The sequence below is a fragment of the Paenibacillus sp. JT22N12 genome (genome assembly GCF_056269365.1).
In genome coordinates this window covers 749,728-807,398 of the sequence record NZ_JBWDNU010000002.1, presented here as the reverse complement: position 1 = coordinate 807,398, position 57,671 = coordinate 749,728, and the positions used below count along the sequence as shown (strand labels likewise).

Here is a 57,671-nt window from a genome sequence, read left to right as displayed (position 1 = left end):
TTTGGCAAGCTCGGCGAAAATCTTCTGAACACGCTCCCTCTCCGACTCGCACCATGCGTAATCCTTGTCCCCGAACAATGTGCCGCGGTATTGAAGCAGCATCCGCTCGGCATCATCCAGCGACTGATCACTTGGCGTCAGGCTTTGGCTGCTGAGTTCCACCAACTGCCTGTAATCGCATGAATCAAGAAGTTCAAAGCGATACACGCCTTTTCTTGATTCCAGATGGATGCGGATACCGTTTTCCTGAAGGGTCTTCTTCATCCGGTACACGGAAGTGTGCAAATTCTGCTCCGACTTCTCCGGCTCCTGCTCCGGCCACAAGGCTTCGCATATCGCCCATTTGGAGAGATCCGTGTCGCGGTGGGTCAAAAAGTAGGCAAGAAGCTCTTCCGTCTTCATCGTCGGGAAGCGGACCGTTTCCCCGTTCCTTCCAAAAACCGCGAAGCTGCCGAAGCATTGAATGCGCGCATATGCACTCTCCGCCGCCCGGTTCAGGGAACTTCCCCTCTCCTTCCGCTTATAGATCCTCTGAATCGTACGCTCAAGCAGGTCTGGATCGACCGGCTTCAGCAAATAATCTATCGCATTGACCCGGAACGCCTCCAAGGCGTACTGGCTGTAAGCTGTCGTAAAAATAATTTCCAGATCCTCCTGCATGTCCAGCAGCACCGCCGCCAGTTCGAGACCGTTTCTTTCCGGCATTTCAATATCCAAAAAAGCCACATCCGGCCTCAGCTCCGGAAATGCCTTGAGCGCTTCGGAGGCTTTGGTAAATCCACCGACAATCTCCACATCTTCCCGGACATTGAGTATTTGCTGCAAGCGGTGAATGGCTGGTCGCTCATCATCCACGATGACTGCTCTTAACATTATTGATGCCTCTTTTCAATTTGAAATTCCACCCAATATGCAAGCACCGCATAAAAAGACGGCTGCATATTTGCACCGCCCCGCGGGTCAATTAAATTGAATCCATTAAAATGTCTGTAAGCTGTCCAGCCTTAAGGCGCATCTTCAGATGACAATGGTTAATGAATATATACAGGCATATCCTTAACCTGGTTTTTGAAATGTTCTTGCGCGGAGCCTGCTTTTCTTTATTGATTCGACAATAATTGGCAATATCCTCCTATTGTCCGAAAACACGGCTCCAAATGATTTCCCTTTAAGGCCATCCAGCAAGCATCTGCCGTGCGAACAACTGACTGTCCGCAGTGATGCGATACTCAATCTCGCCGTTCAGATCCGTGCGCTTCACATCGGCTCCGGCAGCGGTTAAACGCTCCATGACCTCGCCGTTCGGATGTCCATACGTATTGTTCCTGCCGACGGAAATGACCGCAGTATGAGGCTGCCAGTAGGCAAGCCACTCCGGTGTGGAAGAGGTTTTACTTCCGTGATGGGAAACTTTCATTACATCGATGGCATTCGGTTTTGTTTTATTTATTGCTTGATTTTCTTCATATTCACCGACAGCAGCGCTTGCCGGCTGTTCGAGCAAAGCTCCCCCGGATTCAGAAATCCGGGACAGAATCGCACGCTCCTCCGCTGCATCGGCATCGCCGGTCAGCAGAAACGATCTTCCGTACAGCTCCACGATCATCGCTACGCTTTGCCCATTCTGTTCCTCCACCAGAGGAATAGTGTCGGATTCGCTATCCCTGTTTCCTCCAATTAAGGAGATGGTCGCTCCATCGTCGATTTCCCAGCTTTGGCCGGCCTCGCTGCGGTACATCGGAATTCCCTTGTCAACGGCAGCGCCAAGCATGGAAACCGCATCATCGGAGCGCTTGAAGGTACCGTTCCAAAGCATCCCTTTGACAGGAATATTGTCTACGACAGCCCGCAGCCCCTTGATATGATCGCTGTCCAGATGAGTCATGACCAGCAGATCTATCTGCTGCACGCCGCGCTTTTGCAGCAGCGGCACAAGGACTTTGCGGCCTACCTCGAACGGATCGTCGCGATCCTTCCATTCCTCCCCCTTCTTCCGAAAGCTCACCGAGCCCCCTCCATCAATGAGAATATGCTTGCCATGTGCTGTCCGGATCAGAATGGAATCTCCCTGCCCCACATCCAGAAAGCTGACGTAGGCATCGTTATTGTTCCATTTCGGATAATAGGCCCACAGAATCGGAGCAATCAGCGCCAAGCAAAGCAGGACGGGAATTATAATTCGACGGATGGGTTGGATAGGCTGTCTGGTACCCGATGCGCCAGGGGAAGCCTCCGCCCGGTTCGGAAGAAGCGAACCCAGAGGCTGGGTAACGTCTTCTTCCACCCACTGCTTTCCGCCCATCGGTTGGGTATCGTTGTCAGGCTGCTCCGATGACTTCCCGAAGATTGGCTGCAAGCCCCGGCGATGAAGCACCGACAGGCATAATCCTATTGATGTGTACATATAAAGAACCCAGCCAAACGGCGGCGTACCGATAATGAAGCGGAATTGCTGGAATCCGCTTAGCTGCAGTACAATGCCAAAGCTCAAACGGTTGGCTACTGACGCAACCGAACCGAGCCACGCTGCTCCTGCATGCCATAGACTGTCCAGAACTAGCGCAGCGCCTCCAAGGGGCATAACGATGAAGCTGATGAACGGTACCAGAATGAAGTTTGCCAGCAAGGAAAGCAGGTGGATCTGATTAAAATAATAGATGGTAAGCGGAAATGATACAGCCTGGGCCACCACCGTTACAGCGATCAAATCAAACAGCGCCTTCGAGCGTTTGCCACGGGGCAGTAATTTCCTGACAGGCTGTACGCCCAGAATGAGTCCAGCTGTAACAAGAAAGGATAGTTGAAAGCCAACATCCTCAAGCAGATAGGGATCCCAAAACAGCATCAGCAGCGCAGCGGCTGACAACAGGTGCAAGCCGTCCTTCAGCTTGTTCAGCCGCGCCGCGAACAAACCCAGCATGGCCATGATTCCGGCCCGCATAATGGAGGGGGCGCCGCCCGCCAGAAGCACATAGAACGGGACAGCGGCAATCATGATAAGCAGCATGCGCTCGCGGGTCAATCGCAGCAGCCGCAGCAGCCCCCCGAGGACGTAGAGGAATACCGCTACATGCAGACCCGATACCGCCAATATATGCGTCAGTCCCAGCTGGGAAAATTGCCGGAACTGCTCCGGATCCAGGTCCTCGCGTATACCCAGCACCAGCCCCTTCATATATCCGGCCTGATCCGCTGGGAACAGCCCGTCCATGCGGCTTCCGAGCGATCCGCGAAACTCATCGATGCGGCTTAGCAGAGATGCCTTGCTCAGACGCGGACCGGGGCTTATTTGCACGGATGAAATGCCGTTTGCCTTAAGCAGCCAATGGATGCGCTGGCTGAGAAGATAGCTCCGGTAATCGAAGCCGCCAAAATTGGTCGCTGCAGCAGGCTCGCTGATTTCGCCATTGATCACGATATGCGACCCCCGTCTCCAGCCCGCGGCAATGACCTGATCCGGCTGCTCGGCAAGCTTGACGTTGACAAGCAGAAGCTCGCTCAGCTTGCGCGGCTCTGATTCGCCAGCCACCGCGGCATCGTGCACGCGCGCTTTAAATTGGGCGCGGTCGCCATCCACCTCGACAGCCGAGACAATCGTTCCCGAGACTTCCACGCTGTACGCAGCGGAACTGCCGGGAGCCGCCGCCTCCTGAGCAGGTGGTGGCAGCGCGCTGACATTATGCTTGTCCGACCAAACCCGTTCTGCCGCTGCACCGGCAAAGGCGATCAGGCAGGCGGCCGCCAGCAACAAGGTCGAACGATGCAGCAGTACCTGTGCAAACAGCAGGATGGCAAGAGCCCCTCCTGCGAGCAGCAGGCCAGGAAACAGCAGCCCTGCTCCAGCCGTACTTCCAAGTACCCAGCAGAGTGTAAAAAACACCAAGGGTCGACTGTTCATATTCATTTCGGGCCGCTCCTTCCTTCGAATAAAAAAAAAGAACCTCTGCAGCGCCCAAATAGGCGCTCACAGAGGTTCTTCCTCAAAATGCTTCATTGCATCCCATACTCAGGATGTGATATTCATCTTCGCCTGCTCCGGCGGCTCATATCCCGCCAATGCACGGAACAAAATGCCTTTTTGCCGCATCAGATCGATCACTTTATCGCTGTCCTTCAAGTAATTCCGATGGTAGACGATTTCCTTGATTCCGCTGTTCGCAAGCATGTTGGCACAAGTCCAGCAGGGCTGATCCGTCACATATACGGTAGAGCCTTCCCGGTCGATCCGGTCGGTGAAGAGCAGCAGGTTCTGCTCCGCATGAATGGTTCGGATACAGCGCTGCTTCTTGACCATGCGCTCTTCTCCGTCCGTAATTTGAAGCTCCAGCTCCTCCACAATCATGCAGCCGGCCTCCGAACAGTCGGCCACGCCCATGGGGGCTCCGTTATACGCCGTCCCGAGCAGCTTCTTCCCCTGCACCAGCACAGACCCTACATGCCGCCTCAAACAACGTGAACGCGTGGAGACCATGTAGGCAATATCCATGAAGTAAGTATCCCAGTCTTTGCGCGCGCTCTCGCGCGAATCCGTAACCATCGTAATTTTTCCTCTCCTATCCTGTTAATCCTACTGCTGACTGGCCGACAAAGCCTGGCTCAGATCATGCAGAATATCGTCGATGCCTTCAGTTCCGATCGAAAGACGGATCATTCCCGGCGCTACGCCTGCCGCTTCCTGCTCCTGCTCCGACAGCTGCTGATGGGTTGTGCTGGCCGGATGGATAATCAGAGACTTCGAGTCGCCCACATTAGCTAAATGAGAGAACAGCGATACCGCATTAATCACTTTTTTGCCGGCATCCGCCCCGCCTTTAATACCGAAGGTAAGGATCGCCCCTTGACCTTTGGGCATATATTTCTGGCCAAGGTCATAGGAGACATGGCTCGGCAGCCCCGGATAGTTGACCCATTCCACCGCATCGTGAGCTTCGAGGAATTGAGCTACAGCCAAAGCGTTGGCGCTGTGCCGTTCCATCCGCAGATGCAGCGTCTCCAGCCCCTGCAGCAGCAGGAACGAGTTGAACGGCGAAATGGCAGCTCCCATATCGCGAAGCAGCTGGACGCGCATTTTAATAATATATGCAATTGGCCCAACGGCATCCGTATAGATGACGCCATGGTAGCTGGGGTCCGGTTCGGTCAAGCCGGGGAATTTTCCGCTTGCCTTCCAGTCGAAGGTTCCGCCATCCACGACGACCCCGCCGATGGACGTCCCGTGACCTCCGATAAACTTGGTCACGGAATGGACCACAATATCTGCGCCATGCTCAAGGGGACGACACAAGAACGGGCTTGGAAACGTGTTGTCGACAATGAACGGAATACCATGCTTGTGAGCAATGGCAGCGACCGCTTCAAGATCAATAATATCACCTTTCGGATTGCCAATGCTCTCCGCAAATAGGGCTTTTGTATTGTCGGTAATCGCGGCCTCGAAATTGTTCGGATCCTGCGGATCGACAAAATTGACCTTGATGCCCAGCTTGGGAAGCGTAGTTGAAAACAGATTATAAGTCCCGCCGTACAAGCTGGTCGAGGAAACGATTTCATCTCCTGAGCCGGCTATGTTCAGAATTGCATATGTAATAGCCGCCGAACCCGATGCGACAGCTAGAGCGGCCGGCCCGCCTTCCAGAGCGGCAATACGCTTCTCAAACACATCGCTTGTCGGATTCATAATGCGGGTGTAGATATTGCCGAATTCCTTGAGCGCAAACAAGTCTGCAGCATGATCGGTATCGCGGAACCCATAAGACGTTGTTTGATAAATCGGTACTGCCCGCGACATGGTCGCAGGATCGATTTCCTGGCCTCCGTGGACGGATAGCGTTTCCAATGAAAGCTTGCGTTGTTCGGACATGTAAGAATCCTCCTCGCCGGAATTGAGCAGCAACGGCTCTGGCCGCTGCTTTTCCCATTGTCGCATAATCAAGGCGCAACAACAATGGAAGGTTTCATTTTTTCCAGTAGTTTGGGACCGATTCCTTTGACCCGGAGCAAATCGTCAACTGAGCGAAACGGACCATTCTTCTCCCTGTCCGCGACGATCGTTCCCGCCTTGGCTTCCCCGATGCCGGGCAGCTCATCCAGTTCCTGGGCCGTAGCAAAATTAATGTTGATTTTGCCCTCTTCGGTAAGGCCGGCTCCCCGAGGTTCGATAGCCTTCTCACCTCCTGCCCCTGCACTTGCAGCCTGCTTCGCGTCTGTCTCTTTCCCCGAGTCTGAGGGTATATCTTCCGAGCCAGCCTTAGCTCCTTCCTTGGTCTTGCTTCCTCCTGAGGTCTTAATGTCCTCCGCGACATCCGTGGGGCTTGCGGCTCCCTCCTCTTCCGCATCTATTGAAGCTGGAACCGTCATCCCGCCGCTTTGCCGGTCCGTGCCAGGAGCGTCGTTCTTTATCTTATCCTTCGCAGCAGGTCCTGGCTCATTGTCCGCCGGATTCAACACTTCTTTCACCTGGCTGTTCATAGCCACCCAGCCTGGCGGCTCGCTGGAATCTGACTGATAGAGCGCAGCGACCAGCAGCAGAGCCCCCAGGAGAAGCAGGGCGGCCATCATAAATTTTCGATTCCAGTCGGATCTTCTTTTTTCAGAGTACATATTGTAGAGGTCACCTCTGTCCTTTATTTATCCGGCGATAATGTCTAAAACTTTGCCGTACTTTTGGTTATGTTGGCCTTGCCCCCTTGCATAGGGTAGTAAGAGCAAAGAGCCAAGGAGGGGTTACGATGAATGTTGGATTTATCGGAATCGGAAGTATGGGAAGCTTGCTTATCGATTCGTTTATCGGTTCGGGCGCGCTTGAACCGTCACAAATTACCGCCAGCAACCGTACCTTCGCCAAAGCGGAAAAGCTTGCCGTCCGGCACCTTGGCCTGCGCGCTGTCCCCCTTAACCGCGATGCCGTCATCGGACAGGATCTGATATTTTTGTGCATCAAACCGCTAGAATATAAACGGGTCATCGAGGAGATTCGCGGGATTCTGTCGGAAGACCAGATTGTTATCTCGATTACCAGCCCTGTCCTGATTGAGCAGCTGGAAAATTCTCTCCCCTGCAAGATAGCGAAAGTCATTCCCAGCATAACGAATTTTGTATGCTGCGGCGCAACCTTATGCATGTACGGCGATAGACTGAATGAAGCGGATAAAGCCCGCCTGAACAACCTTTTCTCCATGATCAGCGCACCTCTGGCCATTGATGAGAAGCATACGCGGATCGTCTCGGATATTTCCAGCTGCGGTCCGGCCTTCATGGCCTTTGTCCTGCAGAGCTTCATCAACGCGGCGGTTGAAGAAACCGGAATCCCCCGGGAAGAGGCGGAGATTGTGGCAAGCGCGATGCTCTATGGCACCGGCCAGCTGCTCACCGAAGGAGGCATGTCGCCAGAAACCCTTCAGGCAAGAGTAGCCGTTCCCGGCGGCATAACCGCCCAGGCGCTTGCCCTGCTGAACCGCGAGCTTGACGGTGTATTCAATGCCGTCATCCGGACGACACATGCCAAATACAAGGAAGATCTGGAGCGGGTCGCTCTCTCCTTATACGGCAAAGAGGTGAATGGCCCATAACGCATGCTTTGCGTTAATAAGCCATTCACCTCTTTTTACCAGGCAGCTTTGCTTACCTTGACTGATTCTTAATTGGCTACGATGTTGACAAGCTTGCCCTTGACGGCAATTACTTTGCGGATCGTCTTGCCCTCAAGCGCCTCAGCCACTTTAACGGATAGCTTGGCGATGCTCTCCATCTCGGATTCCTCCGTATCGGCCGCTATCGAGAGACGATCGAGGATTTTTCCGTTCACCTGTACGACAATTTCCACCTCTTGATCAATCGTCCAGGACTCATCGTAGGCTGGCCAAGCCACATAAGTGACCGACCCAGTATGACCCAGCTTTGACCACAGCTCTTCGGCGATATGCGGCGCGAGCGGAGACAGCATCTGAACAAAATGCTCGACTGCTTCCCGGGGGAGCGATTCTGCCTTGTACGCCTCATTGACGAATATCATCAGTTGACTGATCGCCGTATTGAAGCGCAGATGCTCGTAATCGTCCGTTACCTTCCTGATCGTGCGATGCCAGGTGCGCTTGAACGCATCCGTCGTTTTTGCATCCGATATTTTCGCATGAAGAGCGCCGTCTTCCCCGATCGCCATCCGCCATACGCGGCTGAGGAAACGGTACATCCCTTCCACACCGTTGGTATTCCATGGCTTCGTAGCTTCAAGCGGTCCCATGAACATCTCATACATCCGCAGCGTATCTGCCCCGAACTCATTGACAATATCATCAGGATTGATGACATTGCCCCGCGATTTGCTCATCTTCTCATTATTCATGCCAAGAATCATGCCTTGATTGACCAGCTTATGGAACGGCTCCTTCGTATCCACAATGCCCAGATCGTACAGCACCTTATGCCAAAAGCGCGCATAAAGCAGATGAAGCACAGCATGCTCCGCGCCGCCGATATACAGATCCACCGGCAGCCACTGCGCCTGCTTCTCCTTGGAGCAAAGCTCATTCTGGTTGTGAGGATCAATAAACCGCAGATAATACCAGCAGCTGCCCGCCCATTGCGGCATCGTATTGGTTTCGCGGCGCGCCTTCATCCCCGTTTCCGGATCAATCGTCTCCACCCATTCGGTCACATTCGCCAAAGGCGATTCGCCCGTCCCGGAAGGCTTGATCTGATCGATTTCCGGCAGCAGCAACGGCAGCTGGTCATCCGGAACCGGCTTCATCGTGCCATCCTCCAGATGAAGAATCGGAATCGGCTCCCCCCAATAACGCTGGCGGCTGAACAGCCAGTCGCGAAGGCGGTAGGTGATTTTACCTTTGCCCTTGCCGTTCTCCTCCAGCTTGCGGATCATCAGGGCGATAGCCTCTTCGTTGTTCAATCCGTTCAAATATTGCGAATTCACATGGGGACCGTCTCCGGCGTAGGCTTCCCCGGTGATCGTCCCGCCCTGAACAACCTCCACTATAGGCAGATCAAACTGCTTGGCGAATTCCCAGTCGCGTTGATCATGGCCCGGTACTGCCATAATGGCCCCGGTGCCGTATCCGGCAAGAACGTAATCGGCGATCCAGATCGGTGTTTTGGCTCCGCTCACCGGATTGATGGCATAGGCTCCTGTAAATACGCCTGTTTTGTCCTTGGCCAAATCTGTGCGCTCCAGATCGCTTTTGCGTGCGGCAGACTCCTGGTAAGCTTCCACGGCAGCTTTCTGCTTCGCCGTCGTAATTTGAGCGACAAGCTCGTGCTCCGGCGCCAGCACGCAGTAGGTTGCGCCAAAAAGCGTATCGGGCCTTGTCGTAAACACGACCAGCGATTCCTCATAGCCGTCGATGGCAAAGGTCACTTCTGCTCCCTTGGATTTGCCGATCCAGTTGCGCTGCATGTCCTTGATGCTTTCGGTCCAGTCCAGTTCCTCCAGATCCTCAAGCAGCCTCTCCGCATATTCCGTGATCTTCAGCACCCATTGGCGCATCGGCTTGCGGATGACGGGATGATTGCCCCGTTCGCTCAGGCCGTTGATAACTTCTTCGTTCGCAAGCACTGTGCCCAGCGCAGGACACCAGTTAACAGGAACCTCCGCCACATAAGCGAGTCCCTTGTTAAACAGCTGAATGAATATCCACTGCGTCCATTTGTAATAATCGGGATCGGTGGTGCTGAATTCGCGGTCCCAGTCATACGAGAAACCAAGCGACTTGATTTGTCTGCGGAAATTATTGATATTCTTGACCGTAATTTCCCGAGGATGCTCCCCCGTATCCAGAGCATGCTGCTCCGCAGGCAGTCCAAACGCGTCCCAGCCCATCGGGTGGAGGACATTATAGCCCTTCATCCGTTTGTAGCGGGAGACGATATCAGTAGCCGTGTACCCTTCGGGATGGCCTACATGCAGCCCTGAGCCGGATGGATACGGAAACATATCCAGCGCGTAAAATTTCGGTTTTCCCGGATCCTCAGTCGTTTGAAAAGTCTTGTGCTCATCCCAATACATCTGCCATTTCGGCTCAATGACCAGTGGGTTATAGCCTTGCTGCTCTGGACGTTCCTGTGACATTACCATTGCCTCCCGATTTCATTTGCTTATATTCGCATATTTTTCATAAAAAAACCTCCCGCCCCCAGCGTAAACGCTAGGGACGAGAGGATTATCTCCCGTGGTACCACCCTAGTTAACAACAGGCATGCTTTGCCGCTGCTCACTCGAACCCTTAACGCGGGCGGGACGGCACGCTTAGACAGGCCATAAGCTAATATACCTGCTTGCACGTGCGGCTCCAAGGCGAGTTCATAACCCCTCTGGTCCGGCTTGCACCAACCGCCGGCTCTCTGAATCCAGTTCAAGGAAACTACTGCTCCTTATCGACGCCAACCTAAAATGATTAGTTCGATTATAAAGAAGCACCCCCACGCATGTCAAGAGCACATCTGGATAAGTCTTCATTTTACCGCAGCGAAGAAGAGCCGCTCAGAACGGTCATCGGGCGCAGCCAGCCTAAAGTCCGCGAACGATTCCACCCTGCCAAACCCCGCTCTCGCCAGCGCCTCCAGAATCCACTTCGGCTGGTAAGCCCGCTGGACATGAATCTCTTCAAAACGGTTGTAATGGGACGGCCGTTCATCCGACTCACGGACAAAAATCGTCAGATGATGCTCGATTTCCACCCGTTCGCTGTCCAGATCGCTCGTCCAGATGTAGGCGATATCCCGGTCATCCAGCACGAAGGGCTGCTCATCCGCGTAACGCTGCAGAGTCCTGGGCGGATGCACATCGAAGAGGAAGACGCCGCCGGGCTTAAGTCCTTCATAGGTGGCACGGAAGGCGGCTTCCACATAATCCTCTTCCGTCAAATAATTGATGCAGTCGCAAAAGGAGATAACGGCATCAACCTGCTCCGGCAGCTCCCAGCTGCACATATCCTGCTGCAGCCAGCGGATGGCGCCTGCAGAGGACCGAATCGCCTGCTGCGGGCTTTCGTCCCATTTGCTCCGCCCGATGCTGAGCATGTCAGCCGAGAGATCGATACCGAATACCTGAAAACCGGAGCGAGCGAGCGGAATCGCCAGACTCCCCGTGCCGCAGCCCAGATCGACGACGGTTTGCGGGATGCCGTAGCGGTCCCAGCACTCCCTTGCAAACCGCAGCCAATCGGAATAGGGCATGTCCTCCATGAGACGGTCGTAAACGGTGGCAAACTGCCGGTAAGCACGCATCGCTTCTCTCCTCTATTCTTCTTCTGCAGGCTGCTTTTCCTGTACCAGGGTCGTCCAGCTTCCGTCCTGCACAACAAGCCCTTCCCTCATGAGCTTGCCAATCGCCCGCTTGAAAGCCGACTTGCTTATATTAAACTTCTGTTTAATGATATCAGCCGATGTTTCGTCCGAATAGGGCATGGCTCCGTCAGGCCGCTCCCGCAGAAAGGCAAGGATGCGTTCCGATTCCTCCAGCCTGCCCACTTCCTTGCGGGGAGTCATCGACAAATTGACCCGTCCGTCTTCACGGATGAACGTCACTCTGGCCCGGACACGCTCGCCCAGCCGCAGCAGCTTGGTCCGCTCCTCTGCAGGAACAAAGCCCATAACACCAAAACCGACAACACCGCCGTCAATAAGTACAAAAGAGCCAATCTTCAGCGTCTTGGTGACAAAGCCTTCCACCCATGTATTGCGCCAGGATTCCGGTGCGGAAAAAGCAAGCTCGGCAAGCTCTTCTTCAAAAGCCACTTTTGCCACGAGACGGCCGATTTTGTCATGGGCCAGGATCACATGCACTTCATCGCCGCGCTGGGGACGCAGCTCCTTGAGCTCCGGCTGCTCGGACATTGGAAGCAGCAGCTGCCGCCCGAGTCCCATCTCCAGAAAAGCGCCGATACGCGGATGGATATCCGCAACCGCCAGACGGGCGACCTTGCCAAGCGTAATGAACGGCTGCTTCATCGTTGCCGCGATCCGGTCATCGGTATCATAAAATATGAAGGCTTCAACTTCATCGTCCACTTTCGGACGGTGACCGACAAGCTCGGTATAGTGAAGCAGCACTTCCGATTCTCCATCACTCAAAAAATAGCCGTAGGGCGACACTTCACGCGCCACCCTGAACTTCTGGATTGTACCGGCTATTAAACTCATGCAAACTCCACAACTTTCGCGTCGGACCACAGCCGCTCAATATTGTAATATTCACGTTCTTCCCGGTGGAAAACATGGACAACGACATCTCCGAGATCGATGAGCACCCACCGGCCCGAGTCCATGCCCTCAATTCCGCGCAAACGCGCGCCATTGGACTCCGCCTGCTTGCGTATTTCCGTTGTAATCGCCTGTACCTGCGTATCCGAATTACCGTGGCAAATCACAAAATAATCGGCCACAAGCGAAATGTTCTGCAAATTGAGAGCGACGATCTGATGCGCTTTTTTCTCCTCGGCCGCTGCTACTACGAGCTGCAGAAGTTTCTCTGGTTTTATGGTCATTGCTCAGCCTCCCTGGCTTTTAATAGTAAATCGTTGCGTGCTGCTATGGTGAGCGGGTAAATCCGCTTCCCTTGGGCCAGTAAATGAGTGATGGTGGAGTCAAACCCGGCGATCAGCGCCTTCTCCAAATGCTGTCCGGACAGCTCGCGAATACGCTCCACTCCCGGAAAATCTCTTCCCGGCTCCATGTAATCGGCCAGACAGACGATTTTATCCATCCGCGTCATGTCTTCCCGGCCCGAGGTATGATAGCGAATCGCATCCAATACACCGGGGTCCGTGACGCCAAAGTTATGCTCGGCGACATAGGCGCCAACAGGCGCGTGCCACAGCTCTTTGTCATACTTGAGCAGATCGGGGGGAAGGTCCTCCTCGCGGATAATGGCTTCCATTCGCGACGTTTGCCAATACTTCGCCACATCATGCAAAATCGCGGCGAGCTCCGCCCGCTCGGGATCCTCCCCGTAGCGCCGGGCAAGCACTACGGATGTCTCCATAACGCCAAGCGTATGCTTCCAGCGGCGCTCCGGCATCTCGGCCTGAACAGCCGCTATCATGTCATCACGATTCATATAGACCATTCCTTTTTATAAAAGAGTGGACCTTCTCCGGCACCATGAAACGGATGGATGAGCCTTCTGCCCTGCGCCTGCGGATATCCGTCGAGGAAAGTCCGATAAGCGGCATCTGCGTTATTTGGAGCCGGTCCAGGATGTAATCCGGAAGCCGTGATTTCTCAATCGATTCCCCCGGTCGTTCCACACCGATGAAGTTGACCAGCTCCGCCAGTTCTTTGGCACGGTGCCAGCTTGGAAGGTCGTTAATCCGATCCGATCCGATAATAATGCTGAACGAACGCTCCGGATTCTGCTCCAGAAGCGCCTCTACCGTATCAATGGTATAGCTCGTTCCGCCCCGCTCAAGCTCAATATCAAGGGCCCGGAAATGCGGTTGAAAATCAATAGCCCGATATACCATTTCAAGCCTGGAAGGCCCTTCGGCTCCCGGCTCATTGTCTTTCAGCGGAGGCTGAAAAGTAGGGATGAACCATACCTCGTCAAGACCGCACGCCTCACGCGCTGTTTCCGCAGCGAGCAGATGCCCGTAATGAATCGGATCGAATGTTCCGCCCATTATACCAACTTTTATCACGATGTCCGCTCCCTTCCGTTACCATGCGCCATCCCTATGACCCTCGCAAGGTTCGCGTATTAACTGTTTTTCGGCAGTACGATTGTTTTATAGTCTTTGGATTCCTTGTAAAGAACAATGGTCTTGCCGATCACCTGTACGAGCTCCGCTTCCGCTTCCTCCGCCAGCCATTCGCCCACTTCTTTTGGATCCTCGACAGAATTGTTTAGGACTGAAATTTTGAGAAGCTCGCGCTTCTCGATCGCTTCTTCCACATGGCGGACAAGATTTTCGTTCATTCCGCCTTTGCCCACCTGAAATACGGGCTGCAAATGATGCGCAAGTGCGCGCAAATGCCTTTTCTGTTTGCCTGTCAGCATGTTGATTGTTCCTTCTTTCGTCATATTAGCGTCCAGAACCGAACGCATCAAGCACAGCCGAACGCATCGCCTCGACAGGAGCCTTGCGGCCTGTCCAATATTCAAAGGCGTAGGCCCCCTGATAGATAAACATCCCGAGCCCCCCATGAATGCTGCAGCCCCGCTGCTTCGCCTCCGCAAGAAAGCGGGTCGTCATCGGGTTATAAATCAAATCGCTCGCGATGGCGCCGGGCGCAAGCCAGCTGGCATCGACAGGCGTCTCGTCGATCTTCGGATGCATCCCGAGCGATGTCGTATTAATTATGATATCCGCTTCGCCGCATGCTTCCCGCAGTGCTTCGCTGCCGATGGCCCGCAGGATGTCTGTTTGGCCTTCAAAGGCCAGGACCAGCTCCTCCGCCCGCTGCACCGTGCGGTTCGAGATCGTAATGCTGGCCGCTCCTTCGCGGGCCAGGGCATACACGATCCCTCTTGTCGCGCCGCCAGCGCCGACAATCAGTATCCGCTTCCCTGCCAGATCCGGCTCCGCTTCCTCCTTCAAGGACCGGACATATCCGATCCCGTCGGTATTGTAGCCTACAAGACGACCATCATGGTTTACGATTGTATTTACCGCCCCTATGGCCCGGGCGCTCTCGTCAAGCTCATCAAGCAGTGGCATGACAGCAAGCTTATGAGGAATCGTGACATTCACGCCTCTGATTCCCATCGCCCGCACGCCCGCGACAAAATCTGGCAGCTGCGCATCCTTAATATGAAAAGCGGTGTAAATTCCGTTGATGCCGGTTTCCCGGAAGGCCCTGTTCATCATGACCGGTGATTTGGAATGATGGATAGGATCGCCGATGACACTATACAAGATGGTATGGCTGTCCACAACATTTCCAGCCTGTCCGGAGATTCCCGCAACGTTGTCTGCTGTATTCACTGTCTTAGCCCACTCCTTCTCAAATCAGCGCGTCGCGCAGCATGACCCGTATGCCTTTGGGGGCGTAGATATCGATAATCGCTCCCGAGGTATCATTGATACGAATCCAGCCCAGACCGGAGATCACAACATCCATATCGGAGCCGCGTTTGATCGTCAGCCGATGTCGAGTCCAAGCCGGGATTTCCTCCAGTTGTTCTCTGGTCGGCGGAGCGAGCATCTCTCCCCGATGATCGGCGAACAGCTGATCGGCCCGCTCCAGCTTCGTCCGGTGAATCGGCAGCGAGTTGGACGTGTACAGGGTGAACGATTGTCTCGGTCCCTGGGCAAAATCAAATCGGGCCAGCGACCCGATAAACAGCGTCTGCTGCTCGTTTAATTGATAAACGACCTGCTTGATCGGCTTGTCCGGCAGCAGCGCCTGCAGCACGCCGCGGGGAACCACTTCGGTCAACCGGTGGTTGTAGACGATGCCGGGAGTATCGATGATGTCATGTCCGTCATCAAGCGGAATATGCACGGCATCAAGCGTCGTTCCGGGGTAGCGGGATGTAGTCAGCTCACGCTCGAGATCGCTGTAATCGCGGATGATCCGGTTAATCAACGTGGATTTCCCGACATTGGTCGCGCCTACGACATACACATCCCGGTCGCCGCGGTGCTCGGCCAACGCTTCAACCACACGTTCAAACCCGATGTTGCGCTTCGCACTGCACAAAACGATATCCACTGTCCGCAGTCCCTGTGCCTTGGCTTGCCTTTGCACCCAGTTGAGCAGTCTGTTCATATTAATGCCTTTGGGCAGCAAATCCACTTTATTGACGACAAGCAGCACCGGATTATTGCCGACAAACCGCTGCAGTCCGGATATCAGACTGCCTTCGAAGTCAAATAAATCGACAATATGAACGACCAGGCTGTCGGTTGCGGCAATACCGCCGAGCAGTCTTAGAAAGTCGTCCTGATCAATGGCGACGGAAGCCGCCTCGTTATAATTCTTGATACGAAAGCAGCGCTGGCAGATTAAAGGCTCTCTCTCCAGCGCCGATTGCGGGATATACCCAAGCTTGTCGGCCGAATCCGTTTGCAGTTTGATTCCACAGCCTGCACAAGCGCCCAGCTCTAATTGCTCATTTGTCAAGACTTACGTTCCTCCTCGGGCCACAGCCCTTTTTTGCGCAAACGGGACAGGGCCACTCGTTCGATCCTGCGGTTGATCCGGGTCATGAACCCTTCATCGCCAGGCGATATCGGGCTGACAAGAATCGTGAACAGTCCCATCCGCCGGCCGCCGAGCACATCCGTCATCATCTGATCGCCAATGACCGCCGTATGCTCGGCTGCCAGCTCCATTACCGTAAGCGCTCTGACAAACGCCTTGTTGGAGGGTTTGCGGGCGGCATGAACAAACGGAATGCGCAGCGGATCAGCGAATTTCGAGACACGGGTGCGGTGGTTATTCGATACGATGACGACCGTAAAGCCCAAATCGCGCACAACATCAAGCCATTTGACAAGCTCCGGTGTGGCGAGCGGCACTTTGGCGCCAACAAGTGTATTGTCCAGATCGGTTATGATCCCGAGAATGCCCCGTTCCTTCAAGGCATGCAAATCGATATCGTAAATGGTATTGACGCGCATATGCGGCAACAGCCGTTCAAACATATTTTCGACTCCCCTGTTATCGCTATCAGGAAAAACTATACCATACAAAGGGAATTTGTTGCAAAGCACGATTCTCCAGCCCGCCGTCATCAGGCTTCCCCTTGCAGAATCAAATAACCGGAAGGCATGCCGATGCCGTCCGGTTATTTGATCCATTATTTACCCGATACGCTCACGGATCAGCTTCACATTGCTGTCGAAACGGTCGGCTTCCTCCTGGGTCAGCATCTGGCTGCTGTACATCGCTTTCTCAAAGGTTCCCAGTACAACCTTGAACTCGGACTGCAGAAAGGTCAACCGCCCGGACCAATGAGTCATGGTTTCACGAACCGTTTCATTCGCCTGACGGTCAAGACCTTTTTTACGGCAGTATTTGATCAAGCGGTTCGTCTCTTTCACAATCATCTCATTAATAGTGCCTGTACCGCGGCGGTAGCGGCGAAAAGCCGCAAGAATGACACGCAGACGGAAAAGCACGATCAAGGCAGCGATTACGGCTGCGCCTGCAATATAGACCCAGACCGGCATTTTGAAGCTTTCCGCTGCCACAGGCTCATCAACGGCTGCAGGTACTTCGGGCTCAACCTCGGGCAGCGGGGCCGCTTTTTCCTCAGGCAGCAGGTAGGGATACAGGAAGCCCGCCGTCGGCTCGAATGGCAGCCAGCCGTATCCGTCAAAATAAACCTCTACCCACGAATGGGCATCCGCATTGCGCACCGTATAGGTGCCAGAGCCATCGGGATTAAGATCCAATCCCGGTGTGCCCTCCATCCCCATCATACTGGGATCGACCGCCATAGCCCCTGGAGCGTATCCTTTCACCCATCTGGCCGGAATGCCGGAAGCCCGGGTCAGCACTGCCATCGCGGTAGAGAAGTAATCGCAATAGCCCTCCCGTAACTCAAAGAGAAAGGAATCCACGAAATCGCTGCTTTCTTTCTTGGACAAATCAGGCTCATTCGTATACGTATAGTTCAGCTGCAGATATGCCTCGATCGCCTTGGCTTTATCGTAAGGCGTTGACGCATCCTTGGTGATGGTTGCCGCTAGATCCCGGACACGCTGCGGAAGCTCCTCAGGCAGCTGGGTATACATGGGGCTCATCTCGCTGTCGTCCCGGGCCGCCTTACCCTCACGCAGCGCCGGTTCGTCGAGCAGCGTTACTTCCGAGACAATCGAGTAGGTTTTGGGATAGCTGGCATTCCTCTGGGGCAATCTCAGCTCCCATGACTGCGGCATCCAGTTCAGACGGGGCAGCGAGCCCTCGCCGTCATTGACGGAAACCACGCTTGCTATCGGTCCCGCGCCAAACAATACGGGATACTTGTCATCGCGGAGCATGGTGAAGGTCTGTTCCACCTTGTCCGTCTGGACGGAATCCGGCTGCCCGATCGGCTGCAGCTGCTCATCCTTCGCTATGGAGCCGACCACTTCTTCCTGTCTTTCTCCCCTCGCTTCCTCCCAGCCGCTTCCATTATAGAAAGCCTTCGTTTCGCCGCGCCAATAGCTGCGTTTCGTGGTAGTAACCGTCATGACGGGAGAATAATCGAATTTGAAGCCGCCGCCCAACTCATCATCATTGCGGCTGTAGCCTGAGCGGCTGTCGCCGGTGTTCTTCGCTGCGGAGGAACTGACTCCCTTATCCCCCACAAAAGAAGGAACCGCCTCCCCTCTGGACTCTTTCCAGGCTGTATAGGGATCGGTCAGAATCGGCTTGATTGTCGGAACGAACAACCCCGCGCCCATGAAGATCGCAAAAATAAGCAGGACGGGCAGGAACAGGCTGAGCGGGTAATCCAGCAGATGGCGCCAGCTGTCCGGATGGCTTTGCTTGAAGCCTGAAAAATGACTGGCCACAAGCCAGGCAAGTCCCGTGAAAACGATCCAGGCGATCTCGTCCCACAAATAAATCGGCGTAAATAATGAATCCATAATGGTCAGGGAAAGAAGCGCCAAACCGACCATAACAATAATGCCGATACGCTTCATCCGGAAAACAAGGATTAACCGGAAGATCACCCATACCGCAAGGCTGATCCACAAAATAGGCGACAGCTGGTCGAACTGCGAACCGGCCCAATCCGCCCAGTCAGCTGCTTTTCGTTTATCTCCGATAAAGGAGACCCACTGAAAATCCGTAAATACAATATTGAGAACCAGAATCGCAAGCAGCTGCAACAAGCCTGACATGATTTTTGAAGGAAGGAATGCGACAAATAAAAAGGTGGTCAGGAGCAACCCGTTAACGACCGCGAAAGTTTCTTCCCACCAATAATCTCCCAGGCAGCTGATCCATTGAAAAATAATGATGCCGGTAAACAAGGCCGACAGCTTCAAATATAAATCGGCCGTCAGCCATTTGACAAATCCGCGGGAAGGATTCATGCGGTCCCTCCTTCCAGGACGCCGGGAAGTTCCTGGAGAGCGCCAAGCGAATGTGCTGCGTAGCCGCTCCGCTGCAGCAGCCGCAGCCAGTCTGCGCCTTTGACCTGGGAATCTCCTATCCCCACAACATTGCTAGTGCCCTTAAGATGGATCAATACAGGCACGGTACCCTTGCGCTTCAACCATTCCATCGAGCGCACCGCCTCTTCGCCGCCTTGCGGACTTACAATCACCACGAAAGACCCCGCAGGGATCAACAACGACGACTGTCTCAGCATCCGGTATAACGGAGTCGTTCCATCCGGCTGAACCTTCACGAGATGGTTCATGAGCATCAGACGGTGATCCGAGGACGATTGCGGCGCAAAGCTGTCCACACTCTCCCCTGCGGATACCAGACCGACTGCAGTAGCCCGCCGAAACCCGAATTCAAGCAGGGAAGCAATGACGGACACGCCGGTCTCGAACTGCTCCTGGTTCTCGTATGAACCTGAATAGCGGTCCAGCACAAACACGGTTCTGGGCAGGGATTCGCGCTCAAACTCCTTCGACTTCCATTGACCGGTTCTTGCCGTAGCATTCCAGTGAATACGGGAGAGCCGGTCGCCATAGATATATTCGCGGACGCCGTTGATCTGAGTGGTCTCCTTCGCCGACAGACGCGATGAAGAGGTGGAATAGGGTCCTTTCACACCCAGCTTGAGCTGACGCCACTGCCGGATGGATACCATTCTCGGATAAACGCTGAAGGGAACGGAGGATTCAAAGGAACCCACATGCTCGAACAAGCCGAAAATATCGCGGGTCGAGCACTCTGTAGGCGCGAACTGATAAACGCCACGCTCCAGCGGCGGTGTGGTATACGTGATTTCCCCCGCTCTCCGGTAGCTCGGCACGAACGAGGCTTCAAACGGAACCGAGCTGCCGTTCTGGCGGACAAGACGGTCGCGCACCAGAATATACGGTATCGGCCAAACGCCGGGAACCCGGATAGAAATATGCACTTCCATTCTTGCGCCCGCGGACAGTGTATGCTCGGATTGCGATACGCCTCCCGACGCATTGGACAGACGGCGCATGCCCGTCACATTGCCGATTCCGCTCCACCTGCCCATCACAAGATAAAGCAGCAGTACATTCAAGATACAAAAGAGCATTAAGGATGTTTTGCCGCCCTGAAACAGCAGGAACAGCAGGGCGCCGATATAGATGATGCCAAACATCCGCCATCTGAACATCGTTGCTTTTGCTGTCAGCATATGCGTTATCGCTCCATCCGAACGGGCACGTTCGTTTCGCGAACGACTGTCTCAATAACTTCCTCCGCCGTTAGTCCATTCACTCTCGATTCGGTGTGAAGCATCATCCGATGCGCCAGTACGGGCGAAGCAAGCTGCTTGATATCGTCGGGAATGATATAATCCCGTTCCTGGAGGAAGGCACTGGCTTTGGCCGCAGCCAGCAGGGAAATCGCCGCGCGGGGGCTGGCGCCAAGCTGCACGCCCTGATGCTCGCGGGTTGCACGCACGATGCGGATCAGATAATCGGCTACCGCCTCGTCCACATGCACCTTCTTCACGCTGCCCATTATAAGGGCGATACGCTCGATATCGGCGATGGGGAACAAGGAATCCGCAGGAGCTGAGGAATTCGGGGAGAGCACCATCTGGCGCTCCGTCGCTTCATCCGGATAACCCAGCGTAATCTTCATCATAAAACGGTCAAGCTGCGCCTCAGGAAGGGTATAAGTGCCTTCAAATTCTATCGGGTTCTGGGTAGCAATCAGGACAAAAGGAACCGGAAGGGCGTAGGATTCGCCATCCACCGTCACATGCCGCTCCTCCATGGCTTCAAGCAGGGCCGACTGCGTCTTTGTCGTCGCGCGGTTGATCTCATCGACGAGCAGGAGGTTAGCCATCACCGGACCCGGCCGGAATATGAATGCTTCATCCCTAGGATGATAAATAGCGACGCCTGTAATATCGGTCGGCAGCAAATCCGGGTTGCATTGAATGCGCCTGAAATGGCCGCCGATCGTTCTGGCGAGCGCTTTCACAAGCTGGGTTTTCCCGGTGCCCGGCACATCCTCAAGCAGAATATGCCCACCGGCAAGCAGAGCCACCATCAAACGTTCTATTTCTACTTTCTTACCCAGGATACAATTTTCCAGATTGCGGCGTATTTCATTGCATAACGTAAAGTCAGCGCTACGGTTGTCCATAGAAAAACCTCCCGGATGATGAAATGGAAACGGAATTGGAAATAGAAGAAGAAACAGCAGACGCCTCGGTACGAACTTTATACGGAAGTTCCCGCATTTAGTTGCGTACCCATTAGGAAGCGCAGCAAGTTTCTTCCAAGCGTGCTTATGAGGGAAAAGTTATTCCTGTCTATTACTTTAAAGATTGTTGATAAAAATTGCATCATGTTATTATTTTACAAAAGATACATCCTAACGTATAGCTGTATATCCAACAAAAAAAATTGGAGAATCCCACAGGGATTCTCCAATACACGGATTTTTGAACCGTCTCTTCCGTTTATCCCTTGGGCTTGGCCACGAGCGCCGCGAGGAAAGAGAAGATAATCGCAGCGGAGATACCCGCACTCGTCACATCGAATATCCCGGTAATCACCCCGATCCATCCGTCGCGGTGAAGCTCTGTAATCGCGCCGTGCACAAGCGCATTGCCGAAGCTGGTTATAGGCACAGTCGCCCCCGCACCGGCAAAATCAATGAGCGGCTCATACCAGCCCAGGCCGTCCACTACAGCACCCACGACAACCAGTGTCGCCATCGTATGAGCCGGGGTTAATTTGGCAACATCAAACATCAGCTGTCCGATAACGCATATTGCGCCTCCAATAATAAACGCCCACAAGTAAATCATGATGATCTATGCTCCTTCCGGAATTTTAAAGTTAATTTGGCTGTTCGATTGAAACGGCATGGGCGATGCAAGGAATGCTCTCTCCCTGCTGATAAGAAATGGGAGACAAAAGCGCGCCGGTGGCGACCATGAGAATTCTGCGCAGCTCCCCTTGCTTCATGCGCTTCAGCAGATGGCCGTAAGTCACGACAGCGGAGCACCCGCATCCGCTTCCGCCCGCCTGTACCTGCTGCTTGTCCAGGTCATATATCATCAGGCCGCAATCATTGAATTCCGTCTGTTCCATCTGGACTCCGTCGCGCTTGAGCAGATCTCTGGCAATCGGAAATCCGACCGAGGCCAGATCGCCAGTAACGATCAGATCATAATCTCCCGGCTCGCGGCCCGTATCATTAAAATGGGTCTGGATGGTGTCCACCGCAGCAGGCGCCATTGCCGCTCCCATATTAAACGGGTCCTTAATGCCCAGATCGACGATTTTGCCGACTGTGGCGCATTCGATTACCGGCCCATCCCCTTCGGCCGCAAGTACCACGGCTCCGGCGCCTGTAACGGTATATTGGGCGGTCGGCGGTTTCTGCGAGCCGTATTCCGTGGGATAGCGGAACTGCTTCTCGACGGTGCAGTTATGGCTGCAGGTGCCGGCCAGAACATATTGTCCGGAGCCGGAATTGACGATCAATGAAGCGATGGCCAGCGATTCCATGGAGGTGGAGCAGGCGCCGAACACCCCCAGATAGGGAGCTCCAACGGTCCGCGCGGCAAAGCTGTTGCTGATGATCTGATTCATGAGATCGCCGCCGACGTAAAACTGCAGCTGCTGCTTGTCAATGCCTGCATGCTCCAGGGCAAAGTCCGAAGCCTGCTCCAGCAGAAGGCGCTCCGCTTTCTCCCAAGTTTTCTGCTGCATATCAAGCTCCGGATGAATCAGATCGAAGTCTGCTGCCAGCGGTCCATCCCCTTCATCGGGCCCGACAACTGTGGCTGAACCGATTATGACCGGCCGTTTGTCAAACCACCACGTTTGCTTGCCTCGCAGCATGGTCAGTGTCCTCCAATCCCGAACACCCAGTAAATAATGCCGATGAAGAAAGCGGCGACTGTGCCAAAGACGATAACGGAGCCGGCAATTTTGAACATATTCCCGCCTACCCCCAGCACCATGCCCTCGCTGCGGTGCTCCAGCGCGGCCGAGCACATGGAATTGGCGAACCCGGTAACTGGGACCGCGGAGCCAGCTCCAGCCCACTGTGCCAGCTTATCGTAAACACCCAGGCAGGTCAGGATAACCGAGATCAAAATAAGGATGGCTACCGTCGGATTCCCTGCTTCAATCGGTGTCATGTCGAAGGCATAAGCGAAGAAATCCTGAATCGCCTGACCGATCAGACATAAGCAGCCGCCCACCAAAAATGCTTTCAAGCAATTTTTCAGAACAGGCCGGGCGGGCTCGCGCGACTTGGCGAAGGCCTGGTACTCCTGGGGGGACATCGTCATTTTTTTGTATTTGCTTTTCTCTGCGCTCTTGGTTGTCATTGTTCACCCCGTAACCATTTTTCTGTATTTCACTTTTCCTCGGGCGGCACTCCTATCCAATCCGTTTCACTGTTAGGAAGCAGCCGCTGATGCTTGTAGTATTTGTCAAGACAGGAGAGGTTATGCCAGTATATTTCAAGAAAAAGGGTCTGGAAACAGCAAGAACCGGCTGCGCCATCCTCTGGCGGCGCAGCCGGTTCTTTCCTTTCAACTTATAGCAGGTGATCGATGTGAAACAATATATGGTTAGTAAAACTCTCCGGCCGTAACCGGAGGACACCTATTCCCAATATCGCATGCAGCGCCTATGAGAAAGAAATTGCGAACAGCAGCAAAAGCACAAGCAGGACATACAGAACAAGCGCCAGCAGCAGTACAATTCGTCTGGATTGCCGCATAATAGACTCCTTTTTTGTTAAAGCAGACATTTTACTCTATCCTATGCACAGATCATCCAAACCGGAGCTTATCCGCACCATTAGCCGTCAATAAAGATACCGGACAGGATATGCGGGACAGTCAGCCGGAGTGTCTGACAATCAGTCTGGCGGAGAGAATCACCTTCTCATAGGGGGCTTCCGGGTGCCGGCGTCTGCGGATGAAGGTCTCGACCGCACGCATCCCGAGCCGTTCCTTCGCAAGCTCCACCGTCGTTAACGGGACCGCAGCCTGCAGGCTTGCGGCGGTATTATCAATTCCCAGCACGCGGCACTGATCAGGGAGGCTGATCTCATGCAAACGCAGCAGCTCCAGCAGATGAAGGGCAATATCATCGTTGGCGCAAATAATCCCGTCCGGCAGCTCCTTATTGCTGATTGCCGCCGTAATTCGCCGGTTCAGAACCTGCTGCCAGGAAGAGCCCCCGTAAGGAATGGTCCACTTCTTCAGTTGAATGCCTGCTCCAGTTGGTGATTGTGAAGAAGCCTGCATTGCTCCTTTTGGCAGCTTCCGCATTCCCTGTCTCTGCTGATCATCCAGTGAGATCCGGCAGCCCCAGAACCGCTCCCGGAAGCTGACGGCAAAACGGTCATGTCCGATAAAAACAATGGTTTTGCAGCCCTGCGTGGCCAAATGGCTGCAGGCCATCCGTCCCGCTTCCACATTGTCGTTCAGCACCGCATCCGCTCCCACAACCGCTTCCTCATGGTCGACAAGCACCATGGGCAGCCCAAGCCGGCTTATCCGGAGCAGCACCGAAGCGGGACATTTGCCTGCAATAATAAATCCGCTGGCGCCGGCAATCCGGAGCTCTCCCAGCCCGGTCAGGTCAACCGGACGGTCAACAATCTTGTCCAATATAAAATAGTGCGGATGAAGTCCATGCTCCCTGCAGCCTGCGGCTATGCCTTCTCTGACCCGCTGCCAGAACAAAGGCTCATTGGCATGGATCTCGTTCATGCCGATCAGTATGGTCCCGTTCGCTGCCGCGGGCTGCTTCTGATTGGCTAGCTCCGTCTGCTCCACGCGGGTATCCAGCTCCCTGGAATTGCGCGGGGGGATGCGGTAACCCAGTGCCGCCGCCATCGCGGTCACTTCCCGCCGGGTGGCTTCGCTCACGCCCGGTTTGCCCGATAATGCTTGAGAAACCGTATATTTGGAAACACCTAAACGGTCGGCTATTTGCTGCATGGATATCTTTTGGGCCACCTTCGGTACCTCATTTCAAAAAATATAAGCGTTGACTTTTTGACTCTTCCTCTCTATTGTATGCGCCAAACAGAGTTAGGATCAACCTAACAAAGCTAACAATTTTGTTCTATTAACGATGATGAAACGGGATGGTGACCATTTATGAGCAAGACCGTACTTTTTTACGATGAATCATTTCCTTATGAAGGGCAGAGACCCGGCGAATCGCAGCTTGCCCGTCTGAAAGAGGTTTTTGCTGTGGCTGATGCCGGGCAATTGGCTGAAGCTCTGGCAGATGCCGATGCTTTTGTGCATATTCACGGCGCTTATTTCCCCAAGGATGCCTGGAAAGCGATTTTCAGCCATGCCTCCCAAGGCAAAGGACTGCTGCATGCCGGAGGAGCCCCTTTCAAAATACCGGTATACCGTGAGAACGGCGAGTGGGTGCAGGAACCAGCGCAGACCGCTTATCATCAGCAGCTGCATATTAATGAAGTGCTGTCTGTTTCGGTCAACGGCATTGAAAAGCTGGCCCATAATGCCGATGTTCCACTATTTGCGGATAATGTGAAGCTGTTCACTCTTGAGCCGACTTTCGGCCTTGTCCTGCATGTGACCCGCTCGGATGACCATCCTGCAGAGGGAGGCACCGCCGGACCTATGGACGCCCATATCTACCCGCTGCTCCGCGGAATTAGCGGCGATGGTCTTGCACGGGAACTGGCGGCGCCGGCTGTGCTGCTGGAGCATACGAAGGGAATATTCAGCGGCGGGCGCTGGGTGCTGGTCAATCAGGCGCTGCAGACCGCTTTCTGGGAGAACGGCGGCGCAGATGCGCTTGCGAAATGGGCGGCATTCACCGCTGAGGGCGTGACCGAGCTGTGGCTGAAGCCGAATTACGGCTCCTATGAGCCTGGCGAACGCGCCATCTTCATGCTCCAGGGCCAGCGGATCCAAGAGGCGCGCAAGCCGCATAATCAAGCCGAACCGGCCGAATGGACCTTCAAGCTTCGTGTGTTCCGCTCAAATGAAAGCGCCGTGGCAAATTCCAATCCGGTATTTGAGTACGGGTCCGACCGCTTCACGGAAATTTGGAAAACGGAACAACCGGTTGCCATTGGCCGCGAACTGACTATTGCGCGCATCCCTATGCCGATTACACTTGCAGCCGGATATTATGCGGTTGAATGCGAAGCAGTATCGCCATCCGGCGAGCGCCGGATTCTGCGCCAGGGGTTCTGGGGCTTTGATCAAGAACTGCTTGCTTCAGGCGACTTCCTGACCTGCGACAGGGATTATTTTATCAAGGACGGGCGTCCCCTTCCTATTGTCGGCATGACCTATATGACCAGCGATGTTGCGCGCAAGTATTTATTTTTGCCCAACGCAGCCGTATGGGACCGCGATATGGCTCAGATGAAACGGGCGGGAATCAACCTGATCCGTACGGGCATATGGACAGCCTGGCGCAGCATCATGTTTGTCGACGGCCATCCATATGAGGAGGTGCTGCGGGCTATAGACGCGTTTATTCTGACTGCCAAGCGCCATGATCTGGAGGTTACCTTTAACTTCTTCTCCTTCACTCCGGAAACCTGGGAAGGCGTCAACCCTTATCTGGATCCGCGCAGCGTGGAAGCCCAGAAACGTTTCATTGCCGCGATCGTCTCGCGCCATGCGCAGTCCAGGCATTTGCATTGGGATCTGATTAATGAGCCATCGATGTTCGATCCCAAGCGGATTTTCGAAGGTCCCCGCTCCGCTCACGATCCCTTCGAGCATAGCCATTTCATAGAATGGCTGCGCGAGCGCCATGGTACAATCCGGCTGCTTCAGGAACGGTGGAACATGACGCCAGCCGAGCTGCCCGCTTTCGAGTCGGTCAAGCTGCCTGAGCCGAAGGAGATCAATTTCGGAACAACCGAGACTATGACCAAGCGCGGCGGACCATGGCTCGACTATACATTGTTCACGATGGACATGCATAACCGCTGGGCGGCCCAGCTGATTGAAACCATCCGCTCCATTCAGCCCCGGCAGATGGTCACCGTCGGCCAGGATGAGGGCCTTGGGGCGCAGCGTCCGTCTCCGTTCTTCTATGCCGAAGAGGTTGATTATACAACGGTCCACTCCTGGTGGAAAATGGACGCGCTGGTCTGGGACGGTGTTTTCGCCAAAGCGCCGGATAAGCCCAATCTTATTCAAGAGACAGGCATCATGTACGTGGAAACCCCGGATGGCCGGGCCAAACGCAGCGAAGCCGAGCTCCGCAATATTCTCGAGCGCAAATACGCCTATGCCTTCTCGACCGGCGGCGCCGGCGCTGTGCAGTGGATCTGGAATATCAATTTCTATATGAACAATATCAATGAGTCCCATATCGGCGCTCTGCGCGCAGACGGAACGGAAAAGCCGGAAGCGGCGGTTTCCTATGATTTTGGCTCGTTCATGGGACAAATCCGCGATCTGTTCCGTGGCCGGAAACTCGAAGAGCTTGCGCTGGTCTACCCTTACTCCAATGATTTCTCCAGCCGCAATCTGGCTTATGATGCCACTACCCGGCTGGTAAGGACCTTATCCTACGCGATGAACGTGCATGCCCTGGGCATTAGCGAATATCATCTGGAGCGGCTGGATGAGATCAAGCCCAAGCTTATCATCGTGCCAAGTCCGCATAACTTCACGCAAGCTGCATTGGACGCTCTCACCGCTTATGTTCGTGTGAACGGCGGCACCCTGCTCTTCACTGGCCCTGCCGGACTCGACGAATACTGGCGGCCGGCCGGTCACAATCCGGATGAGTTCGGCGCTCTGGTGAACAGCTCGCAGACAAGCAATCTGCTGCGTGAAGAGCTGCTGGAGCTTGGCGGCTCACTTCTTCCGGTCTCATTCGGCGGGGCCCGGATTGCCGACAGCAACAAACAAAGCGATCCTGCATGGAGCGGACCGGCCAAACTCCATAATGCCCAGCTTGGAGCCGGACGTCTCCTCTACTGCCCGCTGCCGCTGGAGCTTAACGAGCGGATTGAGCCGCTTGTTGCCGTATACAATGAAGCGCTGAATCTTGCAGGCGTAGACAAGGAGCTCGAATGGCTGCGCGGCGGCGAGCTGCCGGGCGTATATGGACGGAAGCTCGCCTTTGCGGAAGGCTCCCTTTATATTTTTGTATCGGAGCTTGGCATGGATGCCGATATTGAGGTGCGTGATCCCTTATCCGGCAAAGGCTACTCCTTCACGCTGGAGCAGGAACGCTCCGTGTTATTTGCGACCGACCTGAACGGCCAGATTACCGCTGTCTACCGCCCGCGAGAGGTACAGATCGACATGAAGAATTAACTATGTTATTGGCACGGCTTGTGGCTTGTCCGCTGCGGGAATCTTATAATTAGCAGCTGGCACAGCGTCAAGTCTCGCCTTTGTAAAAATAAAGTGTTGCTCCTGGCACACGCTGGGGCATCGCGCCGGATGACAACCACACCTCACTATGAAAAACAAATGACCCGGAAGAGCGGCTCTATTCCAAGAGCCCGCCTTTTCGGGTCATTTGTTCCTATACCTATTCTTCTGAAAAATTACTCAATCCATTCTGTCTTGCTCGCCGCGTTTTCACGTCGTCCCTGCGGCTGTAAATCCGGTACCCCCAGAAAAATAAACCCAAGCATCTTGTCCTGCGGGCGCAGCCCGAAGCTCTCGTTCATCAGGGGATGAAAGCAGGGGTCGCCTGTGCGCCAAACCGCACCCAGACCCAGTGCGTGTGTAGCGAGGAGCATATTCTGCATAGCCGCAAACACCGCTCCGTATTCCTCAAGCTCAACCACACCCTTGGCGTCGCTTGGCTCAACTCCCACCCCGATGACGACAGGGGAACGGAACGCTTTTTGCCTGGCGGACTCCGCCTTCTTCACGTTCTCTTCCGAATCCGGTTCCTGCGCCGCTTCAAGAGCGATGCGCGCATACGCGTCCCCCAGCCGATTGCGGCCGTCTCCCGACATGACAAAAAACCGCCAAGGCTGCGTCAATCTATGGTTCGGCGCCCAAATACCGGCCTCCAATATGGTTTCGATCTGTTCTTTGGCTATCGGATCTTCTTTCACTCTGCCGATGCTTCTTCTGGTATGAATCGCTTCAATAATATCCATTTCTGATTCTCCTTCTTGTACCATGTGATCTCTTTATCCTAATGCAGTTGAGTGCTTTATGTAAACCTTCAGAAGCGGAACATTGCAATAAATATCTCTTCATTAATCCATTGGGTCTAAAATAGGACCAATTACGACCTCCTTTTAAGACCGGCCATGATTTTCGGCAGCATTCACTCATCCAATCCCTTCATAAAAAGCAGTGCTTCTTTATTACCAAGAAACAATATGCAAACAAGCCCCCGTTCCACATATTGCGGAACTGGGGCTGGCGCTAATTTCTATGCGTGGAATATCGTTACCGGAGCACTGTTTCTCCTAGAAAAGGATCGAACGGCTGATGATGACAAGCAAGATGAAAAGTACCAGGATAATGCCTATTCCTGCGCCGCATCCAGTCGATACTGGGCTTACTACCGGACCACAATTACCTACGCCTACGCCGCCTACTGGATTACCATATCCGTATGACACCTGCAAAACTCCCTTCGTTTTATACTACTCTGCATTGTATGGGGCTGGCATGTATCATGCCTGTGCGTTTGCCCCTCCATGGCATATGCCTACTAGAGTCGGCTCCCTGCAAACCGGAAATATGCGATAAAATGGTTGTTCTATACAGCCATTACGAGGGAGCTGCCGACAGAGCTGATAAGACTTTCTGCATACGTAAAAGCAGGGTCACTGCCTCCGCGCGGGTGGTCTTGTCAGTGGGCATAAACAAATTGCTGCTTCTGCCCTGAAGAAGCCCCTGGCGAACACTTGCCAGCACATAGGGCTTTGCCCATATGGGAATATCGGAATCATCTCTAAATGATGTGCGGCTGGAGATGTCGATTTGCAATTGCAGCGTTCGGGCAGCCAGGACAGCCAGTTCATTGCGACTTATTGTATGGTTAGGCAGGAAGGCGCCATCGGTGTACCCTTTCACAATCCCTTGGGAGACTCCATAATGAATAGCCTGCCGGGCCCAATCCGGGATATCGCCTGAATCCGTAAAAACCTCTGCGGTTGACTCGGCGGCTGTTTCCGAGCTTGAATCATCCAGTATGCGATAAAGCATCACTACAAATTCTGCCCGGGTTACCGCGTCATCGGCGTGAAACCTCAGATCCGGATCTCCCTGCACGATTCCTGCCGATGCAGCCTCACAGATTTGTACTGCTGCCCAATGTCCATGGATATCCGTAAAAGCGCATGATGCTTCGTTGGTTCCCTTGTAGACTGTTCGATGAATGGTGTAGGTGTAGGACTGCACCGTGCCATCCGGCGCTTTGACCGAAATGACAAGCACATTATCGCCTTCGGACAGTTGAATGGTTATGGGACCTGTCAGAGCTTCGCCTTGCAGGGAAATTGTACTTCCTGAATCTGCCGGCAAGGCGTGAATCTCAATCTGTTCTGCTGTAGTTTCGATCATCCCGTCTGGAGATGACAAAAGCTGCTTGCCTTCAACGACAAAGCTGATATCCTTCAATGCCGCATTGCCGGAAGCGATTGATGGCGGATAATTGTAATAAACTTGATTCTCAACCGTTACGGTTCTTATAACTTCAGCTGCCGTTATTCCTGCCGGGTCCTGAACATTGTAGCGCAGCATATATGTTCCGGCTGCTTGTGTATTTACCGATCCGGTGACGGTGATCCGGTCCGAGATATCTCCGTAGTAGGCATCAGCCGCCTGAGCTCCAGGTTCAGTGAAGGTCTCCCCCGCCTTCAGCTTAATTACGGATTGACCAAGCAGCGTAATGACGGGAGGAGGTATGACGTAGACCAACCGTCTCACCGAGAGCGCTTCATTATTGGACGTATCCGTGACATTATAATTCAAACTGTACGTTCCGGGTCGGCTGGAATCTACCGTTCCCTGAATGGAGATCAAGGCAGACAGATCTCCCTCATACAAATCCTCAGCTCTTGCTCCAGGATCTTGATAGGTGCTGCCGACTCCCGCGACCATCACGCTATCCCCTTCTAAAGTAATAACGGGAGCCGCTGTATCCTTCACATACACATACCTCGTCACGGTAGGCGCGGCATTATTGGCCTGGTCGACAGCACTGTACAGCAGAGTATAGGTGCCCAGCTGCCGCGTGTTTACCGTTCCAGTGACGATTGGCTCAAGGGCTCCGTCCTGAGGATCCACCGCCGCTGCGCCAGGGTCGGTGAATGTGCTGAAAACTTCTGTTTCCATGGGATTCGGGCCCTTCAAATAGACCGCAGGCGCGTCTCCATCGTATACATTCACATTGCGTGTCACGGATGCCTGATTGCCCGCGTGATCGCTTACTTCATACAGGATCTGATAATTGCCGATGCTTGCAGTATCCACGCGTCCTGATTTTGCAATAGCGGTTGCTGGAATAATCCCGTCAATCCTATCCTCAGCAATCGCACCAGATTCAACATAAGGATGCCCGACTGGCACGCTCATGGGATTGCTGCCATTCAGAGCCAATACCGGCGGAGTATTGTCCAGGACAAAAGGATCCGATACCTCGTCGGTACGATTGCCGGCAAGGTCTTTGGCCTGAATGTGCAGATACCATTTTCCATCTCCGCTGTTCCGGATGAGCGTGTCCCCGCTCGCAAAAGAGGTCCACCCGCTGGCTGGCACGTCCGGGCTCTGCGTCCAAACGTATTGCAGAGAGGCCGGGTCCAGCCCGCTTTCCGCATCCGCTGCCGTCACCAGGGTTGCGGCCGTTTTTGCTGATGACAAGCTTCCATTCTCACCGTATTGAACAACGGGGTACACGGAATCTCTTATTACCGTGATTGTATACGTTTTGCCTGGCAACAGAAGAGGTTCCATACGGATCGGAATTACCGTCGATGGTCCTGACACCTCTACTGCGGTTGCGCTGCCGCTGGCTTGCAGCTGGTTGTTGATATAGAGAGACGCCCGTGACGGCATATTGACAGCAGCTGCCACATGTATTTTGTCGACGGAAGCTCCAATATAAGAGTATGTATACTGGGCAACTGCGGTCTGGAAAGGCGGATTGAGATTGCCCTCCTGCAGCGTTAAACCCGTCAAAGCCGCTCCCGTACCCGGAATAACAGTTTGACCAGCTATGCCATCCCCCCACACAACAACAGTGCCGTCTGATTTCAATGCGAGCGAATGATAGCTGCCGGCGGCAATTGCAATGACTCCCTTCAGTCCTGCCGGCACATCTGTTTGACCCCTGCCATCACCGCCCCAGGCTGCTACAGTGCCATCCGATTTCAATGCGAGCGAATGCTCAACTCCCGCAGCAACCGCTATAACGCCCTGTAATCCCGCGGGTATGCTCGTTTGACCATAATCATTTAGTCCCCAAGAAGCGACGGTCCCGTCTGATTTCAGCGCCAGGGCGTGGGAATTTCCTGCGGCAACGGCCACTACATCTGTCAGACCCGTCGGCACATCTGTTTGACCGTACATATTATAGCCCCAGGCAACAACCTTGCCGTCTGATTTCAGTGCCAGCGAATATCCATTTCCTGCGGCAATCGATATGACGTCTTTCAAATCCGACGGTACTTTTGTAATAACCAGTCCCCAAGCGACCACGGTGCCATCAGACTTCAGCGCCAATGAATGGAAATCCCCCGCAGCTATCATATAGGTTTTGACTGGCGGAGCAAGTTCTGCCGGTATGTTGTCAGAATAACTCGATCCCCATATCCTGATGCTGCCGTCGGCTTTCAACGCGAGCGAATAATTAGATGACGCGGCCACGGATACCACACCATTCAGACCATCCGGTACAGTGGATTGGGTATATTCATTATCTCCCCAAGCCACAACGGAACCGTCCGGCTTCAACGCGAGCGAGTGGTAGGATCCTGCTGCGAGCCTGCTCCTTTTCACAGGTGAAGACAGCTCTGCAGGCACATTAGTCTGACCGCTGGCATTCAATCCCCAGGCGGCGACGGTACCGTCCGCTTTCAATGCGAGCGAATGACTGCTTCCTGCCGCGATCATGGTCACCTTGTCAGGAAAAGACAAATCCGCCGGTGCGTTCAATTGACCATTCGCATTGTCTCCCCAAGCCGCCACTGTACCATCCGTTTTGAGCGCAAGCGAAAAGACTCTTCCTGCGGTGAGCGTGACTGTCCCGCCAAGATTGGACGGTACAACCGTTTGACCCAAACTGTCCGCTCCCCAGGCTACAACCGTGCCATCCGCTTTGAGCGCAAGCGAATGGGTTCCTCCAGCGGCGATCGATATGACTCCGCTTAAGTCCGGAGGTATGTCCGTTTGGCCGAAATTGTTATCTCCCCAGGCGACGACACTGCCGTCCGTTTTGAGCGCAAGCGAATGCAGCCCCCCGACGGCGATCGATACCACTCCGCTTAAGTCTGCCGGCACTGTCGCTTGACCGAAGCTGTTGTCTCCCCAAGCGACGACGGTGCCGTCTGTCTTGAGAGCAAGCGATTGGGAACCCCCCGCAGCGATCACCGACACTCCGTTCAGCCCCGCCGGCACATTCGTTTGACCGTAAGTATTATTCCCCCAAGCCGCGACGGTGCCGTCCGTTTTCAACGCGAGCGAATGAAACAATCCCGCGGCAATTGCGGTCACTCCGTTCAGACCCGCCGGCACGGTTGTTTGACCAAAGCTATTATCTCCCCAGGCAGCAACGGTACCGTCCAGCTTCAGCGCTAATGAATGGGAATCTCCAGCAGCGACCATAACAGCCTGCGCAGGAGTCGGGGCAGCTTGCGCCGTCCGGGAGAAATCGGCGATAACGGCACCAAAAAAACAAAACTGCATGACAGCAAGCAGAATAACAGCGGATGTCTTGCCTATTTTTATCGATTTCATGATTGCATGATCATTCCCTCTCCAACATCAATTTTCGACATAATGGCTTCCACGCCATTCATATGCAGATCATGCTGATTAAGCTTTGTCAAAGCAGGGAATCAGAGTTAATTCTGTATTAAGGTTGAGGGGATTCTGAGGTGGGATAAATGATTCAGGAGCGGGCCATCACGATACTATCGTAACACCTAATCAGGTGTTTAGAATCATTTTCTTACGGCGCATCACAATATAATTTTTCCGATTGACGGGCCATTGCTTCCTTTTCCGCAACAGGTTTAATTGAATGTAAAGAAGTAAATAATGCTAGAAAAAGATAACGGGGATAGGCAAATATGATTAAAAAAGCGGTTTTCAAATACCCTCGTCGTCAAACTGCCTATGTCAGTTCGCTGGGAACCACACAGCTTCATTTGCGGGCGCCTTGGGTCATCGCATGGTGGTCCATGGCTTTTCCGGGTTTTGGACATCTCCTCTTATCCAAATATTTAAGGGGCTATGTCTTGATCGGATGGGAATTATTAATCAATTTCAAAGCTGAAATCAATCAAGCGATGGTATTATCTTTTACCGGGCAATTCGCCATGGCTAAAGAGGTACTTGACGTAAGATGGATGTCCTTATATGCACCGGTGTATCTATTTGCTATCTATGACAGTTACCGGACAACGGTTGACTTAAACCACCACTACACATTGGCGGACAGGGAAAAGGCCTATTTTCCATCCTTTATTATCAACGGGCTGGAAATCAACTATCTGGATAAACGAACTCCCTGGGCCGCATTTGTTTGGTCGCTTCTCATGCCGGGGATGGGTCAGCTTTACATTCACAGGATTGCCACTGCCTTCTATGTGCTTGCCGGCTGGATCAGCACGGCTTACATGTCTCATTTTTTGGAAGGCTTACAGTATTCATTAATGGGTGAATTTAGCAAAGCGACTGCTGTCTTGCAGCCCGAATGGCTCCTGTTTATGCCCTCTATTTATGGCTTTGCTGTATATGACGCCTACACCAACACCGTAGAAAACAACAAAGTATTCGATAAAGAGCAGAAGCTGTTTTTGAAATCCAATTATCAGAAAAGAAAGGACGGTCCTATGCGGGTCATTTCATCTTTTGACCATTCCATCTATCTTGAGCTTGCGCTAACGGCATTGGAAGAACACGGAATTGAAAAAAGGAGCATACTTGCGGTTCCTTTGGAAAAAGCCGCAGAAAAACCTAAACTTCTGGACAGCATCCACCGCTCTGACGGTACGAGTTTAATTGATACTGGTGCCGCATGCGCGACAGCTCTGACGGTTATTGCCTCATCCATCGGATTTGTTTTACATTGGGGGCCAATTATATGGGGGTTAATCGGGGCTTCAGCAGGTTTCATTATCGGAGTCCTGATCGATTGGCTATTAAAACGACAGAAATCCAATCAAAGAAAAACACAAGCGATAAAAGGTAAAAGTACGGAGGTTATTGTTGTAATCGATTGCGAAGCGCATCAAATGGAAGCAGTAGAGGCTATCCTCTGGAAGCATATGGCGTTTGGCGTGGCTAAACTTCAATAAAAAACATCCAAGAAGGCGGGAGCGACATGCCCCCGCCCTCTTGAATGCTTACTTAATGCTAACGGATAAATCGATGCTTATAAATCTGCAGCCTGAAACACCTTGTCAAAACCGGCTTTGGACCGCTGGGCAAGCTGCTCCGGCGAATCCGTCGGCGCCGGGGCGAGGATTTCCTGGGAAACCGCTCCCTGATAGCCGATTTTATGGAGCGCCCGCAGGAAGCCGCCCAAATCGATAACACCCTCGCCCGGATAGATCCGTCCGCCATCCATCGCTTCCGACACCGGCACATCCGGAGCGTCATTAATATGGACATGCACGATCTGATCGGCGCGCAGCGCTTCAATATCCGCAATAGTCAGCTCATTCGTGTACCAGTGGTAAGAATCAAAGAGCAGGCCGACATTCGGCTCGCCGATGGCATCAATCCAGTCCAGTGTTTCCTGCAAGGTCCAGATAAACGGATTCTTCCATGCGGTGCGCAGATGATGCGGTCCGACGAACTCCAGACCAAGTCTGATACCATAAGCGCCCAGTATTTGCGCACAGATACGGATCCTGCGCGTAGCCAGCGCCATGAAATGCGCTGCTTTGTAATCCGTGGCGGGAAGAACATACGTACAGCAGCTTGTACAGCCCAGTGATGCGGCGGCCGCAGCGGCTTGTGTCAGCTTCGTCAATCCCTGTTGAAAATTCTCATCCGTGTTTCTCCAGTCCACAGGAAGTCCAATGGAACCGATTACAACATTATGGCTCTTAAGCAGCTCGCGGGCGCCTTCAACCCCATGGCGTTCCACCAGGCCCAGCGCATCCACATCCACAGCCTGAAAGCCGTATTGCGAAGCCAATTTAATAAGCTGTTCGTCATTCTCCACTTTTCCCAAACCGGCAGAAGTCAAACCTCTAAGCATTCCTGCACCTCCATATGAAGATATTATTATCGCGCTGCTTATATCCTCAATAAGTATATCAGTTTTATAGAAGGCTTCAACCTCTACCGCCAAGAAAAATTGCGCTGGCCGATTACAGATTATAGAAGGAAACAGCAGTACCTCCCAATATTGCGTCCCTCTCGGCCTGCGGCCGGTCCTGCAGCGCCAGATTAGTCTCTGCCCATACCCTGCCGTAGTCGCCTGCCAGATTCGCCACCGGCCAGTCGCTGCCGAACATCAAGCGGTCCGCCCCGAACAAGTCAATCGCATAGTCGATATAGGGCTTGATGTCGGAAGCCGACCAGTTCTCCGCAGCCGCGGTGTTAAGCCCGGATACCTTGGCATAGACATTCGGATATGCGGCTGCAGCCTTCAGCTCGCCAGCCCATGGCTCCATCCGCTGCTCCTTGATCTGCGGCTTCGCCAGATGATCGATGACCATTCTCAGACCCGGGATTTTCTCTGCAAGGGCCGGCACATGCTTAAGATGGTTCGGGAATACAGCTACAACATCGAACGTCAGTCCGAATGCCGCCAGCAGCTTCAGCCCTTCAATAACCGTATCCTGCACGACCCAGTCGGGATTCTTCTCTTCATGAATAAGGTGGCGAACCCCCTTGAACAGCGGGTTACGGGTATACAGCTCCAGCCTCCTGGCCGCTTCATCGGGCTTGTTAAGCGGAACCCAGCCCACCACGCCTGCCACCCAATCATACTGCGCTGCCGTCTCCAGCATATAATCGGTATCCTCATAGGAGTCCATTGCCTGAACGATGACGGTTCGATCAATTCCGTTCTCCCGCAGCAGCGGCTCGAGCTCCGGCGCTTCAATCGTCCGGTAAATCGGGCCAAAGCCTGCGTTCAGCCAAGGGTAGGCCACCTTCTCCAAATTCCAAAAATGCTGATGTGCGTCAATCCTTGGTTTCGTCTTAACCGGGAGTGGCTCCATTGCCGCAATCGCTCCTTTTTAAAGGGTTTAGGGTCCATTAATTCGGTTGGTTATTGGTACTACCAGAGTACCTAATATTGACCTTATCACACGTTCTTGTGCAGTTCAATAAAATTCTGTATAGTAGGCTCCATAACCCTATCCCTGAACATTTCCACCAGCAGGTCTATCGGAGGCTACCGTATGTTTGAAGTGAATCCCGTCAAGAAAGTGACCGTAACTGAGCAAATTATGGAGCAAATAGCAGGGCTTATCACCACCGGACAGCTTCGTCCCGGCGAGCAGCTGCCCAACGAAAGAGATCTGGCCGAGAAATTCAAGGTGACGCGGGGCCGCGTGCGCGAGGCTCTTCGGGCATTGTCTCTGGTCGGCCTGATCACCATCAAGGCGGGCGAAGGCAGCTTCGTTAACGAGCAAATGGTACCCCTGCCCGCGGAAACGATTATCTGGCTGTTCCATAGCGAAATTCATAATCTGGATGAGGTATACGCCGCCAGGCAGCTTATAGAATCAGAGGTCTACCTGGCTGCAGCCGTGCTTGCCAAGGAAGAGGATTACGCCTACCTGCAGAGCCTCCTCACGACTCTCTCCAAATCCATTAAAAAAGCCGATCCCGCCGTTTTTATGGACGGGCTGGATACCTTTGATCTCTACATGGGAGATATATGCGGCAACCGCATCTATGCCAAGCTGATGCAGACGATCGTCCATCTCCGCCGGGAGACCAGCCTGCGGCTGCTGCGGGTTCCCGGCGCGATCGAGAACAGCGTGGAGATGCGCTCGGCTCTCTTGAAGTCCTGCCAATCCAAAGATATGGCGCTCGTGAAGGAATCGGTCGAGGCGTTCTTCCGGAACTCACGGCGTTTCTATGACAATATTATCGCGAAGTCATAGTCTTGTGTCTCGTTAAGAAGAACCGGCTGTCGCCGTCCTTTTGGCGGCGCAGTTCGTTTCTTCCCTCAAACCTCATAGACATTTATAGGCGTGAAACTTATAAAACTTATACATGCTATAAGGTTATCAAAAAAGGCAAGAGAAGGCATCATGGGTGCCTGTGCTCTTGCCTTTTCATTTGCTCCGCCCGGTCCTTCGTGAAGCATGGCGACTATAGAACAAACTTTTTGTTATTCAAACTAAATTTATGTTTGAATTCATTTTGGTTTGTGTTACTATTTTCGAAAGAAGCATATTTCACAGGGGGAGACCGTGATGAACGATGGAGTCTATCCACGAGGACTTTGAATTTTACAGCGATATGATCAAGGGTATTGCCTCTCAATTCGGGGATCAATGCGAGGTTGTGCTGCATGATTTGACCGGCGATTACGAAAGCACGATCGTGGCCATTGAGAACGGCCATATCACCGGAAGAAAAATCGGCGATCCCGGTACGAATCTGGGACTGGAGATTTTGCGGGGCAGTCAGGTCAACGGCAACCGGTTCAATTACATGACGCAAACCAAGGATGGGCGCATCCTCCGCTCCACTTCCATCTACAAGAAGAACCGCGAGGGCAAAATCATTGCCGCCATCTGCATCAACTATGATGTCACGGATCTGATCCTCGCCAAGAGAACGCTTGATTCATTAACGACCGGCGGACAGCAAATCGATGTGAAGGAATCGTTCGTCAGCAATGTGAGCGATCTTCTGGACGCGCTGCTTCAGGAGGCGCAGGAGCAGGTTGGCAGGCCAGTGGCTGCCATGACCAAGGAAGACAAGATGAGGATGATTCAGCTATTGGACCAGAAAGGCGCTTTTCTGGTCAAGAAAAGCGGCGAGAAAATATGCGGCTATCTGAACATTTCCAAATATACGCTGTACAGCTATCTGGAAGAAAGCAAATCCCAAGCGGAAGGAAAGGGGGAGCAGCATGAGTGAGTCAGCGGATAAGTCCATGTCGCCAATTCAGCCGCAGACGCCTTGCATCGTTATTGAACAAGCCGTTATGGAGCGCAATATTCAGGCTATGGCTGAAGCTGCCCGAAGTCACGGGGTTCAGCTTCGGCCACACGCCAAAACCCATAAGCTGCCCGAAGTCGCTCACCGGCAGCTGCTGGCCGGAGCTGTCGGCATAACAGTGGCAAAGGTGTCAGAGGCCGAGATCATGGCGCAAAACGGGATCACGAATATTTTCATTGCCTATCCGCTCGTAACGCCGGATAAAATCGGGCGCGCCATCCAGCTGAGCCGGCAGATCACGCTGATCGCAGCCGTGGACAGCCTGGAGGGCGCCAAGCGGATGAACGAAGCTGCCGGCCTCAGCGGGCATCCGCTGCAGGTAAGACTGGAAATCGACACCGGTCTGCGGCGGACCGGCGTGCTGTACGACCAGGCGCCGGAGCTGGCAGCCCGTATTCATGAGCTGGAGCATCTGCGGTTGACGGGAATTTACACCTTCCGCGGAGCGATTCACAAGCAGAAGCCGACACTTGATCTGCAGGCCGCAGGCGAGGAAGAAGGCCGCATGATGGCTGATTTGGCCGGGCGGCTGCGCGCAAGCGGCATCCCTATCCTCGATGTGAGCGTAGGCTCGACGCCGACTGGCAGGTACGCCGCTGCTGTAAAGGGCGTTACCGAAATCCGGCCGGGAACCTATGTCTACCAGGACCGGATGCAGGCGCGCCTTGGCGTATGCAGCCTTGAGGATTGTGCCGGCAGCGTCTGGGTGACGGTCGTCAGCAGGCCGTCGGCTGATCTGGCCGTCGTTGACGGCGGCAGCAAAACATTTGCCACCGATGTGCAGCCCGGCGTCGAGCCGCTTATGCTCCAGGGCTTCGGCCATGTCGAAGGCCTGGATGATGCCGTGCTGGAGCGGCTCTCCGAGGAGCATGGCATGCTGCGCCTGGGACCGGATGCGCAGAAGGCGAATCCTCAGATCGGCAGCCGGCTGAGGATTATCCCGAACCATATTTGCAGCACCGTTAATCTGCATAATAAAGTGTTCTTCAAAAGCGGCTCGGCATTTGAAGAAATGGCCGTGCTCGGGCGCGGAATGCTGGAATAGCGTCAGACCCGCAAAATAAGGAGGCTTAAAGGATGCTTGATCTCATTTTGAAAAATGGCCGCATTGTAGATGGCACAGGCAATCCATGGTATATGGGCGATGTGGGAATTAAAGATGGCTTGATTGCCGCCATCGGAAAGCTTGACCAGGAAGCGCACAGGATGATCGATGTTCACCGGCAGGTGATCTCACCGGGCTTTATCGACGGACACTGCCATTCCGATCTGATGATACTGGATCACCCGCTCAGCGAGATCAAAATCCGCCAGGGGGTCACGACAGAGGTGGTCGGCAACTGCGGGCTCGCCCCTGCCCCGCTGTTCAGACCGAATGCCGAGCTGCTGCAAAGCTACGTTCAGCCTGTGCTGGGCTCCACCTCATGGGAATGGCCGTGGGAAACCGTGGCTCAGTATATGGATACGCTCGCCCATTCCTCCCCTTCCGAGAATCTGGCAACATATGTGGCGCATGGGGCGCTGCGCATTGCCGTGATGGGCTTCGCCAAACGCGATGCAACGGCGCAGGAGCTGCAGCTTATGAAGAAGCTGCTGGAAGAAGGGCTTCAGGCAGGAGCGATCGGCTTCTCCATCGGACTGCTCTATGCTCCCGGCAGCTACACATCCAAGGAAGAAATAGCGGAGTTATGCTCCGTTCTGCCCAAGTACAACGGTCTATTCTCGACCCATATCCGCGGCGAAGGCAACAATCTGATTCCTTCCGTCAAGGAGGTCATCTGGATCGCCGAGAAAACAGGCGTTTCCCTGCATATCAGCCATTTGAAGGCGGCGGGCAAACGCAATTGGGGCAAGGTCATGGAAGCCATGGAGCTGATCGAGCAGGCCCGTGCCCGCGGCCTTGACGTCACCTGCGATGTATATCCCTACAATGCCGGCTCCACGTCATTGACGACCGTGCTTCCGCCCTGGTCGCTAGAGGGCGGTATAGCAAGCGCTCTTGAGGTTTGCCGGGACCCGGGATTGCGCAAACGGATCCGGGAAGAGCTGGGAAGCGAACAGGAGGATTGGGATAACCTCGTCTGCTCCACCGGTTGGCAGAGCATCTACCTCTCGGCCGTACATACCGACAAGAACCGGGAGCTTGAAGGCAAGCATATCGAAGAGATAAGCGAAATGAGAGGCCAGCATCCGGTGGACTGCATGCTGGATCTGCTGCTTGAAGAAGAAGGACGGATATCGATCGTCTATTTCCATATGGCGGACGATGATGTCAAGCAGGTTATCGGGTATGAGCGGTCGCTGATCGCCTCGGACAGCTTGACCTGTGAAACCGGCAAGCCTCATCCGCGGCTCTACGGGACATTTCCGCGGGTATTCGCGAAATACGTGCGCGAAGAGCGGGTTCTGACGCTGGAGCAGGCGGTACGCAAGCTCACGTCTTTCCCTGTCCAGCGCTTCAAGCTGGGCAAACGCGGATTGATCGTACCCGGATACGCGGCCGATCTGGCCGTGTTCGATCCGGAGACGATTCAGGATCATGCCACCTTTGAGAATCCCAGGCAGTACCCTGGCGGCATAAACCAGGTTATCGTGAACGGCAAACCGACATTTGACCGTGAGCAGCATACGCATGCCAGAGAAGGCCAATTCATCCGGGCACAGCACAGCTGCAATCATTCCCATTAAAATTACGGAGGTATGTTAAAATGGCAAAAATCGAACAGCGTCTGCTTGAGCTTGGCATTGTGCTCCCCCCTTCACCAGAACCGCGTTTCACTTATATTCCCTGCAATCAGACGGGGAATCTGATTTATTTGTCCGGCCAGGACTGCCGGATCAACGGCGAGCTGATGTACGAGGGCAAGCTGGGGACGGATCTGACCATTGAACAGGGCCAAGAGGCCGCCCGCCAAACGATCATCAACTGTCTGGCTGTCATGAAAGGCTATCTGGGCGACCTGGACCGCGTCGTCAAAATCGTCAAAATGCTGGCTTTTGTCAACAGCGCACCCGGCTTCGCGGATCAGCCCTATGTCATTAACGGCGCATCCAATCTGCTGGTTGATGTATTCGGCGAGAGCGGCAAGCATGCAAGATCCGCTATCGGCACAAGCGACCTGCCTTTCCATACGCCTGTCGAAATCGAGATTATCGCGGAAGTACGGGATTAATAAATCCCGCATGAAGCAGCGGCTAACGCCGTCCTTTCATGAACAACGTACAGAACACATTTTTATACAGGAAGAACCGGCGGCCGCCGTCCTTTTAAACGATATGGTTGAGAAAAGCCTGCTCGCGCGAGCAGGCTTTTTCTTTATTCGGAGTGACCGTATCTCTTGTTCAGCTTGAACAGCAGCAGAATGATAGCCATAGCAATGATCAGCAGAATCCAGGCCATCGCCGAAGCATACCCCATCTTGAAGTACTGGAACGCCGCACGGTACAGGTTGAGCGAATAGAACAGCGTCGCATTATCCGGACCGCCTGCCGTCATAATCAAGGGCTCCGCGAACCATTGAAAGACGTGGATGACGGACATGACAACATTGAACAGGATGACCGGCGAGAGAATCGGCAGCGTAATGGACATCGTCCGTCTGAAGAAGCCGGCTCCGTCAATCGAGGCGGATTCGTACAAGGAATCCGGAATTTCCTGCAGCCCCGCCAGATATATGATAATGGAGGTGCCCGAGCCCCATATCATCATCAGAATGAAAGACGGCTTGGCCCATACCGGACTGGCAAGCCAGCCGGGACCGGTGATCCCGAATTGAGCCAATATGACATTGATAATCCCGTTATCAGGCTGCAGAATCCAGATCCACAGAATGCTCACGATAACCACGGGCACCAAAGTAGGAATGAAGAAAATGACTCTTAAAAAGGATAACCCCTTGATCCTTCGGTTGTTCAGCATAATAGCCAGGGCGATCGCGATGATTGTCGTGAAAAACGTGCCGATGACCACCATATACAGCGTATTGGTCAATGACTTGTAGAACAATGCATCATTGAAAAGAGCGGTATAGTTATCCAGTCCGATAAACTCCGGCGGATTCACAACGGAATAATCGGTCAGTGAATAGTAGAACGAAATGAGAATCGGATAGAGTTTAAATACCGCCGTGCCGATAATCCACAGAGAAATGAACAGCATGGCATTGCGGAAATCTCTTTTTCGGATATTCAGGCCTTTGTTCATGGTCTCCCCCTAACCCTTGATTCCGGACATGGCCACACCCTGTATGAAATATTTCTGCAGCAGGAAGAACAAGATCAGTACAGGCAGGGTCATCGTCACGCCAAGAGCCATCAATATATTCCATTTGGGATCGTAAGTTCCCATGATCTGCTGTGCGCCCAGCGATAAGGTGTATAATTTATTGTCGCTCAAGAAAATCAAGGGGCCGATAAAGTCATTCCATGTCCCGAGGAAAGCAAAGATGACCACTGTGGAGATAACCGGCTTTGCGAGCGGCATAATAATTTTCCAATAAATTTGAAACTCGTTCGCGCCGTCTATCTTGGCCGAGTACGATAATTCCTTCGGAATCCCGAGCAGAAATTGACGCAGCAGAAAGATGAAGAAGGCATTGCCAAAAAAGCTGGGAACGATCAAAGGCAGAAACGTACCGATCCAGTTGAACTGCTGAAACAGCAGAAAGAGCGGAATCATGGTGACCTGAAACGGCAGAATCATCGTGATCAGCACCAATACGAATACACGGTCTCTGTACTTCCAGTCCAATCTGGCAAAGCCGTATGCGATCAGGGAGTTGGATATGACGGAACCGATAATATTCGGAATCAGAATGATGATTGTATTTTTCAGGTAAAGCATGAAGGGAAATGACGTAAAAACCAGGGAAAAATTAACCCATTGCGGCGTTTCCGGCCACCATTTGGTCGGTACCTCGAACAATTCGGAAGGAGCTTTGAGGGATTCCGCTATCAGCCAGAAGAAAGGAATAATGAAGCATAGCGCAAAAAGAATCAGACATACATAAACAACAAATAACTCCGCTTTTCTCCCGATATTCCCCAATTGAAGTCCTGCCTCCAATCCAATTTCATCCTGGATTTGCCGGATTCATCACAGGCAGGCACGCCCAAAATGAACCCGGCAGGTTTCATTGATGCTGCTTCCCTTCAGGCCGGAAGGCCGCCTGGAGGTTTCCATGTGATGTATTATTGCTTGTCAATTTCCTTTTGCAGCTTATCCTGCAAAGCTTCGAGTAAAGGCTTCGGATCTTTATTGTTATAGATCACATTGTCTCTGAGCTGGACAATTTCATCCGCGAGCTGCGAGGATACCGGCGTAAGTCCGGGATGGCCGGAATTCGGCGAATTCGCAAGCTCGCGCTCAATCTTGTAGATCTCATCGTTGTTTTTGGTCCAGCTGACTTCGTCAAACTTCGCGTCCGTAACCGGTATGGATCTCCAGATATCGAAATTGTTGCCGTTGATTTCCGGCTTCAACGCAAACTTCACGAACTCCGCGGCAAGATCCACGTTCTTGGAGCCCTTCGGTATCATGAATACATTGGAATTCAGAGGCGATCCTCCTTCTCTGCCGCCCGGCGGCGTCGGGATCTTCGCCACTTTGTACTGGACGTCGGGGGCATAGATCTTGAGCGCGTTGGTGAACCAGTTGCCGGTCAGGGTCATGGCGATCTTGCCTGTCATGAAAGGATGGTCAGGCGAGAACATGCCTCCGAACCCGGATGTAAAAGACTTCAATTTGGCAGGATCGTATTTTTGAGCGTAGCTGTTCATCCATTTGAAGGTTTCTACACTTTTGTCATCCGACAACACCAGCTTTTTGGCGGCCGGATCATAGATCGGGGAACCGAACATCCATAGCCAGGTAAACGCATCTCCGCCGTTGTCCACCCAGGGAATAAATCCAAGCTGTTCAATTTTCCCGTCGCTCACCTTCGTCAGCTTCGCGGCATATTCGTCAAGTTCCGCTAAAGTCGCGGGCGGTTTGTTCGGATCAAGTCCCGCTTCCTCAAACATCTTCGTATTATAGTAGAGAAGCAGAACATTGGAATCCTGGGGCACCAGATAAGTCTTGCCGTCGTATTTCATCAGATCCTTGAACCCAGGCATAACCGAACCGTCCTCAAATCCGATTGCCGGGAGATAGTCATCCCAGGGCATCAAAGAATCCTGCGCCGCAAAATTGTAGCCTCTGGCCGGCGCGCTCGTTTCCACCAGATCGGGAGCGGTGCCTCCGGATATGGCTGTCAGCAGCTTCCCGTTCGACAGCCCGCCATCCGGTTCAATAAACTGAACGTCCACCTTGATTCCCGTTTCTTTCGTGAAAGCAGCGATTCTTTCCTTATCCCAAAGCTGGGAATCGCCGCTGAACGGGCTCCAGTAGCTTAATGTCCGCCCTGCAAAAGGCTGATCCGCTGTGGCTCCCTCACCGGAAGAACTTCCTCCGTCATTCCCCCCGCTGCCTGCACAGCCAGCAACCAGAGCCAGGATCAGTATGAAAGCGAGCGTCAAAAGCCAATTTCTCTTCATAAACAGGTTCCTCCTCTTTTAACCTTTTTCCCTGAAGCCTGGAATCGGGCTGTCTCCCCTTGATCCGTCAAATTTTGTAAGCGGATACATTACCACCTGCCTTTATTTGTCTGCACGTCTTATATTAGGGGAGATCGGTTATGAATGCTCGCCACACATTGTCTGATTTATAGCCATTTTTTGCTCATTATTTGTGCATGGACAGTAATAAAGGGGCTGGCTGCCCCTGGCGTAAGTCCGTCATTTCACCGCTCCCCTCAGGGGGAAGCTCTAAACGATGTTTTGCGAAGATCCGTCGGCGTATATCCTTTTACCAGTCTGAAGCATCTGTTAAAGGTCCGGATACTGTTAAAGCCGCACTCGTAGGCAATGTCCGTTATTGCCGCATTTTCCGTGAGGATCATGCTCTCCGCTTTGTTCAGCCTGAGTTGGTTTTGATAGGTCTTGAGATTCATGCCGATCGTTTTATTGAAGATTCTCGAGAAATAATGGGGGCTGACGTTCAATGTCTTCGAGATATCGTCAAGGGATATGCTGCGCATATAGTTTTGTTCCATATATTCAACAGCCGCTTGCACAAGACTGATGCCTGAGGAGCTTCGGGCCAGCGCGGATTCGCTTTCTTCCTTGGGCAAATGCCGCAGAAACATGCCGCAAAGCTCAAGCAGCTTTCCCTTCATGACGATCGTAAAATAATCGTTTTGCCGCTGCCTTTCATGGACCAATGCCCGGAACAGCTCCAGTATATCCTCATAGACACGGCTTTTCAGACCGTTTTTCTTGTCCACGAACTTCTTTTGGATAAAGGGAGGCACAAAATGATGCTTCTGCCATGACCCGCTGCCGTCGATCAGCTCCGGAAGGAATTTGATCACCAACGTCGAGCTGGATTTCTTCGTCACAAAATAATGAATGTCATTGCTGATGCATATCGCCATATCCCCTGCTTCAAGCAGTCGGCTTTCGGTATTGATGCCCATCTGGATGGGACCTTCAAAGACGAGGATAAACTCCACATCCGCATGCCAATGAGCCAAATTATTCAAATTTGGCTGTGTCGTCACAACAATCGGAATGTCACTATAATTGTTCTTGTTTTCGAAAATAGGTTTCATAGAAGGACCTCTTTCGACTTGACAGTGAATCTTTTTCATATGGATATGCAGGCTTGTCCGGCAATTATTCCATTATTCTTTAAAACATCTCGATTTCGACATTTATTTTATTTGGGATCGGATATAATGGGCTTTGGATTGGTCAAACTCGAATCGAATTCTTTCTTTTGGGAGTGTCCTATGTTCAGTAGAAAAGCCAGATATGTATTGATAACTGCTTTAACTGCTTTACTCACGTTATCCTCCTATATTTTGGGAAAAGTAACCAGCCCTGCCTTGTTGCTTCTTTCTGCTGTACTTTTTTTATCTGTCATGCTCGTTGAACACAAATCCAAAACGGTTCTGTATTCTCAAGTGACAGCGCTCGCATTCTTTCATTGGTGCAGCCACCTCAATTGGTGCCAGCTGCTGTACTTTATTTTGATTGTTCTGGAAATCAGAAGCCGGCGGGATATTAAATATACCTTATCCATCACCGTAGGATATTCACTTCTATATACCTCCATAAGACTGACTTACCTACCGTGGACTGAATATAACCTTCTGGTTTCCGTCTATGATTTGATTGGTTTCGTATTGGTTGTGCTCGTGATCCAGTATCTTCTTGCATCTGAAACAGAGAAAAAGCGTCTTCAAAAATGGAATACCTTTTTGACGAATCATGACCCTCTGACCGGGCTGCTCAATTATGACGGTTATATCAACGCGGTGAACGATTTGGTCGAAAACAAGAAAGCAAGCTTTGTCCTGCTGTTATTGGACTTTCAGGATTTTAAGAGCATCAACAAAGAAAGTATAAGCAGCGGCAACGAGATATTGACGAAGATATCCATCATCCTGCGAACCTACTTTTCAAATGCGGCGGCTATCTCGCGTTATGCCGGAGACCGTTTCGCCCTGGCGATTCCGGTAACAGGAGATGCCTTAAGAGAGGTACGAGAGATATTGGAATCGCGGAGCCTTGGCTACGAGATCACCTACAGCATGGCTATGTTCCCCGAGGAGAGCTCGTCCTCCCAGCAAATTATCTCATTAGCGGAGGATCGTCTTTTTCAGAACAAGAGAGTGCTGTGGCTGAAACGCGAAGAGGAATTATTCAGAAACGAGAAATTGAAAATGGTAGGTGAGCTTGCTGCCGGGATGGCTCATGAAATCAGGAACCCGCTGACAACACTTAAAGGCTTCATTGATTTATCGAAATCCCAGTCGTATAACATTAAACCATGGGTGGATATCATCTCTAATGAAATAACCAGAATGAATGAATTAACGGCTGAATTTTTGCAATTCTCGCGGCCCCATATGAGCAATATGAAACCGGAGACCATCTCCGGCTGCCTGGACAGAGTCAAATACTTAACCGAATCGCAGACTCTCTCGAAAGGACACAGCATCCGTATTCACAGCCTGGATGACACCATCCTGGTCATGATGGATCGGGACAAGATCGTGCAGGTCCTGATCAATCTTGTTCGAAACGCTCTGGAAGCCATGGACGAGCCGGGTCATATTTATATCCAGGTGAAAAGAACGGACCCGATATTTACGGTTATCGAACTCCAGGATACCGGTAGAGGCATACCTGAAGACGAGCTTCCCAAAATATTTGATCCCTTCTACACGACGAAAGAAGAGGGAACCGGACTTGGCCTGTCCATCTGCTACAAGATCATTCAGGACCACGGAGGCATGCTGTCCGTGAAAAGCATCGTAAATGAAGGCACGTTATTTACCATTACACTGCCTGTCCTGGCCCAGCCGCTAGAAAAAAAACCTTCCCCTGTATGAAGGGAAGGTTGGTGAAGTCTCGTTCTCGCTGCCGGTTTTATCTTAAATATACACGACTGTAATCAAACTCGTAATATTTGCCGAGGAGCTCGGAGGCGGGCATGGAATGATTCACGCTCGCTACTCCCGTATGCCCCCAGCCCGCATCAACCAAAAAATGGAAATCAATCGGCGTTCCGTTCGAAGTGGCCCCGAGCGTCCAATTGATCGTGCCGGACTGGATCTCGATACCGTCCATATAGTGGCTGTAGGTGTTATTCGCCCGATAGACCAATGTATAGGTGTGATATTGAGTGGCATCAAAGGATGTAATGCCGTGAGAAGCCATTCCCGTTCCCCAATTCGAATAATTTGTCGTGGCTGTCCCGCCTACAGGATCTGAATGCCAATACCGTCCGTCGAAGTTCGTGTTGCCGCCGCCATTATCGTAGCCGAAGCTTTCCTGCAGATCCAGCTCTGCGCCGCCATCCCATTGGTTTCCTGAGTTCCAGAGCGCAAACCAGAAATATTTAGGCGTAACGTACTTGACGCGGGTCTCCCACAGAATATCACGGCCGAGCAGCGAACCGCCGCCGGGCAAAGTGAATTTCGGCTGGAACGATCCGTTGCCCACATTATGCTGGGTCGGGGAAACCGTCGTGGCGCCGTTTAACGGAACAAGGGTCGTTTTCAAGGAATCCGTCGTAAACTGACGGACCTTGTTGTTCGGATCTTCGATCGGCTGACCCGAAATCGCGTTCGCCGCGTCCGGGGCCAGCGTTATGGCCCCGTAATTCGTGCCGTTGCCGATCGTATTGAATTGATCGTGATAATAAAACTCGCTGTTCATATCCGAAATGTTTTTAATTGTGCCATTGCTGCCGAAATTCCAGTTCTTAACCAGAACAAACCCGCTTCCGCCCACGCTGAACGAAGGTGCGGGGCCAACCGCAGGCGCCGACATACTGCCTGTTCCTATCGTTTCCGCCGCACCTGTCACATTGACCAGCTGCCACTTTTGCGCTGCCGAGGTGTTTGAGGTCCAGATTTGAACATTGGTGCCATTGGCCGTTCCCCCGCCGTTTACATCGAGCGCTTTGCCGCTGTTCGGATTGATCAGCTTCACAGAGCCGTCAGCATTGTTAGTGATTTGCCACTTCTGGGCCACGCTCGTGCTCGAGGTCCAAATTTGAACGTTGGTTCCATCAGCCGTCAATTCGCCGTTAACGTCGAGCGCTTTGCCGCTGTTCGGATTGACAAGCTTGTAGGTCCCGTCCCCATTGCTGGTGATTTGCCACTTTTGCGACACGGAACCGTTGTCGGTGTAGATTTGAACATTGGTTCCATTGGCCGTCCCGGCCCCGTTTACGTCCAGGGCTTTGCCGCTGGCCGGATTGATGAGTTTATAGACATTTCCGGAAACGATGGGATCTGATGCGCTTACCGTTGTCAAATTGGATGTGAAAAGAATAGAGCATATGACAGCCAAAGATAAGAAAAAGGATAGAAACCGTTTCTTCATCATAACGCCTCCTTTAAATGGGTATTCGTATGAATCTTGGGCCAATTTGACATCATTCGACTAACCGGAGCTGTACAAATCAATCATGTGCGGTCACCTCCCTCCATCATGCACGATTAACCCTGAACCGTTTGATCACGAATGCGGTCATAAACGTCCTCGTTAATTGAAACCTTGGCATCCTGCAGCAGGCGCTCTATTTCCCGGTCAAACACCTGGCCTGCCAAATGACTCCGAATCGCTTCCTTGACCTCCTTGAATGCCAGGTAGCCAGGGGTCGTCCGCTCTATACATTGGGCAAACAGATACTTGCCGTTTTCCTGAAATACGCCCGTAAGCTGTCCCTGCAGCAGCGGCTGCACCTTTGAAAGCAAGATTGGATAACCCAAGGTGTCGCTATGTGCGGATTTGGCATCGAAAATCTGTTCTTCAACATGCGCGGACTTTCCGTAGCCGGAGGAAGCCTCATCTATATTCATTCCGCTGTCGACCCTGGAACGGATGTCCTTCATAATTTCCCCGGCATCGGCATCGACGCCGGATACGGTAACCTTTCTGATTCTGATCGTGTCTGGCACCTTATATTGTTCCTTATTGGAATCGTAGTATTGCTGCAGCTCTTCATCGGAGAATACCGTCTCCGATTGTAAGATCTTTTTTAATTCCCCGGCTATATTGGATTGGATAAGACGATAGTATTCGGATTCGCCATAGTGCTCGGGTCCAAAGACGGCTTGATTGCTTTTAACCGCAGCCGCCCTTCTTTTATTTTCCACGGTCAGGCCTGTTAAGAAGGCTTCGTAGGAAATATCCGCAACGATGCCCTTTTCCTTAGCCATCATCTGCACAACCTTCGTGTTAACCGCGTTTGATAATGCTTCTTTTTTTAATTTTTCCAATGGTTCCTCCCCGTCAGAGCTTGTGCCGATCACCCTCGCACGCTGGCTGTCCATTTCCCGCTTCATCTCGCCGTACGTGATCGACTCGCCGTTAACGACAGCGACGACAGAGCTTCCCGCAAGCTCCGGCTGATGGTTGGTCAATAGAAAAAAAGCCAAGAGGGCGAGTGCGGGGATCAGAAGGAAGTAAAGCCGTGTTCTTCTTAGCATGCTGGTCTCCTCCCCCTTTCCTGGCGGCAGATTGCTTTCTTTCAATCTGCCGCCGGAAATCGATTTAATTGAGAGAATCAGGATGAATGGTTCGCGCCGCAAGAGGATGCATTTCATCTTTGCCATCCCATACGAACACTTTCAAATAACATCCGGATACATCTTCCGGCATAACCAGAGAGGTATTCAGCTCTGTGTTGTCATAGCTCTTGATAACTGCATTTTGCATACTGGTTTTCACCAGACCCTTACGGTTATACACAGCCATAATTAATGTGACATTCTGCTGTTTATCGGTAGAATTAACGGCAAAAGTCGAAGCTGTCACCAGCCCGAACGAAGAGAATGAAGCGAGCGGCAAGCCGCTGCTGTCCGTGATGGAAGGCTCCTGGACAGAGAAGCCCGGCCCCACGATAACTTTCACATGATTGCTTGTAAAAGCGACTCCGTTGATCGTAATGCTCGCGCCAATCGTTGCTGTTCCTTGTGATACTCCCGTAATTACGCCGTCTCCGGAAATCGATACGGCTGCATTGTCGCTGGTGAATTGAACGGACATGCCTTCGGAAATCAAATCCAGCGCTTTGCCCGCCCCATTCATTCCTTTAACCGAGAGCCCCATCGTCTCCCCGATCTTGAGCTGAAGCTTATCGGTTGTCAATGCTACCCTGGTTATGCTGTCCGTGCCAAATTCGTCGTTAAACAGAAACTTCACCGCATCTGCCGCAACTTCTCCATTGGCATTATCGCTCAGCCGTACATTGCCAGTCGTCCCGGCCTTGAACTTATGGATTCCGAGCAGTACCCAGCTTCCTCCGGGAAGCCGTTCATTCACGGCATACGTTTTGGAGCCTCCGTCGAAATTGACCGTGAACGGAGCATTGGCAGCTCTATTTGCCGATCCGTTCGGCAGCTGGTAATAAACCGAGTAGTAGCCATCCTGTGCAAGCTCAGGTGTCCATGCTGCCGTGTTCGAACCGCTTCCTTTCGCAATCGTTACATAGTCGTTCTGATAGGAGGCATTTGCGGTACCCGGTACCCATGCTCCTGTCAGGCTTGCTTCCGCATTATCAACGATTACTGCGGGAATCGTTGTTTTGACCGTCAGCGGATCGCTGGCAGCCGAAGCATTGCCTGACATATCCTTCGAAACCACATAGAAGGCATAGCTGGTATCGGGGGTAAGTCCCGTCAACTCCGCCGTGTTGCTCATCATGACAAATGCCACCTTCTTACCGGTCGAAGCATCATAGATGTCCCCATCGAGCGGTACATTGTTTTCAACCGAGTCCCATGACAGGGTTATTGCCGTATCCGACTTGTCCGCTGCCGCAAGAGCCGACGGTTTCGCAGGCGCTGCCGTATCGGAAATCGTACTGTTCGGATCTTCAAAGGCTCCGATGTCCGGAGACCCCGTATAAAGCGGATTTCCCTGGAAGTCCTTGCCGCCATTGCCTTCAATCGCTTTGCCCGCTCCGATGAGCGGCGAATCTGCCCGCAGCTTGTATCCGGCAGCGATTGCCATTCCGTCTCCGGTTTTGCCCGGATCGGCAAACTTCGGATCAACCGTCAGGTTGTTCACGCCCTGGCTTGGCGGCGCCGATCCGTAGAAATCATTATTGTAGAATTTCGGCCCTGCCGGATATGGAGCATTGCCTTTGGACGTATAGAAAATATTGTTGATAAACGAAGCCTTGGAATTGTCCTTGATTACGATTCCATCTCCATTATCGTTGTACATCACGTTATTGTAGAAAAGAGTAGGATCTGAAATATTCAGCGTGTTCCCCGTAAAACCGTGATGAGCGTCGTTCTGGCTTATATTATAGCGGTATGTCGTCGTCCCGTTCTGCAGCTGCCCCATGTCCATCGTGAAGCCGCCCGCATTGTCGTGGGAATAATTATATTGGAATAAATGATTGCCCTGCGCCTGGATATCCACATCGAAAGCGTTCGAATCCGTGTTCGAGCTGTTCTGATAATGGACACGTGCAACCTCGTTGTACTGGATCGTTGCTCCGATTGTTTTCCAGACCCATACGCCCGCGATCCATTTGCCGTCCACCGAATCGATGGCCACATCGTAAACGGAGTTGTGTTCAATAAGCGGATTATTGGCCACGCCGATAATGATGCCGTCGGATCCTGTTTTGTTAATGGTGTTGCCGCGTATGACGACATTCTTATGGTACGTATCCGGGTCGTTCATGTACCCGTCCATATTGATGCCGATCGTCTTGATATCGTGGATATTGCAATTTTCCACGGTGAAATTTTTGTAATAACCATGCTTGTCGGCCGGAACATTCGCATCCCATTCCCATGCGTTTACCATTATGGCCGCATTGAAATTTTTATTGACCGATTCGCCATCCGTATCCTCAACCCATGACTCGCCTGTCACGGATATTCCCGTAATGTCGTGGATATCAAGGCCTACCAGCCGGATGTTGTTCATAGGACCATTATGATAAGCCTGCACCCAAACGCCCGAACGCCGGTAATAGTCCGTTTTGTAGTCATCATAGTCGTTAGCGTTGAAGTTCGTTATTTCAATATCCTGAACCGTCACGTTCTGCTGGTTTTGAATACGTACCGCATAATTTCCGCCACCGCCGTTAATGACCGGTTTGATGTCTCCGCCGTATTTACCGATCGTAATCCCGTTATCGTCAGAGCCGGAGAAGGTGACGTCGAACGGTTCATTCCAGACGCTGCCGGCTTTCAGCAATATCTGGTCTCCTGGCCGGAATAACGATGCGCTTTCGCTTACATGGCTTAACGTTTTCCAAGGTGAATTTTTGTCCGTACCGCTGCTGCTGTTGTTTCCGGCTGCGGAATCCACATAATAAATCGTGCCGCTGCCTGCAGCCGCTGCCGGTTTCCCCGCGAATCCGCTTGTGATGGACATGACCGCCAAGATGGCGGCCAAAGCCATAACGAGCATGGGTTTGAGTAATTGGTTAGTCTTCATGTGTAACCCTCCCAAAACGAATCGTACTTCCTTGCTAGCGCTCCATTTGCTTCAAGAAGTTATAGATGAGCTGCGCCGTATCAGAACGCGCGCTGCCGGCTTTCGGATCGAACTCGTTGCTTCCTCTGCCGTTGATGAGTCCTGCCTGTTTCGCTGCGCTTACTGCATCCTGAGCCCATACGGAAATGCTCGAGCTGTCGGCAAATGGTTCGCTGCCGGTATCAAGTGCAGTCCCTGTTTTGAATTCAAAAGCATGAACGATCAGCAAAATCATTTCCTCACGCATAATGGTCGCAGTCGGATCGAATTGATTATCGCCGCGTCCGCTGATCAGCTTCGCTTCGAACAAAGCCGCAACTGCGCCGGCATAATAGCTGCCCGGATCAACATCCGTGAAGCTTGTTTGCTGCTCTGATTTGAGCCCCAGGACATTCGCCAGCAGCACGGCAAAATCCGCTCTCGTTATTTGCTGATTCGGCTTGAAGGCGGTTTCGGTCATACCGTTCACAATATGCCTGGCCGACAATACCTTGACAGCGCGGTTTGCCCAATGACCGGAAGGTACGTCCAGGAATAATTTGTCATACTCCACTACCTGATAGACGCCCGGTTTCACAAGATCGAAAGTCAACAGGCCATTTTCATCGATATGTCCGCCTATATACTCCAGCTGTTTCGTTTGTTCATTGTAGAAATAAACACCGAGAAGCTCCGGATCCGCTTTGCCGCCGGCAGCAGGCATTGCGATGCTTACAGTCTGGCTGAAGCCAGTTAATTCTTTGGACACTCCATCCTTGTTCACCAACGAAACCTGGAGCTTGAATCCGTCGCCGAACAGTTTCAACTTCAGACTGTCCGAGCTCATCTTGCCGGCTGCATCTGTTTGATCGCCGTTTGCGTGCTGATCGACATGAATGACGATATAAGCACCATTCCCATCGCCAAGCTTCACAGCATCCGCCAGCACTTCGGCCGGAATCGCAATCTCGGCATTCCCGGCTTTGACAAGGAGCCCGCCGCTACCCACGATCGAAATCTGGTCAACGGCAATTTGCAACACCGCTGCGTCCTTCGGCAGCTCTACTGTGACCTGGCCATTCTGGTTGGGCTTCTTGTCCTTCAAATCAACAATAACGGTATCCTTATCCGTCTCAAGGGCAGTGGATGCATTCCCGGAGCTTGTTGATGGTGTACTTGGACTCACAGGCGTTCCCTTAACTTCTATGCCTGGCGAAATATTCCCGGTCAAATCCACTGTCTGAATGGCAACGGTATACTCGGTGCCGTTAGCCAGACTGCCAATTTCAATCCGTTGTTCTCCTTTTGTGACGATGACAGGTGCAGCGGATTGACCTTGCACGCGAACCACCGCATGATCGTAATCGGCATCTGCCGGATCTGCCCAGGTAAGGGTCAGCATGCCGCTGCCTGCGCTCACTTCGGTATTCGTTACTTCTGCAGGCGCTGCCGTGTCAGCCGTTGGGGTACTCGGGATGACAGGCGTCCCCTTCGCTTCCATACCTTGCGATATATTGCCCGACAAATCCACGGTCTGAATGGCTGCGGTATATTCAGTGCCATTGGTCAGGCTGCCGATTTCAACCTGCTGCACTCCTTTTGCCACCATAACGGGTGCCGAGAATTGTCCAAGCACGCGGACAAGCGCATAATCGTAATCCGCATTCGCCGGATCCGTCCAGGTAAGGGTCAGCTTGCCATTGCCTGCGCTGACTCCGATATTGGTTACTTCAGCAGGCGCTGCCGTATCCGCAGCAAGAGTAAAGGCGGCTGCATTCGTGCGGACAATTCCCTCCCCGCCGACTGTTGCCGTATAAATTCCGGCGCCAAAAGCATCGGTATTAACCGGAAAAGTAAAGGAATAAATACCCTGCGCGTCACTCTGCGTTTGGTCGATGTAGGCGATGTTCTCATTCGCATCGGTTACCAGAATCGTAACGTCCCGCGATTGTACATTGGCTGTCTGACCGGCAACCGTGACCACGTTTGTATTGATTTCAACAGAAGCATTGGCGGAAATTTCAACCTGCGGAGCGTCTGCCGGCTCCAATGCCGCAAGACCCCACTGGCCTCTGCTCTTCTTGGACGCTTCATCGTTCGTCGTCCATCCCCATTGACCCCGCTTATCATACCCGCCGTCATTCAATACGGGGTTCATAATTACCTTCTTGCTATCCCACGAATTGGCGATTCCGAGTACACTGAGCGGAATGGCCGCCTCAATCGTATAACCTTTTCCATCTGCATCCTGATGTACGCCCATCGTAATATTCGGGTAGGTAAAGACGCCATTTTGGTATAAATAAAACTGGGGCCCATCGTCGATACCACCGCTTAACACAATTTGTACGTCGCTTGGAATTGTCGTCTGTTTCTTGTCCGGGTAAAGGGCATAATCCAAATCATCCGTACCCAGGAAAATTTCCATATTGTCCCCGTTCCAGATATTGCTTCCGGTGTTGGTATTTCTCATTGGTGTCGGATCTTTGATTTTGGCCCCTACATACAAATTGTCATAGTCATATTTCAAATAAACATCCGCACCGTGCTCATCTCCGTTGGCATCGACCAGGCCTGCGATATTCTCGGCAAACGCACCCTGCCAATCTCCTGTCAGGCCTCCATTCTCGCCGGTTTCAACAACACCGTCGATTGCCACGGGAGCTGCCGCAAAGCTGATGACCGTTTCAGCCGGATACTCGCCGACCGGTCCGCTTGGGCCCGCTGGTATAGTCGGATCATTCGGATCGGCTGTCCCCGGATCGGCAGGATCGCCTGGATTCCCGGTTCCCGGATCTGTTCCCGCAGTGTATATCACTTCTCCGGGACCTGTCATAATGCCGTCCGTTTGCGAAATCCCCGATTGATAAACCATATAATCGGTATTCTCCAATGCATCAACGAATTTGCCGCTGCTGTCGAATTCAACAGCAACGGCGGCATCCGCATCCGCTGCAGCCGGCTTCATCATGATCGGAAATGTTAGCAATGCCACGATGCAAATCAGTTTGACGAATGTTTTCATGCTTCTCATCCAGCTTTTTCCTCCCGGTATTGAAATGAATTTCTCTTCGTAAAGCTCAAAGATCTGCTGTTTGTAAACCACCCTCTGGATATCCCGCTTTCCATCCCTCCTACAACCTCTTGTTCAACTCGGAGAAAACCGCGTATCGCCATGCGTCAATGAAGCCTGACATGTCTGCGCATCCATTCTAAATTGTAAGAGCGCTTA

At 52.7% G+C, this 57,671-nt stretch carries 43 protein-coding genes and 1 other annotated feature (1 of these 44 running past the window's edge); of the genes, 9 read left to right on the top strand and 34 right to left on the bottom strand.

What is annotated here, in order from left to right:
* The 5 genes from AC0YOA_RS08925 to AC0YOA_RS08905 form a co-directional block, all read right to left on the bottom strand.
* On the bottom strand, nucleotides 1-873 hold the 5' portion of the coding sequence (locus AC0YOA_RS08925) for a response regulator (RefSeq protein ID WP_475786308.1). It extends 255 nt beyond the left edge of the window; only the first 873 of its 1,128 coding nucleotides appear in the window; its start codon is at nucleotides 871-873; its stop codon lies beyond the left edge, outside the window.
* A gap of 295 nt (nucleotides 874-1,168) precedes the next feature.
* Nucleotides 1,169-3,904 carry a ComEC/Rec2 family competence protein gene (locus AC0YOA_RS08920; RefSeq protein ID WP_475786307.1) on the bottom strand — a complete coding sequence of 912 codons (2,736 nt, stop codon included), beginning with the start codon at nucleotides 3,902-3,904 and terminating at the stop codon, nucleotides 1,169-1,171.
* Nucleotides 3,905-4,006: 102 nt separating this feature from the next.
* Nucleotides 4,007-4,537: a deoxycytidylate deaminase gene (locus tag AC0YOA_RS08915; RefSeq protein ID WP_475786306.1), complete on the bottom strand. Its 531-nt coding sequence runs from the start codon at nucleotides 4,535-4,537 to the stop codon at nucleotides 4,007-4,009.
* Between the two features lie 30 nt (nucleotides 4,538-4,567).
* Nucleotides 4,568-5,860 carry a homocysteine synthase gene (locus AC0YOA_RS08910; RefSeq protein ID WP_475786305.1) on the bottom strand — a complete coding sequence of 431 codons (1,293 nt, stop codon included), beginning with the start codon at nucleotides 5,858-5,860 and terminating at the stop codon, nucleotides 4,568-4,570.
* Nucleotides 5,861-5,928: 68 nt separating this feature from the next.
* A complete protein-coding gene (locus tag AC0YOA_RS08905; RefSeq protein WP_475786304.1) occupies nucleotides 5,929-6,600 on the bottom strand; it encodes a ComEA family DNA-binding protein in 672 nt (223 codons plus the stop codon).
* Between the two features lie 128 nt (nucleotides 6,601-6,728).
* Between AC0YOA_RS08905 and comER the strand changes: the two genes are divergently transcribed.
* Nucleotides 6,729-7,568 (top strand): late competence protein ComER, encoded by an 840-nt coding sequence (gene comER / locus AC0YOA_RS08900; protein ID WP_475786303.1) that lies wholly within the window; start codon nucleotides 6,729-6,731, stop codon nucleotides 7,566-7,568.
* 68 nt (nucleotides 7,569-7,636) lie between these two features.
* Here comER and leuS read toward each other — a convergent pair whose 3' ends face one another.
* From leuS to AC0YOA_RS08815, 17 genes are all read right to left on the bottom strand, one after another.
* The gene (gene leuS, locus AC0YOA_RS08895) at nucleotides 7,637-10,078 is read right to left on the bottom strand and encodes a leucine--tRNA ligase (protein ID WP_475786302.1); all 2,442 of its coding nucleotides are present in this window, start codon (nucleotides 10,076-10,078) and stop codon (nucleotides 7,637-7,639) included.
* Between the two features lie 75 nt (nucleotides 10,079-10,153).
* Nucleotides 10,154-10,396, bottom strand: a binding site (T-box leader).
* 65 nt (nucleotides 10,397-10,461) lie between these two features.
* Nucleotides 10,462-11,235: a class I SAM-dependent DNA methyltransferase gene (locus AC0YOA_RS08890; protein WP_475786301.1), complete on the bottom strand. Its 774-nt coding sequence runs from the start codon at nucleotides 11,233-11,235 to the stop codon at nucleotides 10,462-10,464.
* A 12-nt stretch (nucleotides 11,236-11,247) separates the two neighbouring features.
* A complete protein-coding gene (locus AC0YOA_RS08885; RefSeq protein WP_475786300.1) occupies nucleotides 11,248-12,150 on the bottom strand; it encodes a CvfB family protein in 903 nt (300 codons plus the stop codon).
* Nucleotides 12,147-12,494: a ribosome silencing factor gene (rsfS, locus tag AC0YOA_RS08880; protein WP_210037753.1), complete on the bottom strand. Its 348-nt coding sequence runs from the start codon at nucleotides 12,492-12,494 to the stop codon at nucleotides 12,147-12,149. The genes AC0YOA_RS08885 and rsfS overlap by 4 nt, the downstream gene beginning before the upstream one ends.
* A complete protein-coding gene (yqeK, locus tag AC0YOA_RS08875; RefSeq protein ID WP_475786299.1) occupies nucleotides 12,491-13,066 on the bottom strand; it encodes a bis(5'-nucleosyl)-tetraphosphatase (symmetrical) YqeK in 576 nt (191 codons plus the stop codon). Before yqeK ends, rsfS begins: the two co-directional genes overlap by 4 nt.
* Nucleotides 13,056-13,643 (bottom strand): nicotinate-nucleotide adenylyltransferase, encoded by a 588-nt coding sequence (gene nadD, locus AC0YOA_RS08870; protein ID WP_475786641.1) that lies wholly within the window; start codon nucleotides 13,641-13,643, stop codon nucleotides 13,056-13,058. Before nadD ends, yqeK begins: the two co-directional genes overlap by 11 nt.
* Before the next feature lie 62 nt (nucleotides 13,644-13,705).
* Nucleotides 13,706-14,005, bottom strand: coding sequence for a ribosome assembly RNA-binding protein YhbY (gene yhbY, locus AC0YOA_RS08865; protein ID WP_210037755.1), 300 nt, complete (start codon nucleotides 14,003-14,005; stop codon nucleotides 13,706-13,708).
* A gap of 25 nt (nucleotides 14,006-14,030) precedes the next feature.
* Nucleotides 14,031-14,933, bottom strand: a complete 903-nt coding sequence (locus AC0YOA_RS08860; RefSeq protein ID WP_475786298.1) for a shikimate dehydrogenase — start codon at nucleotides 14,931-14,933, stop codon at nucleotides 14,031-14,033.
* A gap of 19 nt (nucleotides 14,934-14,952) precedes the next feature.
* On the bottom strand, nucleotides 14,953-16,074 hold the full coding sequence (yqeH, locus tag AC0YOA_RS08855) for a ribosome biogenesis GTPase YqeH (RefSeq protein ID WP_475786297.1): 1,122 nt from the start codon (nucleotides 16,072-16,074) through the stop codon (nucleotides 14,953-14,955).
* On the bottom strand, nucleotides 16,071-16,598 hold the full coding sequence (locus tag AC0YOA_RS08850; RefSeq protein ID WP_475786296.1) for a YqeG family HAD IIIA-type phosphatase: 528 nt from the start codon (nucleotides 16,596-16,598) through the stop codon (nucleotides 16,071-16,073). Before AC0YOA_RS08850 ends, yqeH begins: the two co-directional genes overlap by 4 nt.
* A 159-nt stretch (nucleotides 16,599-16,757) precedes the next feature.
* Nucleotides 16,758-18,983 (bottom strand): transglutaminase-like domain-containing protein, encoded by a 2,226-nt coding sequence (locus tag AC0YOA_RS08845; RefSeq protein ID WP_475786295.1) that lies wholly within the window; start codon nucleotides 18,981-18,983, stop codon nucleotides 16,758-16,760.
* A complete protein-coding gene (locus tag AC0YOA_RS08840; RefSeq protein ID WP_475786294.1) occupies nucleotides 18,980-20,242 on the bottom strand; it encodes a DUF58 domain-containing protein in 1,263 nt (420 codons plus the stop codon). Before AC0YOA_RS08840 ends, AC0YOA_RS08845 begins: the two co-directional genes overlap by 4 nt.
* 5 nt (nucleotides 20,243-20,247) lie before the next feature.
* On the bottom strand, nucleotides 20,248-21,204 hold the full coding sequence (locus AC0YOA_RS08835; RefSeq protein ID WP_475786293.1) for an AAA family ATPase: 957 nt from the start codon (nucleotides 21,202-21,204) through the stop codon (nucleotides 20,248-20,250).
* A 319-nt stretch (nucleotides 21,205-21,523) separates the two neighbouring features.
* Nucleotides 21,524-21,874: a stage V sporulation protein AE gene (gene spoVAE / locus AC0YOA_RS08830; RefSeq protein ID WP_210037761.1), complete on the bottom strand. Its 351-nt coding sequence runs from the start codon at nucleotides 21,872-21,874 to the stop codon at nucleotides 21,524-21,526.
* 31 nt (nucleotides 21,875-21,905) lie between these two features.
* The gene (spoVAD, locus tag AC0YOA_RS08825; protein WP_475786292.1) at nucleotides 21,906-22,916 is read right to left on the bottom strand and encodes a stage V sporulation protein AD; all 1,011 of its coding nucleotides are present in this window, start codon (nucleotides 22,914-22,916) and stop codon (nucleotides 21,906-21,908) included.
* A 2-nt stretch (nucleotides 22,917-22,918) separates the two neighbouring features.
* Nucleotides 22,919-23,410: a stage V sporulation protein AC gene (gene spoVAC / locus AC0YOA_RS08820; RefSeq protein WP_475768224.1), complete on the bottom strand. Its 492-nt coding sequence runs from the start codon at nucleotides 23,408-23,410 to the stop codon at nucleotides 22,919-22,921.
* A 519-nt stretch (nucleotides 23,411-23,929) separates the two neighbouring features.
* Nucleotides 23,930-25,057, bottom strand: a complete 1,128-nt coding sequence (locus tag AC0YOA_RS08815) for a LacI family DNA-binding transcriptional regulator (protein ID WP_475786291.1) — start codon at nucleotides 25,055-25,057, stop codon at nucleotides 23,930-23,932.
* 144 nt (nucleotides 25,058-25,201) lie between these two features.
* Between AC0YOA_RS08815 and AC0YOA_RS08810 the strand changes: the two genes are divergently transcribed.
* Nucleotides 25,202-28,375 (top strand): beta-galactosidase, encoded by a 3,174-nt coding sequence (locus AC0YOA_RS08810; RefSeq protein WP_475786290.1) that lies wholly within the window; start codon nucleotides 25,202-25,204, stop codon nucleotides 28,373-28,375.
* Between the two features lie 236 nt (nucleotides 28,376-28,611).
* On the opposite strand, the gene AC0YOA_RS08805 is transcribed toward AC0YOA_RS08810, so the two are convergent.
* Both AC0YOA_RS08805 and AC0YOA_RS08800 read right to left on the bottom strand, forming a co-directional pair.
* A complete protein-coding gene (locus tag AC0YOA_RS08805) occupies nucleotides 28,612-29,178 on the bottom strand; it encodes a nitroreductase family protein (RefSeq protein ID WP_475786289.1) in 567 nt (188 codons plus the stop codon).
* A gap of 625 nt (nucleotides 29,179-29,803) precedes the next feature.
* Nucleotides 29,804-33,991: an immunoglobulin-like domain-containing protein gene (locus AC0YOA_RS08800; protein WP_475786288.1), complete on the bottom strand. Its 4,188-nt coding sequence runs from the start codon at nucleotides 33,989-33,991 to the stop codon at nucleotides 29,804-29,806.
* Between the two features lie 335 nt (nucleotides 33,992-34,326).
* On the opposite strand from AC0YOA_RS08800, the gene AC0YOA_RS08795 reads away from it, so the two are divergent.
* The gene (locus tag AC0YOA_RS08795) at nucleotides 34,327-35,556 is read left to right on the top strand and encodes a hypothetical protein (RefSeq protein ID WP_475786287.1); all 1,230 of its coding nucleotides are present in this window, start codon (nucleotides 34,327-34,329) and stop codon (nucleotides 35,554-35,556) included.
* 77 nt (nucleotides 35,557-35,633) lie between these two features.
* Here the strand turns inward: AC0YOA_RS08795 and AC0YOA_RS08790 are convergent, their stop codons facing one another.
* Both AC0YOA_RS08790 and AC0YOA_RS08785 read right to left on the bottom strand, forming a co-directional pair.
* Nucleotides 35,634-36,467 (bottom strand): sugar phosphate isomerase/epimerase family protein, encoded by an 834-nt coding sequence (locus AC0YOA_RS08790; RefSeq protein ID WP_210037769.1) that lies wholly within the window; start codon nucleotides 36,465-36,467, stop codon nucleotides 35,634-35,636.
* Nucleotides 36,468-36,579: 112 nt separating this feature from the next.
* Complete coding sequence (locus tag AC0YOA_RS08785; protein ID WP_475786286.1) at nucleotides 36,580-37,437, bottom strand: amidohydrolase family protein; 858 nt, start codon at nucleotides 37,435-37,437, stop codon at nucleotides 36,580-36,582.
* A 183-nt stretch (nucleotides 37,438-37,620) separates the two neighbouring features.
* Between AC0YOA_RS08785 and AC0YOA_RS08780 the strand changes: the two genes are divergently transcribed.
* The 5 genes from AC0YOA_RS08780 (at nucleotide 37,621) to AC0YOA_RS08760 (ending at nucleotide 42,573) form a co-directional block, all read left to right on the top strand.
* Nucleotides 37,621-38,331: a FadR/GntR family transcriptional regulator gene (locus AC0YOA_RS08780; RefSeq protein WP_475786285.1), complete on the top strand. Its 711-nt coding sequence runs from the start codon at nucleotides 37,621-37,623 to the stop codon at nucleotides 38,329-38,331.
* A 322-nt stretch (nucleotides 38,332-38,653) separates the two neighbouring features.
* Nucleotides 38,654-39,319 (top strand): helix-turn-helix transcriptional regulator, encoded by a 666-nt coding sequence (locus AC0YOA_RS08775; protein ID WP_475786284.1) that lies wholly within the window; start codon nucleotides 38,654-38,656, stop codon nucleotides 39,317-39,319.
* Nucleotides 39,312-40,445 carry an alanine racemase gene (locus AC0YOA_RS08770; protein WP_475786283.1) on the top strand — a complete coding sequence of 378 codons (1,134 nt, stop codon included), beginning with the start codon at nucleotides 39,312-39,314 and terminating at the stop codon, nucleotides 40,443-40,445. The genes AC0YOA_RS08775 and AC0YOA_RS08770 overlap by 8 nt, the downstream gene beginning before the upstream one ends.
* A gap of 32 nt (nucleotides 40,446-40,477) precedes the next feature.
* Nucleotides 40,478-42,088 (top strand): N-acyl-D-amino-acid deacylase family protein, encoded by a 1,611-nt coding sequence (locus tag AC0YOA_RS08765; RefSeq protein WP_475786282.1) that lies wholly within the window; start codon nucleotides 40,478-40,480, stop codon nucleotides 42,086-42,088.
* Nucleotides 42,089-42,108: 20 nt separating this feature from the next.
* Entirely contained in the window at nucleotides 42,109-42,573 is a 465-nt protein-coding gene (locus tag AC0YOA_RS08760) for a RidA family protein (RefSeq protein ID WP_475786281.1), read from the top strand.
* A 143-nt stretch (nucleotides 42,574-42,716) separates the two neighbouring features.
* Here AC0YOA_RS08760 and AC0YOA_RS08755 read toward each other — a convergent pair whose 3' ends face one another.
* The 4 genes from AC0YOA_RS08755 to AC0YOA_RS08740 form a co-directional block, all read right to left on the bottom strand.
* A complete protein-coding gene (locus tag AC0YOA_RS08755) occupies nucleotides 42,717-43,604 on the bottom strand; it encodes a carbohydrate ABC transporter permease (RefSeq protein WP_475786280.1) in 888 nt (295 codons plus the stop codon).
* A 9-nt stretch (nucleotides 43,605-43,613) separates the two neighbouring features.
* Nucleotides 43,614-44,465: a carbohydrate ABC transporter permease gene (locus tag AC0YOA_RS08750; protein ID WP_475786279.1), complete on the bottom strand. Its 852-nt coding sequence runs from the start codon at nucleotides 44,463-44,465 to the stop codon at nucleotides 43,614-43,616.
* 125 nt (nucleotides 44,466-44,590) lie between these two features.
* Nucleotides 44,591-45,934 (bottom strand): ABC transporter substrate-binding protein, encoded by a 1,344-nt coding sequence (locus AC0YOA_RS08745; protein ID WP_475786278.1) that lies wholly within the window; start codon nucleotides 45,932-45,934, stop codon nucleotides 44,591-44,593.
* Between the two features lie 257 nt (nucleotides 45,935-46,191).
* Nucleotides 46,192-47,049 (bottom strand): helix-turn-helix domain-containing protein, encoded by an 858-nt coding sequence (locus AC0YOA_RS08740; protein ID WP_475786277.1) that lies wholly within the window; start codon nucleotides 47,047-47,049, stop codon nucleotides 46,192-46,194.
* A 651-nt stretch (nucleotides 47,050-47,700) separates the two neighbouring features.
* Between AC0YOA_RS08740 and AC0YOA_RS08735 the strand changes: the two genes are divergently transcribed.
* Entirely contained in the window at nucleotides 47,701-48,837 is a 1,137-nt protein-coding gene (locus AC0YOA_RS08735) for an ATP-binding protein (protein ID WP_475786276.1), read from the top strand.
* A 37-nt stretch (nucleotides 48,838-48,874) separates the two neighbouring features.
* Here the strand turns inward: AC0YOA_RS08735 and AC0YOA_RS08730 are convergent, their stop codons facing one another.
* The 4 genes from AC0YOA_RS08730 to AC0YOA_RS08715 form a co-directional block, all read right to left on the bottom strand.
* Nucleotides 48,875-50,341, bottom strand: a complete 1,467-nt coding sequence (locus AC0YOA_RS08730; protein WP_475786275.1) for an RICIN domain-containing protein — start codon at nucleotides 50,339-50,341, stop codon at nucleotides 48,875-48,877.
* 113 nt (nucleotides 50,342-50,454) lie between these two features.
* Nucleotides 50,455-51,447, bottom strand: a complete 993-nt coding sequence (locus AC0YOA_RS08725; RefSeq protein ID WP_475786274.1) for a SurA N-terminal domain-containing protein — start codon at nucleotides 51,445-51,447, stop codon at nucleotides 50,455-50,457.
* A 64-nt stretch (nucleotides 51,448-51,511) separates the two neighbouring features.
* Nucleotides 51,512-54,421 (bottom strand): golvesin C-terminal-like domain-containing protein, encoded by a 2,910-nt coding sequence (locus AC0YOA_RS08720; protein ID WP_475786273.1) that lies wholly within the window; start codon nucleotides 54,419-54,421, stop codon nucleotides 51,512-51,514.
* A 34-nt stretch (nucleotides 54,422-54,455) separates the two neighbouring features.
* Nucleotides 54,456-57,473: an S-layer homology domain-containing protein gene (locus AC0YOA_RS08715; protein ID WP_475786272.1), complete on the bottom strand. Its 3,018-nt coding sequence runs from the start codon at nucleotides 57,471-57,473 to the stop codon at nucleotides 54,456-54,458.
* Nucleotides 57,474-57,671 lie beyond the last annotated feature (198 nt).

Coding starts and splice junctions, on each gene's coding strand:
- AC0YOA_RS08915 (WP_475786306.1), bottom strand. CDS start 4,537: ATGGTTACGGATTCGCGCGAGAGCGCGCGCAAAGACTGGGATACTTAC.
- AC0YOA_RS08715 (WP_475786272.1), bottom strand. CDS start 57,473: ATGAGAAGCATGAAAACATTCGTCAAACTGATTTGCATCGTGGCATTG.
- AC0YOA_RS08850 (WP_475786296.1), bottom strand. CDS start 16,598: ATGTTTGAACGGCTGTTGCCGCATATGCGCGTCAATACCATTTACGAT.
- AC0YOA_RS08780 (WP_475786285.1), top strand. CDS start 37,621: ATGTTTGAAGTGAATCCCGTCAAGAAAGTGACCGTAACTGAGCAAATT.
- AC0YOA_RS08760 (WP_475786281.1), top strand. CDS start 42,109: ATGGCAAAAATCGAACAGCGTCTGCTTGAGCTTGGCATTGTGCTCCCC.
- spoVAE (WP_210037761.1), bottom strand. CDS start 21,874: ATGATTTACTTGTGGGCGTTTATTATTGGAGGCGCAATATGCGTTATC.
- spoVAC (WP_475768224.1), bottom strand. CDS start 23,410: ATGACAACCAAGAGCGCAGAGAAAAGCAAATACAAAAAAATGACGATG.
- AC0YOA_RS08810 (WP_475786290.1), top strand. CDS start 25,202: ATGAGCAAGACCGTACTTTTTTACGATGAATCATTTCCTTATGAAGGG.
- AC0YOA_RS08790 (WP_210037769.1), bottom strand. CDS start 36,467: ATGCTTAGAGGTTTGACTTCTGCCGGTTTGGGAAAAGTGGAGAATGAC.
- AC0YOA_RS08765 (WP_475786282.1), top strand. CDS start 40,478: ATGCTTGATCTCATTTTGAAAAATGGCCGCATTGTAGATGGCACAGGC.
- yhbY (WP_210037755.1), bottom strand. CDS start 14,005: ATGCTGACAGGCAAACAGAAAAGGCATTTGCGCGCACTTGCGCATCAT.
- AC0YOA_RS08835 (WP_475786293.1), bottom strand. CDS start 21,204: ATGGACAACCGTAGCGCTGACTTTACGTTATGCAATGAAATACGCCGC.
- AC0YOA_RS08805 (WP_475786289.1), bottom strand. CDS start 29,178: ATGGATATTATTGAAGCGATTCATACCAGAAGAAGCATCGGCAGAGTG.
- AC0YOA_RS08740 (WP_475786277.1), bottom strand. CDS start 47,049: ATGAAACCTATTTTCGAAAACAAGAACAATTATAGTGACATTCCGATT.
- yqeK (WP_475786299.1), bottom strand. CDS start 13,066: ATGAATCGTGATGACATGATAGCGGCTGTTCAGGCCGAGATGCCGGAG.
- AC0YOA_RS08725 (WP_475786274.1), bottom strand. CDS start 51,447: ATGCTAAGAAGAACACGGCTTTACTTCCTTCTGATCCCCGCACTCGCC.
- AC0YOA_RS08885 (WP_475786300.1), bottom strand. CDS start 12,150: ATGAGTTTAATAGCCGGTACAATCCAGAAGTTCAGGGTGGCGCGTGAA.
- AC0YOA_RS08745 (WP_475786278.1), bottom strand. CDS start 45,934: ATGAAGAGAAATTGGCTTTTGACGCTCGCTTTCATACTGATCCTGGCT.
- rsfS (WP_210037753.1), bottom strand. CDS start 12,494: ATGACCATAAAACCAGAGAAACTTCTGCAGCTCGTAGTAGCAGCGGCC.
- AC0YOA_RS08720 (WP_475786273.1), bottom strand. CDS start 54,421: ATGAAGACTAACCAATTACTCAAACCCATGCTCGTTATGGCTTTGGCC.
- AC0YOA_RS08840 (WP_475786294.1), bottom strand. CDS start 20,242: ATGCTGACAGCAAAAGCAACGATGTTCAGATGGCGGATGTTTGGCATC.
- AC0YOA_RS08910 (WP_475786305.1), bottom strand. CDS start 5,860: ATGTCCGAACAACGCAAGCTTTCATTGGAAACGCTATCCGTCCACGGA.
- comER (WP_475786303.1), top strand. CDS start 6,729: ATGAATGTTGGATTTATCGGAATCGGAAGTATGGGAAGCTTGCTTATC.
- AC0YOA_RS08890 (WP_475786301.1), bottom strand. CDS start 11,235: ATGCGTGCTTACCGGCAGTTTGCCACCGTTTACGACCGTCTCATGGAG.
- AC0YOA_RS08775 (WP_475786284.1), top strand. CDS start 38,654: ATGGAGTCTATCCACGAGGACTTTGAATTTTACAGCGATATGATCAAG.
- AC0YOA_RS08845 (WP_475786295.1), bottom strand. CDS start 18,983: ATGAATCCTTCCCGCGGATTTGTCAAATGGCTGACGGCCGATTTATAT.
- AC0YOA_RS08755 (WP_475786280.1), bottom strand. CDS start 43,604: ATGAACAAAGGCCTGAATATCCGAAAAAGAGATTTCCGCAATGCCATG.
- AC0YOA_RS08795 (WP_475786287.1), top strand. CDS start 34,327: ATGATTAAAAAAGCGGTTTTCAAATACCCTCGTCGTCAAACTGCCTAT.
- AC0YOA_RS08905 (WP_475786304.1), bottom strand. CDS start 6,600: ATGTACTCTGAAAAAAGAAGATCCGACTGGAATCGAAAATTTATGATG.
- leuS (WP_475786302.1), bottom strand. CDS start 10,078: ATGTCACAGGAACGTCCAGAGCAGCAAGGCTATAACCCACTGGTCATT.
- AC0YOA_RS08785 (WP_475786286.1), bottom strand. CDS start 37,437: ATGGAGCCACTCCCGGTTAAGACGAAACCAAGGATTGACGCACATCAG.
- spoVAD (WP_475786292.1), bottom strand. CDS start 22,916: ATGCTGCGAGGCAAGCAAACGTGGTGGTTTGACAAACGGCCGGTCATA.
- AC0YOA_RS08920 (WP_475786307.1), bottom strand. CDS start 3,904: ATGAATATGAACAGTCGACCCTTGGTGTTTTTTACACTCTGCTGGGTA.
- AC0YOA_RS08800 (WP_475786288.1), bottom strand. CDS start 33,991: ATGAAATCGATAAAAATAGGCAAGACATCCGCTGTTATTCTGCTTGCT.
- AC0YOA_RS08730 (WP_475786275.1), bottom strand. CDS start 50,341: ATGATGAAGAAACGGTTTCTATCCTTTTTCTTATCTTTGGCTGTCATA.
- AC0YOA_RS08770 (WP_475786283.1), top strand. CDS start 39,312: ATGAGTGAGTCAGCGGATAAGTCCATGTCGCCAATTCAGCCGCAGACG.